Consider the following 54,906-nt stretch of genomic DNA (forward strand, 5'->3'; position numbering starts at 1 on the left):
CGATATTACCGCGGATGGCAATGACCGGCGCGATCGCCTCGAGCGCGTCCAGAACGTCGTCCCGCCCGACATCGCCGGCATGCAGGATGAGCTCCGAGCCCTGAAAGGCTTCCAGGGCTTCTGGACGCATTTTGCTATGGGTATCTGCAATCACGCCGATCTGCATGCCTGCCCCCACATGCTTAGTGGTGATGCCCGCCCGGGCCATGCGCGTGGCCGTGGGCTATCTCTTCCGAGGTCGCGGCGCGCACGTCAATCACCTCAATATCAAAGGTCAGGGTTCTGCCGGCCATCGGATGGTTGGTGTCGACATCGGCAAATTTGTGGCCCACCTTGGCAACAACCACGTGGCGAGGCCCCTGCTCGGTCTGAACCTGAGCAACCATGCCCGCCTTCCAGCGTTTGGCCCCCATCAGATGCTTGATCGGCACCCGCTGGATGGCATCGGGCTTGCGGGGCCCATAGGCTTTATCGGGAGTGACAGTCACACTGAAGGTATCGCCGGCATCGCGACCTTCCAGGGCTTCTTCCAGGCCCTTGATGATGCCGCCGTGGCCATGCAGGTAGGCGTTCGGCTCACCGCCGTGGGAGTCTTCAACAACGTTGTCTTGCTCATCACGAACGCTGTAGTGGAACAGGACGACCTGGTTCTTTTCAATTGGCATAAGGCTCTCTTTCACGTTTAAAGATGCCCCATTGTAACCGGCAGCAGCTGTGACGTCAGAGCGGAAACTGGCTTCATCCCTGCCAATAGGCCTTACTGGCCTCATCCATCGGAAAAAAGTGCTCGATCCGCAAATTCTGAGCAGTCACATCCAGCGGCGTGCCTATCGTTGCAATGGTGGAAAAGATCCTGAGCTGCTGATCGCCCAGATTCAGTGTGAAAGGAATCGCCGGGTAGTCCAGGTGCTCCACCACGTGGTTTTTCCAGTTCTGAGGAACGCCGGGCACGGTCAAAGCCTGCTCCAGTAACCGGTTGGGCTGATCCCGGAAAGGGCCCGCAAGGTGCTCATGGTAAACGCGTTGCAGCATGTGGCAGGCAATATTCTCCCAATCAACCACGAAGGGTTTCATGCCGCGCTCATCCAGCAGCGACAGCAAGAAGTTCGGCCGGGCCGGAAACCGGGCCCCCAGCTCGTTCATCCTCGCCATCATCGCCTGCATGGTCTGGTTGGCCATCACCAGATAATACTCATGGTCGAAAACCACGGCCGGGTACGGCAGGTGCCCCTCCAGCAAGTGTTCAAGCGCCTCCCTGATCATGGACATGGCAGGCGCATTCAGATCCTGATCGGAGTAGACCTGGCTGTATCCTGCAGCAGACAGGAGCCGATTGGTTCCGGCCAGGTCCGCCTGCAGCATCTGAGCTAAATGTATAACCATGCCTTTGCTGGGCTTGCTGCGGCCGGTTTCCAGAAAGCTGATGTGCTTGGGCGACACCTCACACGCAAGGGCAAAATCCATCTGGCTCAGGCGCTTGCCCAGCCGCATTTCTCTGAACAGAGTACCAAAGGCGCTCATTGGGCTTCCTGTAAATTCCGAGTGTTCAGCCATTATCGTAGCCGAGGGTAGGCGGAACCATTACCTCACAGGTAATTGAGACTATCACCGCCCGGGTAGAAGCTTTGCAGTGTAGTCCCACATTTTGCGAAACCCGATTGAGGTGATCCCATGAAAAACTTAATACGTCGATTCAGCGTGAAGCAAATCCTTCTGAGCGATGTCTTCCTCTCCACGCCCCTTGCGTTGGCTCTTATTCTCGCCGCTGAGCCGATTGCCCAGTGGGCCGGTGGCCCTGGCGCAACCTTCTACATGGTGGTCGGCATTGTGATGCTGCTGTGGTGCGTGGATATGGCCGTTATCGCCAGCAAGGAACAGTGGCAGGAGAAGTTCCTCAAGCTGATAATTATGGTAGATGTCACCTGGAGCCTGATGGCCCTTGCCCTGATGATCTGGTTTGCCCCAAGCCTGCAACCTCTGGGCTGGGCACTGTTCGCCCTGAATGTGCTGGTTCCGCTGGACATGGCATGGATGAAGCGGGTTGCCAGCAGCAAACCAGAGCAGCCTGCGTTCGGCTAATGAGTTGCTCAAAGAGATGATCTTGTGTGGCTGGGCGCTTCCAGCCACACAATTGCCAGTTGTTTTGTGGTTTGACGGTTTAGATTTCCAGAGGCTCACACCTCATTCGCCTTCCGAAACTGCCCCTGATAATCAAAAACCCGTTCCTGCACCTGCCAATAGTGCTTCTGCTTACGCGCAATCACGAAATCCGGTGCCGGCAATAAGGCCTCCAGCTCAAGCACCTCATCCGCTGAGCTGAACGCTTTCGGGGCCTGGCTATTGGCAAAGCGACGCCCGAACAGTTTATTAAAAACAGCGCGTTGGCCCGGCTTGCTGAAATCAAACGACTCGCCGAGTTCTTCCCCATCTTCCCCGTGATAGGTGATCTTCAACTTGCTGCCATCGGCAACCAGCGATATCCCGGCGCAGCGGATGACCATGGCATCCTTGAGTTTCAGCGCATCTCTCAGCTGATCATCCGGGTCGATGATGGCTTTGTGGCACTGGTGACAGTTGCGGGCCGCAATATCATTCTCAGCCCCGCAATGCGGGCACTCCTTGAAGCGGAAACGGTAATCGCACTGCTGCGGGCGTTCATCCTGAACCCCGTCAACAGGCTCGAGCAGTCCCTGACAACGACGCCCGTAATGCTCGATCACACGGCCATCATCGTCTGTTTTGCCCCAGAAGATATTGGCAAACCCGCAGCCCGGGCAGAACACCTGCACCGGCTCACTGTCGGGGTTCGGCTTTGGCTCCCCCACTTCCGGATGATGCAGATTCACATGGTTGCCGGCGTAATCGATCACCAGGCAATCCTGTTTACCCTCATCCAGACGAAGCCCGCGGCCTACTATTTGCTGATAGAGACTCACCGACTGGGTGGGCCGAAGAATGGCGATGAAGTCCACATGGGGCGCATCAAAGCCCGTGGTGAGCACAGACACGTTCACCAGATATTTCAACTGCCGCTGCTTGAAGCGCTGAATCAGCAAGTCCCGATCCTTCAGATCGGTGGCGCCCGTTATCAGGGCAGTTTCGTGTTCTGGCAGGTATCCGGCGACCTCCCGCGCATGCTCCACGGTGGCCGCAAAGATCATCACGCCCTGACGCTCGGCAGCCAACTCCACAACCTGCTCAATGATCGCCCGGGTCACGCGCTTGTGTTTGCTCAGCAGCTGGTTAACGTCCCTCTCGGCGTATTCGCCAAAGCGGTCCTTGGGCAGCGCAGAGAAATCGTATTGAGCCACTGCCGCGTTCACCAGCTCCGGCCGGGTGAGATACCCCCGGTTGATCATGTAACTCAGCGGTAGCTCGTAAATGCAGTGCTGAAAAGGCTTGTCATCCTCGCCCCGAACAAAGCCCCGATAGTGATAGCGATAGATCCAGCCCATGGCCAGACGGTAAGGCGTAGCAGTCAGCCCGAGCACTTTCAGAGAATCGTTCTGTTGCCGCAAGAGCTCTATGATGCGCTGATATTGGCTAGTTTCTTCTCCGCTGACCCGATGGCATTCATCAATAATGACCAGCGAGTATTCGTCCCGAAACTGATCCAGGTTCGCCGATACCGACTGCACACTGGCAAAGGTCACCTGGTGGTGACTTTCCTTCCGCTTCAGCCCGGCGGAGAAAATTCCGCCGGTTAATCCATAACTCTGATACTTGGCGTGATTCTGCTCCACCAGCTCCTTTACGTGGGTTACCACCAGGATCTTTCGCTTTGCGAGACGCGCCAACTCGGCAATAACCAGGCTTTTCCCCGCACCGGTTGGCAGCACGATAACGGCGGACTCATCGGTTTTCCGAAAATGAGCCAGCGTGGCGTCAACCGCTTCCCGCTGGTAAGGCCGGAGTTTGAAAGGAGCGTTCATTTTGGAGGGCTTACTCGTTCTCAGACAGTGTGTTTCGGCTCTTAATGTTCATTGATAAATGCTCATGTGCACAACACCACTGACTGCTATCTTTGAATTGAGGAAGTAGAGGCGTTTGAGCTGACAGATACCCTGAGTTCTCCTCCAGGTCCATTACCACAGATCAGCAACCTGACTGGATTAAAGGAATCAGTCAGGCCTCCGTTTTCCAGTATAAGGAGATATTGCATGAGCAATTATATGTCGATATTGGGCGCCGTCGGGATTGCCGGCATAGCCGTCGCTATCACCGGTTGCGCGGGCTCCGTGGAGCCCCCCACCTCCCAAATGCGAGCCGCCGAATCTTCCGTTCAACAAGCGGTGTCATCCGACGCAAGAAACTTTGAGCCAGTGCTGCTGAATCAGGCCCAGAACAAGCTTGCCGATGCCGAAGAGCTCATCGACGATGAAATGAGCGAGGAGAATTATCAGAAAGCACTGCACCTTTTGGAACAGGCATCCGTCGATGCTCAGCTGGCCGGCGCGCGTGCCGAAACTGCAAAGGCCAAACAGGCTGTGGAAGAGATCAACAGGAACATTGAGTCTCTTCGCCAACGCATGAATGGAAGCCAGTAAGGGCGCCAGCTTAAACAGGAGATTGATATGAACAATCGATACATGATTTTGAGCATGGTTGTCAGCTTTTCCATCTTCCTGGCCGGATGTGCCAGTGCGCCCAAGGACAATCAGATGGTTGACGAAGCAAAGGCGGCCTATGAGGATATCCGAACCGATCCAGACGTTGCCCGCAGTGGCGACCGCCAGCTGAGAAGCGCCAGGGATCAGCTTGCCCGCGCTGAGCGATTACTGGAAGAGGGTGCCAGCACCGCGGAAATCGAGCATGCGGCCTACCTGGCCAATCGCCATGCCGAGATTGCCCGGGAGCAGGCCGAACGCGCCAAGCTGCAGCAACAGATAAACTCCGCCGAAGAAAGACGCAAGGAACTGGAGTTGCAGGCTCGCTCTGCAGAGGCCCAGGCTGCCCAGCAGGAAGCCGCTGAATTGCGCCGTCAAATGGAAGCTATGCAGGCCGAACAGACAGACCGTGGCATGGTACTTACCCTGGGTGACGTTCTGTTCGACCTGAATCGTGCTGAACTGAAACCTGCCGGGGAAACGACAGTAGGCCGCCTGGCTGAATTCATGGCTGAATATGAAAACCGTCGCGTGCGCGTGGAAGGCTACACGGACAGCACCGGAGCAGAATCTTACAACCAACAACTGTCAGAGCGTCGGGCTGAGGCTGTAAGAGAGGCCCTGATGGATAGAGGTATTAATCGGGCCCGGATTGAAGTGCAGGGATTCGGGGAACAATACCCGGTTGCGACGAACGAAACACCCGCAGGGCGCCAACAGAACAGGCGGGTCGAGATAGTGATTTCCGATGCGGACGGAAATATAAAAGAACGTTAGAACGCGAATGAACACCGGAACAGAGTGTTTGCCCAGCAAACAAGTCTGTTCCGGTTTTTCGCAACAGTTGAAAACTTTGCTATGCAGGGCCTCCTAATTAGCGTACTGTCTTGCTCGTTGGAAAGATCTAGCAAAGCATTTCACGAATAAGACCTCTTGTGTTGCCACACCTTTTGTCCTGTTTTTGATCCTGCACGTTTTTTTATTTCCCGCATATCGCTGATCAATGATCAAAACGATCCTTTGACGGCACCTTATTGATTAATTTCAGGATAACTATTTATGTCTACAATTACCGGCAACGTTAAGTTCTTCAACGAAGCAAAAGGTTTTGGTTTTATTACTCGTGAAGGCGGCGCAGACGTCTTTGTTCATTACAGCAATATTCAGGGTGGCGGTTTCAAAACTCTGGCCGAAGGCCAGGAAGTTGAGTTCACCGTGACTCAGGGCCAAAAAGGCCCGCAAGCAGAAAACGTTATTGGCCTGTAAATAACAGCCAATACGTGATCAAAAAAGGCAGCCTTAGGGCTGCCTTTTTTTTTGAACACACTAAGCGATTTACCCATCCGTTTTTCATAGGTTAATAGCGTCGCAACAAATCCCGATAAAGCCGGTTATTCCAGTCCTGGACAATAATCTGGGACCTGAAAAGTTGCCACAATTCCCAGGAATAAACGATCGCAAGCAGGATAACTCCGGGCAAAACCAAACCAGCGACGAAACACCCGATAGCAACAAGCAAGGCGCCAATATCCATCAGCCCCCATTGCCATCGCCCCAGGTAAAAATGGTGCAATCCGGTGACAAAAAACCAGTTCAGTGCCGCGTAGGTATCCGGATCCTTCACCGCTTTCCCGGCCTTCCGGTAGAATTCCACTCGCTGTTCTTCTGAAAGCTCTCGAATCTTCTTTCTGAGGGCTTCTTCCTCGGCATCAACCTCTTCTTGTCTCAGCATGCCCGATATCCCCCGTGACCGGCTCAATGCATTTACAGATCGCGTCCGGCCTGTTGCACCTGCGAAGGCGGTGAAACGTTAACCTCACTCCCTCATAGAATCCGAACCGGCGGATAGCTTCCTCAGAGTAAGCCGAGCAACTCGGCTCAAAGTTGCAGTCGATGCCAAACCATCGAGTACCACCGCCTGTCCGACGATAAAACCCGATGGCCTTCAGTGCTAACGCCTGCAGCACCGGTTAGCGCCCCAGGGTCACAATCACGGATTCACGCTGCCAGAACAGCCAGAAACGCTTCATCTCCAGAACCTGGAATACCACCTGCCAACCCTCGGCAGCATACCGATTCAATTCTGCTTCGATTTTTTTCAAAGGCAGGCCAGAGGAGCCGAGCAGGAGCGTGCCACAGCCACCTTCCGAAATATGGACCATCTTGTATTCGGTGAAACGTTGAGCCGTCATTCCATTTCCTTATGTTTGAAAATTTATCCCTGATTTTAGGGACTTGAAAGCCTATCCCAAATTTGAGGCACGATAAACCTCGCAGTTCACATCGCACTATCAGGCAACCCCGGGGCCGTATTGATCAATCGGATTTTCAATTTCAGCACCGGAAATACAAATAAGTAACCAACGGTCATTTACAGACAGAAATCACTAGAGTACATTAAGTAACCACCGTTCATTTAAATGGAGAGAATCATGTCGTACGTGGTTATCACTGGCGCCAGCGCCGGCATTGGCGAGTGCTTCGCCCGGGCACTCGCCGCGGAAAAACAGAACGTGATTCTGGTGGCTCGCCGGGAAGAGCGCCTGAATGCTCTGGCCGCAGAATTAAAGAAACAGCATGGAATTGAGGCCATCGTCCTGAAAGCCGACCTGGCGGATCAGACCGGCGCCGACGCACTGGCCCGGCGGATCAACGAGGGCGGCTGGCCGCTTGCCGGCTTGATCAACAACGCCGGGTTTGGCGACCGCGGCGCCTTTTCCGATCTGGCGCTGGAACGACAGCTGGCAATGATCCAGGTGAACATCACCTCGCTGGTCTCCCTCACCTGGCAGCTGCTGCCAGCCCTGCGCAAACAGAGCGGCAGTTTTGTGATCAACGTGGCTTCCACAGCGGCGTTCCAGGCCGGGCCGAATATGGCCATTTACTACGCCACCAAAGCATTTGTGTTGTCTTTCTCCGAAGCGCTTCATGAGGAACTCAAAGGGGCAGGCGTTGCGGTGAGTGCCTTGTGCCCTGGTGCCACTGCTTCAGAGTTTGCCCAGGAAGCACACATGACTGACACCAAACTCTTCAAAGCCGGCACCATGACAGCCGAGGCAGTGGTCAAGAAATCCCTGGCCCAACGCAGAAACGCCATTGTTATTCCGGGGCTGCGCAACCTGCTGATGGTCTGGTCTGGTAAACTCTCGCCCCGTGCCGTAACACGACGGCTGGCCGGGTGGCTGCAAGCCTGATGTGGGCCAACAAACAAGCATTTTGAGGTGGTTTTGAAGCACAGACTATGCGGTGGTAAACAACGCGCCCGGACCGAGTCGGACAAGGCGCTGCGGGAACAGCAGATACTCGATGCGGCGGAAAGGCTGTTTCTGGAGCACCGGTTCCACGGCCTGACCCTGGCGGATGTGGCCCGCGAAACCGGGCTCACCAAAGCGGCACTGTATCGCTACTTCCGCAGCAAGGAACTGCTGTTCATTGCCGTTTATCGCCGCGCAATGTCAGGCTGGGTTTCAGACGTTGAAGCCGTTGGCCCGGACGGTTTCCCCAACCAGTTTGTAGACCGCATCCTGGCCCACCCCGTGTTCTGCGGTCTCACCGCCATCCTGCACATTGCTCTTGAAACCGGCCTGAGCGAAGAGGAGGCCCGGGAGTTCAAACTGTTCCTGCTGTCACAGTCCCGGCGTATCACCGCTGTCATCGGCAAAGCAACAAACCGGGAAGAAGCCGCTTGCCTGCGATACCTCCTGCAGTGCCAGCAAGCACTGATCGGCTGCTGGCATATGTCTCACCCGCCGGAGCCGGCCCGAAAAGCCATGCAGCTGGAACCGCTGACCGTTTTCCAGCTGGAGTTTTCAGACACACTCGAACACCATCTGAGCATTCTGACCAAGGCGTTTATGCAAGACGAATGATCGCCCTGCAGGCAGAAACAGACGCAAACTTTATACCGACGTGGTCGATACTATCTCTCGGCGGAACTCTTTCGCCGCTGCAAGCGTGTGCTGACCCAGGCCTGAGCCAGGGTCAGGTTCACGCTGGAAAGGAACTAAGTACTCGGTGAACAACTGGCTCTTGGGAGATAGTCAATCCAGCTTCGGATCAGTTGAGCACCTTCCTGATGCACCGTGCTGCGGCCCAGCTCAGGCATCTTGTGCCTGCTATCTGTCGTTTCGACCCGGAACAGCAGGTAAGACTCATCCGCGTTGCCTGGAATCACATCGTACGGGTATCCCTCTTTGCCGCCCGCCACCGGGTCCTTGCAGACACCGAATTTACCAGGCGAGTCGGCATAGTTGCGGTTGTACTCCAACTGCACGCCGCTGCTTCCAGCGGGCCCTGCATAGTCGGCAGGCAACGTCAGGTCGGCACGGTGGCAGTGGGCGCAGTTGATGTCTAGATAGGCTCTGGCCGCATCGTTCAATTCCGCATCACTCAATGACGGAATATGGGTGTTGTCATCGAATACCGGCGCCTTTTCCACGGTGTTGAAATCCCCTGGCAATCCGGTCAGCAACTCGCCTTCGGCCCAGTATTGAAGCTGGTTGTATACCGTACCATCGGGATAACTGAAGTTGGTATTCAGATAACGGGCTTTGGGACCTATCGGCAGGAAGATCTGCTCGCGCTGGTCATCAGGCCCGGCAAGGTCCGGCACGATAGAATGGCAGGAGGTGCAGTCTGCGGCCTTGGGCACCGCGTAATCAAAGGTGAGTGCTTGCCCTTGATTGTTTACGGTGGACAGATCAGTCAGGCGTTTGCCCGCGATAGCCAAAGTCGCATCCGACTCCGAGGACCAGTAATACGGCAATGCGATCCAGCCATCGGTTCGATGAATCAGCAGCCGGGTCTCGATGACCAGCTCTGCACCGTCACGCATGGCGGTGTTCTCCGGCAACGCAAAAGTTTTTGCTATCACCGTCCCGACCGGAAACTCGAGAACCTCTGACGCGTTGTAACCGACCTGTTGGCCTTCCGGCACAAACACGAAACGGTACTTGGTGGTGTAGTCAGAAAACAAAGCGGTCGAGAGATCATAGGGCACCCCACCTCGCGTCGGTCCCGACGTGGGATCACTGGCGTCGGCAAACAGGTTGTAGTCGGAAAGCTTGGGACACACCTCGGTCATCAGCGCGTCCCAGTTCACGCCATCTGTCGTTGCACTGCAGCTGCCTTCCGATCCTGTCGGCGCCCCTGCACTGGCATTCAGTGCGCTCCCGGTCAGACCCGAACCCTCGTCAACCGAGGAATCCCCACTTCCACCGCCTCCACAGGCGGCCAGAAGTACCGAAGCCCCCAATACCGCTGCGATTGCTCTATGGTTGTTGCTCATTCGAAACCCTCCCTTACAGCGCGCAGGCGGCTTCCGCCAGGTCATCCCCGGTACAGCCGTATATGTTGTTGCGGAAATTCACCACTGCCGGTGCCAGCCGGGGCTGAACGCAATTCAGAAAGGTATTGTTGACCATCTGATCAATCAGCAGATGCGGTAGCGGGTTGCCACTGCCGTCGACCATTGTTATCTGGGCGGGATCATCCGGATAGACCAGACCAGTATTCACTTCGTCGTAGTCTGGCGCCGGGTTGCCGTTGATGTTGCTGTTGGCACAAATCTGATCACCTGGGCCATAAGGGTCGTAGTTCACGCCATCCGCCTGAGCCTCGGCGCCGACCAGCGCATTAAAGGCAGCCAGCTCACCGGCATTGGAGAGCAATTCACCAATCCCGTCGTACAGAATCGCCGGGAACGTTTGTGGTGTTCCCTTGCTGTTCATGTTCGAAGCGTAGCCATCAATAATTGGCTGGAGCAGCGCGCCCCGGGGGTTACCGCCGTTCCGGGCAATGGTGTTGTTGTGCAGGTAGACGTTCTTGAGCGTCGGGCTCCAGCCGTTACCGATGGTGGCGCCATAATTGGCTGGGTAACTGGGCAGGTCGTCATCGACCAAAAGGTAACTGGTGATCGCAACAGCCGTGGTGTCGTTATCGGTGATCTGGTTGTTGTAAATCTCAACGTCGCTGGTCGCCAGCACCAGCGCACCGGTTCCCGGCGGTACCAACCCAACCACACCAGCACCGACATTATCGGCGTTATTGCTGTATGCCTGGTTATTGAACACACGAACATTGCCACCATAGGCCTTATCCAGCCCGGGCAAGTCGAAGACCAGAATGCCACCGGAGTTTCCGAGCGCGATGTTGTTGTAGACATCCGCCATGGTGGAGTTCTCTATCTCGATGCCGGCCACGTTCTGCTTGGCGGTGTTGTTCCGTACCACAATATTTTCGGACTGGCCCACGTAGATGCCCGCATCCGCAGAGCCGAAGGCGTAATTGTTCTCCAGCAGCACGTTCTGGCTCTTCAGGGGATACAGCCCATAGGCCCCGTTATTGGCCTCCAGCTCACCTTCCCAGACAGTGGCGGTGTGGGTCATATGGATGCCGTTGACGTTGGTGGCTTTGATACCGTTTTTTGGGGCCTCATAAACGCCGAAGTCACGCACAGTGATTCCATTTCCGCCCTGAAAGCGGAATGCATCGTCGCCATTGGAATTACTGAAGTCCAATGCGGTTTCGTTGATGCCGTGACCGGTGAGGGTTAACCCACTGGCACTGTTTACAACAATGCTCTCTGTGACCACAAAACGCCCTTTCGGCAAGACCACCAGGGCATCTTCCGGCAGATCAAAAAGTGCAACAGACAACGCCTCGGTAATGTCATCACCGTCTGCCGCATCGGGCGCTACCAGAATGGCACCCTCAGGGATTGAAAAACCGGAGGTGGTCACAGCAAGTTCGGCCACAACATCGGCGGGCTGCCCGTCGACCCCATCCTTGCCATCCACTCCGTCTTGACCATCATCCCCTCCGCAACCGGAGAGCAGAACACTGCCTGCAATGGCTGTAACCAACAGTCGCTTCTTGAACGTTCTAGCCTGGCGCATCTTAACCTCTGTTTTCTTGTGTTTTTATTCTCACGTCCTCAAACGAACGCGGTGTACCGAACGACACTAAGCAGGCGGCAATGACTTGGCGAGAACAACAGATGTGCAGAAAGCCACACGCCCTGTGCAAATCCTGCAACGGCTTGTGCGCCAAGGGTTTGAAGAGGCAAGAAAGGGTATTGTGCAAAAACTAAAATTGCAGAAATTAAAGGTTTTAATCAGCCAATATCGGCCCCGGAACGGGCCTGCCGGAACTCAGTTGGCGTTGTATTCTGAATATCCCGAAACGCCCGGTTGAACGAACTAAGAGTGCGATAGCCAACATCCAGAGAAATATTAAGAACTGGCGTCTCCGGCTCGTCCAGCAGACGCTCAGAAGCTTCGGCTACCCTGAGTTGATTGATGTAATCATTAAAATTGCGATACCCCAAAGCCTGATTGATCACTTTCCGCAGACGATATTCAGGAATATCGGTGGCTTCAGACAGTTTTTTCAGGGTCAGTTTCTCCGTCCGATAAAAGCCCTCAGCCATTGTTCGGCCAAGTGCCTCGGCATCCTGTTCCTGTTGCGCCGAAAGAGGCTCTTGCGGATCTGAATTCAGGTTTGCATTCAGTCTGGATGGTCTCTGGCCAGACGACAGGTCGCTGCCCACCAGGTCCATGATCCCCTCACGCGCCGTCACCAGACAGATCAGCGTTGCAAAAGCAGCGAGGCCCGAGATGATCCCGCGACTGTATTCATGATAGAGCCCGAAATTAAGGCTAATCGTCGCGATACCCACAGCGCCACCAATAATTAACAGGAAGGCCAGGCGAGCTTTCCTGCGGGTTTCTACCAGATCATTTCGCCAATATCGAATAACAAAGCTGAGACCATGCAACACGACGACATATTCGAAAAACTGACCCAGTCTCCAGCCAAAAAAGACCGCCACTATCGACGAGTCTTCGACTCCCACGAAGGGCCGTGACAGGGATGGCGCCAAAAAGCTATAGAGAGCCATCGCGCTCCAAACGGATCTCAAATGAGGACGTGGAGCAAAAATCAGTTGGCAAAGCAACCAGAATAGTCCGGGTAACGCAGTTTGCAGATCGGAGGTGATCCAGCGCCACTCCCTTGGCATCAGTGGATCGACCAGGAACCCAACTGAAGCGATGATCACCAGCAAGAAGAGCTTGCCAACCAACAAATGGCGAAAATCACGCAAAGTGATTACGAAAAGGGGTAGCAGGCAACCAAGCCCAAAGCCAGTTAGCAACATCACTGTTCTTTACCTTCTTGTTATTCTCTTGTTTTTCGCACGTGATATTAGCCGAAGTACTGAGAGGTTTAATAGGAACTCCAGCCAGAACGAGAAAACCGACATGAACTCACGAAAGCTACTCCTCACCTTCGCCTCGGTCTTTAGCGCCACCATCTGGGCCTCTGAGCCTGCCGTCTACACCGGCCTGCTGAGCAATACCGGGGCGGGCGGCTACGACACAGTCAGCTACTTCGAAACGGGAAAACCAGCCAAAGGCTCGCGCGAATACACCACAGAGCACCTGGGCGTAACCTGGCGATTCGCGAGTGCGGAGAACCTGACGCGCTTCGAAGCCAATCCTGAACGCTACTTGCCTGCCTACGGCGGCTACTGCGCCTGGGCGGTTGCCCAAGGCTACCTCGCCAAAGGCGACCCTCAACACTGGGCCATCCGCGATGGCCGGCTGTATCTCAACTACAATGAGTCAGTTCAGGATCGATGGCTGGAAGACACAGAGGGCTTCATTCGACAGGCAGACGCCAACTGGCCAAAGGTTCTGGAATGACGAAAAGAGTTTATCGCGGTTTAATCTCAAACACGCCAGTGGTAGCAGCCCGCCAGCGGTCTGCCCCGCTGCAAATACCGTACTACTGATGATGCATTTTAAATCAGGACCGGGGTGTCTTATGGAATACGAACACGCTATTGTGAAATTTGAAGGCGACGTTGCCGTTCTGCTCTGCAATGGCTGTGGCATCAAGATCACAGAGGGCACCAAGCACGAGGACCGTGAGCATTACTGCACCATGTGCATGAGCGGGAATTGCAAAGCGAAATTCAAAAAAGGGAACTGAAACCACCGCGTTAAAGCGGTGTCATCGGCAATGAACGAAACAACCGACGATAAACCAACATCCGCTCCACCACCCGCAAAGAAGGGCTTCAGTGGCCTGCATGTCTTTGGCATTGTCCTGCTTACCATCATTGTCACTGTCGGCATTGGTTACTGGTGGTTAAGCCACTATGTGTTCCCAGACAACTTCGAACCCGTAACCCTGAATGCCAGTGAACAGAATTCACTCAACAGCAAATTGAACACCCTGGGGATTGACACCCAAGGTGGTGGATCTGCCGGCCCGTTAAAGCCAGAGCCCTACAGTGAGGAAGGTGCCAGCCGGGAGGTACGCTTCAGCGAGCGGGAACTCAACGGCATGCTCGCCAACAACACCGATCTGGCTCAACGACTCGCCGTCGATCTCTCGGACGATCTTCTGAGTGCGGTGCTTCTCGTACCTTTTGAAGAGGGTTTCCCTGTACTCGGCGGCAGAACGGTGCGAGTAAATGCAGGAGTGGAACTCTCCTTTGCCAACGGTCGCCCGCTGGTTAAGTTAAAGGGAGTGAGCCTGATGGGCGTTCCCATCCCCAACGCCTGGCTGGGCAACCTCAAGAACGTGGATCTGGTCAACGAGTTCGGTGCCAACCCGGGGTTCTGGCAATCCTTTGCAGCCGGCGTGGACTATATCCAGGTCCAGGATGGGCGGTTGCTCGTTCGGCTCAAGGAATAGCCTTTAGCACAAAAAGCCCGCAGCACTGGAACAGACTCCAGAGCGGCCTCTCAGTGACATTTCACGAGATTTTACTCCGGTTACCCCCTCAGTTCATAGCAAGCTCACCAACGCTCGGCTACCATGGCGCGCTGCCATAAGCTCCGGCGTGTCGGCAGGGAATAACTCAAAATAATCAATTAAGTAAGAAGGAATCTACTGTGCGAAACGCAAGGATCCTGGCAGTGCTGGCTGCTCTGCTATACCTCACAGGCTGCGCCTCCGGCGCCAAAATGGGCAACATGGTGTATGAGGGGCCAGTGAAGGCCTACGACACAGCCCTGGAAGACAATGTGGATGTCACCAACGTATCTGGCGGTGAAAAAACAAACCCCGCCTGGACTTCTGAAATCGACAACGATGCGTTCGCTGGTGCCCTGAAGCAAACCCTGCAAAAACAGGGACTGCTCGCAGGCTCCGGCCGCTACCAGCTCGAAGCGCTCCTGCTGGAAGTTGACCAACCCATGTTCGGTCTGGACTTCGAGGTAACCACCCACGTGAGATACATCCTCACTGACCGCGATAACAACGGTGCCGTGGTTCTGAATGAAACGGTTGTCGCCCCCTACACCGCCACCATTGGCGATGCATTCGCCGCTATCAAGCGCCTGAGACTGGCCAACGAAGGCTCCGGCAAAGCCAACATTCAGGGTCTGCTCGACAAACTCGCCGAACTGCAAATCCAGCCCGGTGACGTCTCCCTCACGCAATAACGTTTCTGGAACCACGTTCTACAACAAGGAAGAACCATGAAGTACTCCCTACTCCTCACACTCGCTGCAATCGCGTTTCTGTCGACCGGTTGCGCGTCGGTCGTCTCAGGAACCGACCAGAAGCTCACCTTCAACAGCGAGCCCGAAGAAGCCACCGTTACGGTTTCCGGCCGAGTGCTCGGTAAAACGCCACTGACAGTGCCAGTGGACCGGGGCTCCAACCAGTCCATTACCTTTGAGAAGGAAGGCTACAAGACCTACACCGCTCAGCTCTCTACCACAACCAACCCCTGGTTCTTCGGGAACATCGTGATCGGCGGGCTTCTGGGTTCCACTACCGATGGGGTTTCCGGTGCCATTCACGAGTTCTCGCCGGACCAGTACTTCGTCACCCTGAAACCTGACACCCCGACCGGGATCTCCACCTCCAAGCCGCGACAAATCAAGGAAATCATCATCGCGTTCAGCGGAGAGTTTCGCCACCAACTGGCAAGCGGTGGCGGTGAAAAGGTGGACACCATCGTGCAACTGCTGGGTGTCGATGCCTCCCAGAAAGACACCACCATCCGAGCACTGAACCAGCTCGCACTGGCGAACCAGAACGACCTGGAGCTGGCCAAGACGATTATTGAGGTTTACGGCGTTCAATAGAGCGCCAATCTGGAAAATTTCCGGCCATTACATGGATGTTTTATCCCCTTCGGACATTCCATCCTTTTTCATGGCGTCTTTTTCCATTCCCTCTTTCTTCATGTCCTCATCCATCATGCTTTCGGTCTTCATCCCGTCATGCATGGTGTCCATGGTGTCGGACTTCATGGAGTCTTTGGCCATACCGTCATCTTTCATGTCGTCCTGCATCATGGTGTCGTCCATTCCCTTGTTGCCCTTGTCCATGTCGTCTGCATGGGCCGGGGCCATCAGGGCCAGGGTGGTACCGAGGGCCAGAAGCGTCGCTGTCAGGCTTTTCATTGTGCATTCTCCTTATTGGAAATAGTGTCTATTCGACACTGCCGACCCCATACCTGAAGACCAGCAGCATCAGAATGCAGACTAAGCAGGAACGCTTACGCGGCCGTCACGGCTGGGTAAAAAGTCGATCAAGGAAAGGTCACAAAACCGTCACGGGGGACCAGGCGGATTTCGTATCTCCCTATATCGCCGTCTCCATAAGCATGCTAAAAGACTCCTCCCGGCAATAGCCCGGGCATTCTCCCCATCAGGATCTCAGCATGTCAGACAAATTTTTCTTCAAAGGCCGGCAGGACGCACGCCAGCACCACACCACTTACGGCGGCTTTCAGACCAACGCCAGCCAGAAGAGTGGCAGCAAGAAATACCCGCTTACGCTGGTGGTAACCAGTGACGCGCGCAAGCAGGAAGTCGAAGCGCAGGTGGCCAGGGCAAAGCTGTACGCAAACATTTCGGTGGATACCCGCGAGGGCGCCGTTGAGTCCATTACCGAGCTCACTGCTATCCTGACCAAAGGCGGGACGGTTACCACGGTAAAATCGCCTTCACGTAACGATATCTGCAACTGCGGTAGCGGGCTCAAATTCAAGAAGTGCTGCGGCTGATAACCGGCGGGCACGGGGGAAATGGCTATGATTGTTTGCGGCGTTGAGCTTACCGGCAGTGATGCAGTGGTGTGTTTTCTGAATATGGACCGGGGGCAGTTCAATTTGCCGGAATGCAAGGTGCGCAAACTGTCACTGCCAAAAAACCATAGCCGTGAAGACCTGAAGCAGTTCCATGCGGCCTTTGCGGCATTAATGGCCGAGTACGGCGTGACTCACGTCGCGATCAAAGAGCGAATGCCCAAAGGCAAATTTGCCGGTGGTGCTGTCAGCTTTAAATTGGAAGCGGCCATTCAACTCATCGCCGACATCGAATTGACGGTGACCCTGCTGCCCTCCGCTCTCATCAAGTCCACCCTAGCCGCCAACCCGCTCCCCATTGCGTTTGCAGAGACGGGGTTAAAGGCCTTCCAGGAAGCGGCCTTCGTTTCCGCCTATGTAGGGCAGCTACAGAGCCAATGACTTCCCGGCTATCGAGAAGCTCGAACGCGGGTCACTCAGCGTCCCTGGAGCGGTGAGCCGGTGCGATAACTATCTACCGCTCAATCATTTCAACAATCTCATGGGACGACTGCGCCATCGGCTCAAAATGCGCCTGCTCGCCCGCGGTGAGCACGGAAACATGGCGTACCTGATAGATCGCATAGGTGGCGAGCAAGCCCAGAACAACCGCCATGTAAACAGGCATGCCCTGAGGGCCCACCAGATTCATAATCAAACCCACGAGCAGAGGCGCCAGGGCAGCGCCCGCTCCGTGCAGTACCAGCATGTCCGTGGAACCGGAAACCACCTCGTCGGGGTGCAGCTGATCGAGTAATTGCGCCACACCCAGCGGGTACAGCGAGAACGACAGACCGCCCCACACAAAGAACACCGCCATCAGTGACGTGTTGCTCCAGGCCAACGGCATCATCAGGCACATTCCGGCCGCCAGCGCCGCCACAACGACCAGCACCTTCCGACGGTCCTGAGTATCGGAAAACCGGCCGATCGGGATCTGCAGCAGCGCACCGCCCACAATGGTGAGGCTCATCAACAGCCCCACCTCCGACAACCCGAATCCGAGCTTGCTCGCGTACAACGGCGCCATCGCCCAGAAAGCGCCCATGGCCAGGCCGGAGAGCGCCGAGGTAGCAACGGCCAGCGGCGCAAAGCCGATGATTTTCTTCAGACTGCTCTTCGCCCGCTCGGGAATGTGGGGTTGGCTGCGACTGCTGATGGTGATGGGCAGCAGCGCCCAGCAACTGAGGATGGCCGACACCGAAAACAGTACCAACAGCTCGCCCGGGCTCAGCCTGAGCAGTTGCTGAGCAAGGGCAATTCCCCCAAGGTTGACCACCATATACATGGCGAAGACCCGCCCGCGCTCGTGCTTCTCAGCGCGGGCGTTTAGCCAGCTCTCCGTCACCGTCATCAGGGTGACCAGGGACAATCCGTAAAGAAAGCGAAGCGCCATCCATGCCCAGGGATCAACCCATAGGGAGTGCAGCAGCGCGATGGACGCGCACACCGCCGCGCAGAAGGCAAAGGTACGGATATGGCCCATGCGGCGGATCAAACGGCCACTGATAAAGATGCCGCAGGCGAACCCCACGAAAAAACCGGACATGATGACGCCGATCCGCGCCGTGGAAAAACCCTGCTCATTGGCCGTAACCGCCAGCAGCGTATTCAACAAGCCACTGCCGAGCTGTAATAGCGCGACACTCGCGAGAATTGCACCAATAGGGCGCATTAAAGTCCAGATACACACCTCCCTGCCCTGAAATGAAAGGGCTTGTTTGCCTCAGACAGCAAGCACTTGGGGTGTGTTGTTCAGTTTTTGTATCGCCCTGATCGCCGTGCCACTGCTTACTGGCCTGCAATCGCTGCGCCATAGGTGACGCTGTTAAATCCGATTCCGGTATGAAAGCTGCAACGCATTCCTTATCTGAGCAAAAGTTTCGATAGGAGCAGACTATGTTACTGGCCACCGATCTCGATGGTACTTTTCTCGCGGGTGACCCCGACAACCGCCTCAAGCTCTACCGACTGGTTGCCGCCCACCCCGAAATAGACCTGGTATTTGTGACCGGTCGCGGCCTGGAATCCGTGCTGCCGCTGCTGTCCGACCCCACCATTCCGCAGCCGGACTACATCATCTGTGACGTCGGCTGCACCGTGGTTCACGGCGAGACCCAGCAGGCCATCCAACCGCTGCAAGGCGAGATCGACGAGCTCTGGCCGGGCGAACAGATGATCGAAGACGCGCTGCTCCCCTTTGACGGCCTGCAGCGACAGGAAGTCCCCCAGGAACGCCGCGTGTCCTATTTCTGCGACGGCGATGTGGTCACTGACGAGATGGTCGCCCGCATCGAGGCGCTGTCCTGCACTGCGCTCTTCTCCAACCACAAGTACCTGGACATCCTGCCCCAGGGCGTGAACAAGGGGCGCACCCTGTCACAACTGGTGAAACACCTGAACGTCGACCCGGAATCCGTGCTGGTGGCCGGCGACACCCTGAATGACCTGTCGATGTACGAGCACGGCTTCAAAGGCGTGTGCGTGGGCGAATCTGAGCCCGGCCTGCTGGACGCTACCATGCACAAGGCAAGGGTTCTTCACGCCGGGGCAACCGGCTGTGGCGGTATCCTTGAGGCGTTCGAACACTTCGGGTATCTCGGCCATCTGGGCATTGAAGCGGAAGCGCCGGACTACATGAACCGGGGCAAATCCGACCTGGTGATCGTGTACCACCGCCTGCCCTACGAAGAAGTGGTGGAAAACGGCGAACTGATCCGCCGTCGCCCCAAATCCCCCAATGGCATCATCCCCACGCTGCTGAGCTTCTTTGCCGACGGCAAAGCCGGCTCCTGGGTGGCCTGGTCCATTGACGACCCGGACCTGGGCCCGTTCCAGACCCACACCGAAGTGGATACCGACCGCTACGAAAAACTGGTGGCCGCGCGGGTGCCCCTAAGCAAAGACGACGTCGAGATTTTCTACAAGCGGTTCTCCAAGGAAGCCTTCTGGCCAACCCTGCACACCTTCTGGGAGCGGGCCACCTTCCACGATGATCACTGGCAGGTGTTCCTCAAGGTCAACAAGCAGTTTGCGGAGCGCGCGGCCGAGGAAGCCGCAGAGAACGCGGTGGTGTGGATTCACGATTACAATCTATGGATGGTGCCGGCCTACCTGCGCGAGATTCGCCCGGACCTCACCATTGCCTTTTTCCATCACACCTATTTCCCCTCAGCAGACGTGTTCAACGTGCTGCCCTGGCGCCGTGAAATCGTTGGCAGCCTGTTGCAGTGCGATCACATCGGCTTCCACATTCCCAGGCAGGCGGAAAACTTTGTCGATGTGGCTCGCGGTGTCACGCCCCTGGAAGTGACTCAGAAAGCCGGCTGTGCGCCCCGGTTCCTGACCTACGGCTGTGCCGTGGGCCTTGATGAGATGAGCACCGAAATCAAGGTGAATGATCGCAAGATCGGCCTGGGCGCCCACCCGGTGGGGCTGGACCTGAACCGGGTGCGACATGCGCTGGCAGACCAGAGCGTGATTGACCGCATGGAAACCCTGCGTAACGAACTGATGGACGTTCGGCTGATTCTGTCGGTCGAGCGCCTCGACTTCACCAAAGGCATCATCGAAAAACTCGATGCCTACGAACGCATGCTCAACGAGCACCCGGAGCTGAAAACCAAAGTTACCCTGATGATGGTCTGCGTGCCGGCGGCCGCAGGGATGACCATCTACGAGGAACTGCTTTCGCAGATCGAGCAGACGGTCGGTCGCATCAACGGCCAGTTCGCACAGGTGGGCTGGACGCCCGTGCAATTCTTCTTCCGCGCCCTGCCGTTCGAGGAACTGGTGTCTTACTACACCATGGCGGACGTGATGTGGATTACACCGCTGCGGGACGGCCTGAACCTGGTGGCCAAGGAATACATTGCCACCCAGGGCCTGACCCAGGGCAGTGGCAGACTGGTGCTCTCGGAATTCGCCGGCGCCGCCGCCGAACTGCGCGGTGCCATCCTGGCCAATCCCCACCACCCCCAGGACCTTGCCGACACCTGCTACTACGCCCTGGCCATGAGCCGCAGCGAAGCACAGAATCGGCTCAGCGAGGCCTTTGAAGTGGTCAGCCGTTACGACATCGATTACTGGGGGCGGGAATTCATCGACACCGCCGAACAGCGCCGCGCCACCAAACTGGAAAAGATTCTGCCCATTGGTCATTGCGCCGCCTGAACGGAGGAAACCACACCATGTTGCTCAAAAATGCGGTGCAGCTGATCTGTTATCCGGACCGGATCGGCAACAATCTGAAAGACCTTTACACCGTGGTGGACACGCATCTGTCCGAAGCCATCGGCGGGCTGCACATCCTGCCGTTTTTTCCCTCCAACGCCGATGGCGGCTTCTCGCCGCTGACCCACAAGGAAGTGGACCCGAAGGTGGGCACCTGGGACGACATCGAAGCCTTTACGGCAAAGTACGATCTGTGCGTGGATCTGACGGTTAATCATATCTCGGACGAATCGCCGGAGTTCACCGACTTCATTGCCAACGGCTTCGACTCGGAATACGCCGATCTGTTTGTGCACGTGGACAAATTCGGCGAGATCTCACCGGACGACATGGCGAAGATTCACATCCGCAAGGAGAAGGAACCCTTCCGGGAAGTGACCCTGTCCGACGGCACCAAAACCCGAGTGTGGTGTACCTTCACCGAGCAGCAGATCGACCTGAATTACGAATCCGACCTGGCCTATCAGCTGATGGAAAGCTACATCGGATTTCTGACGTCAAAAGGGGTTAATCTGCTGCGGCTGGACGCCTTCGGATACACCACCAAACGGATCGGCACCAGCTGCTTTCTGGTGGAACCGGAGGTGTATCAGATCCTCGATTGGGTCAACCAGGTTGCCTTGAAACACGGGGCGGAATGCCTGCCGGAAGTACACGACCACACCAGCTACCAGTACGCCATCAGCCGGCGCAACATGCACCCCTACGGCTTTGCCCTGCCGCCGCTGCTGCTCTATTCACTGCTGGACGCCAACAGCACCTACCTGAAGAACTGGCTGCGCATGTGCCCGCGCAACATGGTCACCGTGCTGGATACCCATGACGGCATCTGCATTCCCGATGTGGAAGGCGTTTTGCCGGATGAGAAAATCAAAGTACTGATCGACAACATCGACGCCCGCAGCGCGGACCCCATCATGCGGCGCTCAGCGGCCAACATTCACAGCGTGGGTGCCATCTATCAGCTCACCTGCACCTTTTATGACGCGCTGATGCAAAACGACGACGCCTACATCGCCGCCCGGGCCATCCAGTTTTTCACCCCGGGCATCCCACAGGTTTACTACGTGGGGCTACTGGCCGGCTGTAACGATCACGAGCTGATGGAACAAAGTGGCGAGTTGCGAGACATCAACCGCCATTACTACACCCTCGAAGAAGTGGAGCAGGACATCCAGAAACCGGTGGTACAACGCCTGCTAAGCCTGATGAAGTTCCGCAGCAACTACCCGGCCTTTGATGGGCACTTCGAACTGAACTATTCCAACAACTCAAGCGTGGCCATGGCCTGGCGCCATGGAGACTATTACTGCCACCTGTTTGTAGACCTGAACTTCAAAACCGTGAAGGTCACTTACACCGATGTGGAAACGGGGGAAACCCGACACCTGGAGTGCTGACCGAGGGGCTGGATGCGCTGTGTGAGGGTATTGATCGGGTCTGATGCTTCAATCAGCGCGCATCTCCCGAATGCGCATCGGCATGCCGTCGATACGGCGGAAAATAGCGTCGAGGTCGAGACTCGATTCGCGGCTTTTGATACCGCCGTCTTTGCCGATCAACAGGACCCGGCCATACGAACGGGACTCGTCAAGAACAGCCTTGATGTCGGTCTCGAGGCTGCCCGAAACCGCCTTCTGATTTGAAACCACATCCGACCCGGTGTTCACAAACCAGACAATATCCCGGTCATCGATCTCTGCCCGGGCACTCCTGAGCGATTCGATCTCACCGCCATTCTCGCTGGTGGCTTGAACCAGGATAAGCCGGTTTTTCCACTGGTAGTCGTCCAGCCTGTTCATGTCGGCCCCGTGAGTCGTCAGTGTGATAAGCGAAAGCACCACCGTCAGAGTGGCTTGCCTTGTGGTGGCGACCAGATTGAAACTCATGCCTTTATTCCCGTGAACATTATCTCAAGACGATACGAGAACCTGGGCTCACCTGATCATACTGGCTGCCATTTGAAGCTTACATTGGTTGTAGAGCTGACCAAGCTGCAGCGAAAAGCGGAACCGAAACGAAAGCCTCAGGTACTGATATAGTTACCAGCAACACGTAGTCGTAGGTTCAGGTTTCGACACCCTTCGTCACCCCACCCACAATCAAAAAAGGAGCACCGTCGTGATCCATTTCAAACAGGGCAGGCCTCCTCACAAACCGGTTGAAAACGCGGCTGCTGATCGCAGGAGCTGGCGTAAGATACTCCTAATGATAGCCAATACTGTCAACTTGCGGGGAACCCGAGCTCTGGGCGGCAATTGCAAAGTGAAATTCAAAAAGAGAACCTAGACAAAACACTTCGCGATGCCCGAGGGCGAGACCAAACCTTATGGGAAAACAGGAGCATTCAGTGATGTTTGATTTCCACGGCCGGCGCGTCATCGTCGCTGGCGGCAGCAAGGGGATTGGCCGGGCAATCGCGTTGGGCTTTGCCCGGGCCGGGGCCAGCGTCTCTGTGTGCGCCCGCGGGCAGGCGTCCCTGGACGCTCTGGCAGAAGAAGTGGCAAGCGAGGGGCTGGCACTGCATGTGACCCCCTGCGACATCGGCGACAAGGCCGAGCTGGAAGCTTATCTGCAGAACGCCATGGGCGAGCTGGGCGGCCTGGACGTGCTGGTCAATTGCGCCTCGGCGTTCGGGCGGGAGGACAACGAAGAAGGCTGGTTGAGCAGTGTTGAAGTGGATCTGATGGGCACGGTTCGCGCCGGCCACATCTGCCTTCCGGCGCTCAAGGAAACCGGGGGCACGATCATCAACATTGCCTCCATCGCCGCCCTGCACGCCTCAACACGCACCGCCCCCTACGCAGCCATCAAGGCCGCGGTCGCTCACTACACCGGCAGCCTGGCGGTGACCATGGCCCCGCATAAAGTGCGTGTTAATGGCATTGCCCCTGGCTCGATCGAGTTTCCGGGCGGCGTGTGGGATCAGGCCCGGCAGAACAATCCAGAGCTCTACCAGCGTATTCGCGAGGGGATCCCCTTCGGGCGCCTGGGCACGCCGGAGGAAGTCGCCGACGTGGCGTTATTTCTGGCCTCCGATCTGGCCCGCTGGATTACCGGCCAGACACTGGTGGTGGACGGCGGCCAGGTTTTGTCCTGAACCGCCAACCAATCGCACAAGGAGTTTTATAACGCCCATGCCCGAATCGACCCCACTTCAAACCCTGCTCGACACACTCCCCCAATGCGGCCGCGTTGAGTGGATTGGCATCCGCCCTGCACGCGGCGAGCCCATGCAGGTGCTCAAGAGGGCAACGGTCACCCCGGGCAAAGGGCTGGATGGGGATCGATTCAAGGGCCGCGACACCAGCAAACGGCAAGTGACCCTGATCCAGAAAGAACACCTGCATGCCATTGCCTCGTGCCTGCAGCGGGAAGCCATTGACCCCGAGGTTTTCCGGCGCAACATCGTTGTCTCTGGCCTGAACCTACTGGCCCTGAAAGGCAAACGGTTCCGGATTGGTGGTGTGGTGCTGGAATACACGGGCCTGTGCCACCCCTGCAGCAAGATGGAGACTGCCCTCGGGCCGGGTGGGTATAACGCCATGCGTGGGCATGGCGGCATTACCACACGAGTGGTTGAAGGGGGTGAGCTGGCTCTTGGTGACGAAGTGCAGGCGTTGCTATTACCCCAAAAGGATCAGCCCTGAGCCATCAGCGCACCGGGCCATCGTGACCGGGGATGTTTTTCAGAAGCTCGGCGTTTGTGGGGTACTTCTCAAGCAGCTCCACCAACTTTTTTGTGCCCTCTAGCGGTTTAAGACCGCCAAGCGCCCGGCGCAATGCTCTTATTTTGTCTAAATCTTTTGGATCCAACAGCAGCTCTTCACGGCGTGTACTGCTTTTCGAAATATCCAGCGCGGGAAAAATTCGCTGATTCGCAACGTCTCTCGATAACACCAGCTCCATGTTTCCCGTGCCCTTGAATTCCTCAAAGATAACCTGGTCCATGCGGCTGCCCGTATCCACCAGAACGGTTGCCAGAATGGTCAGCGAGCCGCCATTCTCAATGTTTCGTGCAGCGCCAAACAACCTCCGCGGGATCTCCATCGCTCGAGCATCCATCCCGCCAGACATAGTACGACCGCTGCTCTTTCGCTCCGCATTATGCACACGCGAAAGCCTCGTGAGAGAATCAATCACAATCATAACGTTGTGACCCTCGCCCGCTTGTTGGCGAGCGATATCAAGAAGTTCATCGGCAACGCGAACGTGATGAGCATAGCTTTCATCCGAAGAAGAAGCGTGTACCTCAGCCGGGACGCTACGCCTGAAATCAGTGACCTCCTCGGGTCGCTCATCTATCAATAACGCGTAGAGTTTAATCTCGGGATACGCCTTTCCCACCGCCTGGCAAATATGTTTTAAAACCGTCGATTTTCCAGACCCCGGCGGCGCAACGATCAAACCTCGCTGCCCCATGCCAATCGGCGTGATCAAATCCATCGCGCGCACCGTGAGCTGTTCGGAACCCAACTCCAGGCGAATCCCCGGCGCGGGATTGATAGCCACAGCATTTAAAAAACGTTTTTGTGGATCAGCCTCACTTTCAACCTCAACCATAGCTTCGGTTTCCGTAGCCACTGGTTTAGGGTCTTTTTTTCGTGTTCCGGTTAAACCTAATGTCTTTCTCGTCATGATTGTTTGATAGCTCTTGTTTGATACATATTTTTCGAAAAACACAGCCCAAGGCAAAACACCAGCGTGCACAAAATACGTCTGTCCCGCTTTTCACTCATCCGAACGGTCACAAAGGAACGTGAAAGCAGGCTGGCGAGTATGACCACGCTGCACCATTTCTGCTACCTCCGAAATACTGAATGCTATCCTGCAGTTTCATCAGCTCTATGAGGCACCCATGACGAAGCCAAAACGAATCTACCTCGCCGGCCCGGAAGTTTTCTTCCCCGCAGCTGAACATCAGGCCATCGTGGCCGAGAAAAAACGCCTGCTACAGGAAAACGGACTGGAGGGCGTAGACCCGCTGGATACTGAACTGGCACTGTCCGCCAACGAGGCGAAATTCAGGCGCGGGCATCGGATCTACCGGGCCAACCGGGAACTGATGGACAGCTGCGATGCCATCATCGCCAACCTGACCCCCTTCCGCGGCATCAGCGCGGACCCGGGCACCGTCTTTGAGGTGGGGTATATGATCGGACAGGGTAAACCCGCCTTCGGGTTTACCCTCGAAAGCCGATATTACCGGGAACGAGCAGGCGCCACCGACCTGGACGAACTGGGCCATACCATTGAAGACTTTGAAATGAGCGACAACCTGATGATCGAGGGCGGAATCTACAGTTCAGGTGGCCAGCTCTTCGTGGCAGAGCAGCCCGGCGAACACCGGTACTTTTCGGCAGAGCTGTTCCGCCGTTGCGTGAGGGCGATAAAAAAATAAATCTGTCCCGGTTTCCCCCAAGCTAGCTCGTGGTGACGAAGTGCAGGCGTTGCTACAGTGAAACAAGACCACCGGTTTCCCGTATCCACTACCTGGCAGCAAAAGTCAGCAGCACAGGAAGGGAAGAACCCATGAGCAAAAAGATCGATCTCTACAGTAGCTCGTACAGCAATTACTCGCTGGAAACCTACAGCGAGGTGCGGCTGGAGACTTATGGCGAGGATTATGGGCAAACCAGCTGGGTTTCGACTGAAGAATCCCACGAGATACCTGAGTTACTTCAGCTGATATCGGATTCATCGGTCCTGGACATCGGCTGTGGATCTGGCGGGTACGCTGTCGGCCTGGCAAAGCGTATAGGCTGTCGGGTTGTAGGGTTCGAGATAAATGAATCGGGCGTGAAAACGGCGAATGCGTTGGCCGAAGATGAGAAGGTCAGCGCCCTCGTGAAATTCGAACAACACGATGCGTCTGAAGAATTGCCCTATGAAGACAATTCGTTTGACGCCATCTATTCCACGGATGTCCTGTGTCATGTCCCTCGTCGGCGAGAAGTTCTCTCCAACACACAACGGTTGCTAAAACCTGGTGGGAAATTCGTCTTTAGCGACGCTTTGGTGATTGGCGGACTGATTTCCTATGAAGAGCTTGAGAATCGATGCCCAGACGGTCTGTATTTTTTCAGCCCCCCCCGGCGTCAACGAGCAATTAATACAGGAATCCGGCCTCAAGCTGCTTGAAGCTCGCGATACCACCGAGAATTGTGCTCTGTTGTCCAAACGTTGGCACGATGCGCGCGAAAAACGAAAAGAGGCACTTATCGCCTGTGAGGGTGAAGAGAACTTTCTGGGCGTGCAGCGATTTTTGGCCGGCGTTCACCGGTTAACGAGCGAGAGGCGTTTGTTGCGCTTTTTGTACACCTGTTCGAAATAGAGAGCGGCAACCGGGCACGAGTCGCATTGCCGGCACGTCGGCATTGCGCAATTCAGATCCTCCGCAAAGCATCATCAAGATCCAACGAGCGAAACGTTTGACGCAACGTGTCGCCGGCCAGTCGGGCCTCCCATTGGCTGCGATGCTCCAGCACCGATTCGTCGGCAGGCACGGAATCGAAAACGGACAATGCATAATCCCGGAGCAGTTCACTCCGGCACTCAATGACAAGATCGGACAGCGCCGCAGTACCGGACCCCGAGTAGGCAAAGCATTGCTGGACATTGCGCCTGGCGCTTTCCCGTTCAACCGGTGAGATCGCAACCTCCCGCGCATCGTTGTCGGGAACCAGCAAAACGTTCACGCCCCGCCCGTTAATGGCCTCTGCGGCCTGCTGTGCGTCTTGTGGAACGTGGACGTTCTTGTGGTTTGGCCAGATGTCGAACATGCCATAGTCGGCACAGGGGGCCTCTCGCTGAAACGTAAAGAAATCCGGGTAGGCATAAAACTCTGGCCCGCGCTCCCGATAGCGGTCATAAAACGCGGTGACGTAGGCCATGATGAGGGTCATTGCCCCAATGCCCTCAAACCGACGAGGGACAACGATGCCAAGGCGATCCGTATCCTGAAACAATGAGAACAAGTCCGCGTGCGGAATCGCCTCGCCATTCTGGGTGATGTTGAAATCGGTGCCTCGAAGGCTGCTGCTGTGCATGGTTATGTCGAACGCTTTCCGAAAATGGGCCTGTCTCGATTCTGAGCGGTCACCCGGTGTCCCGAGCTTCAGCTTTCACGAACAGTGGAAATACCGTCGATCTCAGTAACCGTTTTTGCATCTGCCCGCTCAATGATTTTGAGGAGTGTGGACTGAATGGTTTCATCTTCCCTGGCATCACTGCCACTTACGAACGTTTGCTTCTGAGGTTCCGCGCCCTCTTCCTCGGTATAAGAAATCACAACCTCGCTGGCTGAATCGGGCGTTTTGCCAGAGTTCGCTTTACCAAAGTACTCCAGCGAAACCAACGGATAGCCGTGAAAGCCCTTCTTAACCTGCTTTGCGATACGTTTTTTTGCTTTATCCACATTCATAGTGAGGGCCTGTCTTTGCGGTTGTTATCTGAGTGCACATCCGCACCCAGTCGATACCATTCGCCAATTCTATGCCCTTAACCCCATCCAAAATAGCTTTGCCCCGGTTTTCGCTGTCACCGTAAAAACCGGGCCAGGAAATCCAGCTGATCTTCGATGGACCGATCCAGAGCTTCGCCCCGATAGACATCAAAATGGCCGACAGGATAGTGCTTCACGTCCGCGTTCGGCATTCTCTCGGCCGCTTTGACCGCAGCACTAGCCGGGGCGACCGTATCCTCGTCGCAGATTAATACCAGTGCCGGGCAGGCGACTTTGCTGGCCAACCGGATGGGCCGGAAAAGAGGAATCGCATAACTCACTCCCGCCGCGACGTAATTCGACGCGTTATCCGCCAGCAAGGGAACATACCCCTCCTGGCAGTCCTCAGCCGTCATCATGCCCAACTCGCCGGGGCGGCCGGCCGATGCAATATACCGGGGAGACAGCCCCAGCCCACGACGAAGCCAGTCGACCGTTCCGTGCCAGGTCAGGCGCATCGCCTGCATGAAGCCGGCATAACTGACTACCCCCAGCAAAGACGCCAGACCATCCATCATCGGGCATTGGGAGATGGTGCATTGCACGTTTCCATCCTTTGCCGCGGCCGCAATCACAAGCCCGCCGGAAAACGACGTTCCCCACAGGCAAATCCGGCCGCCATCCACACGATCGAGCTGCCGCACAAAATTTAGTGCTGCCAACCAATCTGCCACTTCCTTCCCGGGGCTCAGCGTTTGCCGTGGCTGGCCGTCACTGTCGCCGAAATGGCGGTAGTCAAAGGCAAAAACCGCGTAACCCGCATTGCAGAAGGCTTCCTTAAACGGTGCCAGACCGCTGGCATGAGTCAGCCCAAAACCATGGGCCATGACGACACACGGTAAACCTTTACTGCCGGCATCCGGCGTATAGAGAACACCGCGACAGGTTGTACCGTCGCTCTGAAATTCCAGGGGCGTTTCGATCATTGTTTGGCTCTCATGCTTGAAGGTCGAGAGTCTCAGGATAGCTCATTGCTTCAATATCAAATCGGCAGCGTAAATCGCCGGGGCCAGGCAGATAAGCGTTGCTATAGTGAAACAAGCCCGCCTCACTCCCATAGTGGCTAGATCCAGTGCAAACGTACAACCCATGGCAGGAGTTTCCCATGCCCACTTACACCGTCACGGTCGCGAATCTGTCTCTGTCGCCGCAGCAGAAATCACAGATCGCCGAGGCCATCACAGCGGCCCACAATGCCCAAACCGGCGCTCCCCGGTTCTTTGCCCAGGTTCTTTTTTCCGCGGCCAGTGCGGGCGACCACTTTGTGGGTGGCAGAGTGAACACCGCGCCTCAGGTATATGTGCACGGCCTGGTGCGGGAGGGCAGAAGCATCGAGATCAAACAGGCCCTGATGAGCCAGATGCTTGAAGAAATCACCCAAATCGTGGAGATCACAGCTGAGGACGTCTGGATCTATCTGCAGGACATTCCGGCCACCCAGATGATCGAGTTTGGGCGGTTTTTGCCGGCGCCGGGAGAGGAAGCTGTGTGGGAAAAGGGAATGTCTTCGGAAAAGCGGGCCAGCTTAAACAAATAACCGCATTAATAGATCTGTCCCGGTTTCCCTCAGAGGGCTCAAATCTTTTGCGGCAACCGTAACAACTGCGCGCTTTCACTTCGGGCTCCGATTTGTCTGGAAAACCGGCCACAATCACTCTGGCCCGTCGCGGCATCAGTACCTCCTTGCTTTTGAAAAACAGAATCCCTTCTGTTCTGAACGCCAACATAAACCGGAGCATGTTGGAGGTTAGAAGTGACTGACTAAAGCGCTGGATCCGTCAGAGAAGACGAAAAAAATTCAATCCCAGTTTTCTCTCGGATTCCCTCTCGCGTTAGCGTGATAATGATTAAGCTGGTACCCTTTTGGAAAAATTCAGACTTAGAACAAACGGCTGAACACAATGACGTTCAAGTACCAGAGTGAATTGGCAGCAATCTCTCAAAACGGCTCAACGTGCCCTCCTCAGACTGCTCACGAGGCCAACCTTACCGCATGGCGTTGGGTCTTCTCACCAATTTCAGAAGCTCACTTTTTGCCTCAGGCACGTAAAAATCCAGCTCGATTAAATAAAGCGAAAGACGTAGAAGAAAAGTGTTCATGCTGGGGGATATCAATGCATGATACGAAAGAGAAGAGCATTACTGCCTTTAAACGAGTAGAGTGCTCTTTCAGAAAAGCTCGCAAGGTGCTAGGAACTCACGTTGCTAAAGCTGAAATCACTCCCGATCATGGTGTCTGCACCCCTTCCAATGAGGTAGGACACTTTGACTTTCACCCTTATAAAAATATCAAAATGTCCGACAGCTTTTTTATTGATGGGCCAATTCCATGAAAAAAATGCCAAATATTGAGGGGAAAAAGATATCAGCTAAAGATATACCTCAGTACACATGGAATGCTGACCTGGTTGACTTTGACGGCCCTCTCCTTAGTTTATTTAAGAGCGAGGACGGAGAAGATGCTCTATTTTCTTGGCTTGACTGTAGCAATTCGAGAAATCGCTGGTGCATCCTCCCGCTCAGTCGAGAGTTGCTAGGGAGTTACCTGAAACAAGAGACAAGCCTTTTGGAAGTTTTCCAGAGTCTCGATAGCTTTGTTGTATTTGACGTTACTCCAAGCCATAGACGAACAAACTTCACGCTTACCAATTTATCGGATTTACCCCAAGACTATATACCAGACCCGGAATCTTATCTTTTTGATGAGATATCTACCGATGCAGCGACAGCCCTACGGGACGAGGAGACAGAAGAATATTATTTAGGGCTGGATGGAGGTATGTATATTGATGATTTGTCGTTGATACCAAAAACCTATCAACAACTATACTCTTTTCATTATGGACTGGAGCATCTCCAACGAGATGCGGTATCCCATTCGTTTTCGCGAATTTTAAAGGGTTGGACTGGTGGATTCAGCTCTGTCAACGTTTTCACAGGATTACGCTCAGTCATTCCATCCATACATAGGGTTAGAATTTCGGAGCTTCGATATAACTCACCTGGACACATAAAGGTAAACCTTCTTCCAAAGCTCGCTGAGAAGATTGAATCAGCCGCCAATTATATAGAAAACGAGGAAAACTTCAGAGAATCTGAACAGTTTTATAAAGATGTTTACAACTTCTTTAAAGACCATAAAATAGCGGGCTTTGAGGAAGAGCGAAATCAACACGAAAGAAGCCTAACTCCGGACACTAATAAAGAAATAATGGCGTATGTTGACACCTTTTTCGAAATGATGGACTGGACAGAGTACCAAGAAAACTTCAAAAAAGTTCATGCTAGCCCGCTCTTACAGCTAAGAATCCTTCTGGCGTATTATCGACGACTAAAAAAGCTCAGGCCGTACATAGTTCGAGGACATCTTTCAATTGGATCATCACTGCTTACATGAGGCGAAGACCGGGGCAAAATGGACTAACCCGAGTTTTCTATATCAACCTTACCAATAGTTTTTCTTACGGCAACCAGAATGGGATCGAAACTTGTATACCGTTATTATCCGCGGCCAACCAAAAAAATAGATCTGCCCCAGATCCCCAAAATTTATCGGATTGTCAGATCACTTAGCGGAAATCGGCAAATAATGCCTAATGTATGTATCAAGCAACTTGTTGAGTTCCTTAACCGCTGCATCATGTTTCTGAGGGTTGCGCAGCTTCGATAAATGTTTTACCAAATACTTGTATGATATTTTGATGACCACTTTTTTATGCTCAAAATAAAGCTCTTTCGCCCAACTAAGGCGTTTAAATTATTATCCGGATCCCTACACACGATAAACGCCAAGTTTCCGTAATCATTATGAAGATAAGAGTTAACTTGACGATAATCTGCCGCTGTCAAACCCTCATAATTTTTTATCTCGAAAACAACCTGCCTAACTTTGTAGTCATCAAAAACTCGTTGCCAAAAGCTATTATTAGACATATTAGTTGCAACAATATCTCTCTGTTGCAACTTATTCTTATTGGGATGCATTTCAATATTAACCAAACTTCCGGCAAAAACTAACTTTATCGCTTGATAACACCACTCCTCGAAATCATGGGCACCACCCCTGCCTTCCGGTATTTCCTTTATCTCTTCAATTATACGACCAATTGTCGCGGCGCGCTGCTCTTGGGAGATTGAGCTTACCTCAATATCGTATTCATCATGTATATCTTCAGCATCTTGTATTGAGAGCTCTTTTTGCTTAAGATTTAATGCCAACCAATAACAAGGATGCACCAATAATCGCGAACTTTCACCGATTTCCTTCGAAAGCTCCCTCCCATCATGACAAAATACAAACGAACTTGATCTTTCATCGTAAATACCTACAAAACCAATCCCGTACAATCGCTGAAGTACCTTGTGCGGTTTCTCCAGAACAATGACATCCCTTTGCGTATTCGGGTCACTGAATTCCCCCTCTAGAATCTGCCTGATTTTAGAGTTAGCTTCCTCTATAGAGAGTTCTGCAGAGCCTGACGAGAACCCAGAAACAAACTCCTGCAACGCGGGAAATATATTTTCATATTCCTTAAACAGATCGTAAAGCCGGTTCTCGGATACAGATTTGGCAGACTGCTCGATATCAGACACGATGATCGTGTTCCTATCTTGGGAGCTCGCCTTGAGAAATGCATTGTTTAATAAAACTAAAATGTCTCTGGGACGATAGAGCGTCAATCTTAATGCAACCCGGAAACCTTCTCTGCCTTTTAGGATGTCTGCGACAGCGCCATTCCAAACTTTTACGTTATTCTCTTGCCTGGAATTAATTGCAATTCTCAACCTATTACAAACAAGATTAAAAAGGTCGTAATCATCCCAGTGTAGCCGAAGAACTTGGCCCTCAATATTTCTTGTAAAATCAGGATCATTTATAACAATAGACCGAAACATGTTGTCTCTAAGAAATGCTATAGCCCTTACATTTCTAGAGTATTTCGAATTCAAATCAATTAAAGCTTGAACGAAACCATCAATTACTCCAATACCAACAACATCCGGAGAATACCCTTCATCCAGCCTGTCAGCTAATATTACAATTTTCTGATCTGCCTTTGAAAATACGGAGTAAAGAGCATGCTCCAATGTATCAAGATCCAGTTTATCAGATAGGTCACCAATAATTTCTTCAGGAGCATCTAACTCGGACATTACCGATTTTATCTTTTTTCTAAGTCTGACGGTTACCGTCCTGCCACTTGTTTTCCACTCGTTAATATAAGGCTGAATAACAACATGATCCAACAGCTTTCCGAGCTTGTAGTGACCGTTTACAGCCGAAATAATTTCCATGTATACAGCATATCTCCAACATAGCTTTGAGGCCGCCTTGACATAAGCGAACTTTTCGGAGAACTTTGCGAAGGCCGACCTTAAACCGATCATTTGCTCTTCTTCTGGAGCAACATTTATGACGAAGGTCTTCGCCTGCGCTCGGATATGCTTATTCAGTCGATAAACCAGTGCGCTCTTGCCGGTACCCCTTCGACCCACCACCAAACAACGGTCACCGGATTCCAGTATGGCCTTATAGTCTGATGTTTCGAGAAATGCCGACTCCAGCATTTGTAGGTCGTTTTCGGCTCTTATATCTCCCAGAAGATTCCCTTTCATAACCACCCTAAACCAGCAAAAACCCGTAGAATTATGATGGCTATGGTGCCCGACTAGCTACGAAAATAAAACTAAGAAAAACTCACAAAAAGTTCGGTGTAGAGGTTTTCTTCCGCGGCCAGCAACAGAAAAATCTGCCGGCTTTGAAGCGAGTTGCCGAGAACGATGCGAGAGCGGTCTTTCACTTTCTCTATCGGGAGTTCCACTCGGCCCAAAAGTTTTATTCCGCCGCTTTTCCTCGTGCCCTCGCCCCTAGCTCGTTTCATAAGGTTGGTTTTTCCGATTTCGTTGCGCACCATTGTGAAAACCGGGACAGATTTATCTTTCAGATGGATAGCGGAAAAGCCGCCCGGTTCCCCGAGCGGCTGTCTTGTTTTTTGCTGCAGTCGAAGTGAGTATCAGGCAGCCGCCAGGTACGCCCCCGCAACCGCCAGCACACCGCCAACACCGCGACTAAACCGGCTATCCGCCTTCAACATCAAGCTACCCAGCCCACGGCCAACCAGGGTAATTGCGAGTGTAGCGATAGAGAACCCAGCCAGGTAAGCGGCAAGAGTCGCCCCCGCAGGCATCTCCGCCCCATGAGCAAAACCGTGGAACAGCATAAACGCCCCAACCAGAGTACCGCCCACAGCCGTCGGCAGTTTCGCCAGTGTGGCAATTAAGATACCAGCGACCAGTACGGAGAACGTAATCCCTGTTTCAACGCCGGGCAGGCTCAGGCCGCTCCAGGCGAGGGTGGCACCGAGAATCATGCCACCGATCACGAAGGCGGGGGTGGCGTTCTTCATGTGTTTGCTCTGGCGCACACTCCAGAAGCCGATGGCGGCCATGGCCAGCAGGTGGTCCAGGCCCAGCATGGGGTGCAGCAAACCGCTGGTGAATCCGCCTTCGGCATGGCCGGAGTGAGCCATGGCAGTGGCAGAAACAGTCAGCAACGCTGCAGCGGTGAGGAGTTTGGCTGTGAGTTTCATGGTTTTCTCCTGATGGTTCTCAAGTCGTTCGAAGTCGGTTGGCTCAGGCGGTTTCCGCCAGTTTTTCAGGGCGGCGTTCCGGCAACATGCCCCGCTCCAGAATGAAGCTGATGATCGTCTCCAGCCCTACCCCGTCATACAGGTTGGTAAACACAAAGGGCCGTTCGCCGCGCATTTTCTTGCTGTCCCGTTCCATTACATCCAGGGAGGCGTGCACCTGTTCGGCGATGTCGATCTTGTTGATGATCAGCAGGTCGGATTTGGTGATGCCGGGGCCGCCTTTGCGGGGAATCTTGTCGCCGGCGGAAACGTCGATCACGTACAGGGTGAGGTCGCTCAGTTCCGGGCTGAAGGTGGCGGAGAGGTTGTCGCCGCCGGATTCCACCAGCACCAGTTCCAGATTTGGGTGGCGGTTTTGCAGGTCGTCGATGGCCGCCAGGTTCATGGAGGCGTCCTCACGAATGGCGGTGTGCGGGCAGCCGCCGGTTTCCACGCCGAGGATGCGGTCTGCGGCCAGGGCTTCGTGGCGGAGGAGGAAGTCGGCGTCTTCCCGGGTGTAGATGTCGTTGGTCACCACGGCGATGTCGTAGTGGTCCCGCAGGGCTTTGCACAACTGGCGCAGCAGGGCGGTTTTACCGGAACCAACCGGGCCACCCACTCCAACTCTCAGACAATGTGTCATGGCAGATCTCCTCAATTGTTATTCAGCTTCTGAAAAGCCGTGAATACTGTGTTTCATGCAGGGCACTTCCGAGCGCCAGTCCCGGCAGGATGGGCCCGAGTTCGTGATCGTTTCGTTCCAGGGCCGTGTCTACCGCCACCGCCAGCTGCGGCCGTAGCCGTTCGATAATGCGCTGCGCGGCGGTGTGGCCCAAAGGCAATGCCTTGCAGGCCACGGCGAGCTGGTTTTCCAGCCAGGCCCAGGCGAAGCCGAGCAGCGTCTGACGAACCGGCACAAAGCGTTTGTGGGCGGCCCAGGCGAACATGGTGATGTAGCCAGGCTCTTCCGGAATCAAGTGTGGCTCGGGCAGCAGCTCCAGGTTGCGCAATAGCGTGACGAGGGCGCCGCCAAGGCGGGTGTCTTCGTCGCTCAGTTCGGCGGTTTCCCGGGTGGCATGCAGCCAGTCGTTCCACTTGGCCAGCGCAATGGCGTCACCTTCGGCCCACGCGGTCTGCAAACGCACCAGCAGGGGCAATTCGCAGCGGCTCAGGCCGTCTTCCAACACGCCTTCAATCCACTGGGCCAGTTCGGCTTCGTTATTCACCCAGCCCAGCTCGAAGGCGCTTTCCAGGCCCTGGGACCAGGCGAAGGCGCCGATGGGCAGTGCGGGGCTGACCAGTTGCATCAGGCCCAGCAATGCCAGGTCGTCCACCTGCGGGGTGGCGGCCTCAGTGGGTGTGTTTATGACTGTGGCCATGGCTGTGCCCGTGGTCGTGATCGTGTGAATGGCTGTGGCCGTGCCCATGGGAATGGCCAGCTTGGGAGTAGGCGCCGGGCTCGGGGTCAAATGGAGCGGTGTGGTGCACCACGGTGGCGCCCAGGCGCTCGGCCAGCTCTTCCAGTACGTGATCCGGCGGGAAGCGCACGAAGCTGCCCTGCTCGTCTTCACCGATGGCCAGAGTCACGTGGCGGTTGCCCAGGTGGTAGCACAGGCGGGCCAGCGGCTGGCCGGACTTAATGCGGGCCGTCACTACCTGCTCTTCGGCGGCGCGAATGCGTACGATCTCGCCGGTTCTGGCCTGCAGCAGGTCGCCGTCCCGCAGCACCGGGCCGCGATCCAGGAACAGGCCTACGTCCACGTTGGTTTCGGTGGTGGCGCGCAGCCGGCCACGGATACGCAGCTCGTAAGGCAGGATCAGGTTGTCCAGAATCTCGCTGGTATCGATGCCGGTGGATTTCACGTCACCGATGCGTTCAATCAGTTCCAACATAACAATGTCCTCTTATTCCCGGCTCAGAACAGCCTTGAGCTGTATTGACTAAAAGAGATGGTAACGCTGGGCCAGGGGCAGTTCGGTGGCGGGCTCACAGGTGAGCAGTTCGCCATCGGCATGCACTTCGTAGGTTTGCGGGTCCACGGTGATGTGCGGGCACGCGTCGTTCAGTTTCATGTCGCCCTTGCGCACGTCACGCACGCCTTTACAGGCGGATAGCGGGCTGTCCAGGCCGAGCTCTTTGCCAATACCGGCATCAATTGCCGCCTGGCTCACAAAGCTCAGGCGGGTGGCACTGGCGGCCTTGCCGAAGGCGCCGAACATCGGGCGGTAATGCACCGGCTGGGGCGTGGGGATCGAGGCGTTCGGGTCGCCCATGGGCGCGGCGGCAATCATGCCGCCCTTGAGAATGGTGGCCGGCTTCACGCCGAAGAACGCCGGGCTCCAGAGCACCAGGTCCGCCAGCTTGCCCACTTCCACGGAACCCACTTCATGGGCGATGCCATGGGTGATGGCCGGGTTAATGGTGTACTTGGCGATGTAGCGTTTGGCGCGCAAGTTGTCGGCGCCCAGGTCTTCGTCTTCCGGCAGCAGGCCGCGCTGCTGTTTCATCTTGTGGGCGGTTTGCCAGGTGCGGCACACCACTTCGCCCACGCGGCCCATGGCCTGGGAGTCTGAGGCGATCATGGAGATCACGCCCATGTCCTGCAGGATGTCCTCGGCGGCGATGGTCTCGCGGCGGATACGGGAGTCGGCGAAGGCGACGTCTTCCGGGATGTTCGGGTCCAGGTGGTGGCACACCATCAGCATATCGAGGTGTTCGTCGATGGTGTTCACGGTGTAGGGCCGTGTAGGGTTGGTGGACGACGGCAGCACGTAATCCTTGGAGCAGGCGGTGATGATGTCCGGTGCATGGCCACCGCCGGCGCCTTCGGTGTGGTAGGTGTGGATGCAGCGCCCCTTGAACGCGGCCAGGGTGTCTTCCACAAAGCCGGATTCGTTCAGGGTGTCGGTGTGGATCGCCACCTGCACGTCGTATTTGTCCGCCACCGTGAGGCAGTTGTCGATGCTGGCCGGAGTGGTGCCCCAGTCTTCATGCAGTTTCAGGCCAATGGCACCAGCCTGGATCTGCAGTTCCAGGGATTCCGGCAGGGAGGCGTTGCCCTTGCCCAGGAAGCCGATGTTCATGGGCAGGGAATCCACCGCCTGGAGCATCTTGCCAATGTGCCAGGGGCCCGGCGTGCAGGTGGTGGCGTTGGTGCCCGTAGCCGGGCCGGTGCCGCCACCGAGCATGGTGGTGATGCCGCTCATCAGGGCTTCTTCCACCTGCTGGGGGCAGATGAAGTGGATGTGGGCATCAATGCCGCCGGCGGTGAGGATCTTACCCTCACCAGCGATAATCTCGGTGCCGGGGCCAATCACGATGGTCACGTCCGGCTGGGTGTCCGGGTTGCCGGCCTTGCCGATGGCGGCGATGCGGCCTTTCTGGATGCCCACGTCGGCTTTGACGATGCCCCACCAGTCGAGGATCAGGGCGTTGGTGATCACGGTGTCCATTACGGCGGCATCGGCACGCTGGCTCTGGCCCATGCCGTCACGGATAACCTTGCCGCCGCCGAATTTCACTTCGTCGCCGTAGTGGGCCGCGTCGCTTTCCACTTCAATCCACAGGTCGGTGTCGCCGAGCCGAACCCGGTCGCCGGTGGTTGGGCCGTACATGTCGGCGTAGGCTTGTCGGGTAATTTTCATTTCTGGCCCTCCAGTTTGCCCATGACTTCCTGCCGGAAACCGTAGATTTCACGGCCACCCGCGAACGGGATCAGTGTGACTTCGCGGCTCTGGCCGGGTTCGAAGCGGATGGCGGTGCCGGCCGCCACGTCCAGGCGGTAGCCACGGGCCTTGGCGCGATCGAAATCCAGCGCCGGGTTGGCTTCGGCAAAGTGGTAGTGAGAGCCGATCTGGATCGGGCGGTCGCCGGTATTGGCAACGTCTATCTGGATGCGTTCGCGGCCTTCGCAGAGTTCGATGTCGCCGTCTTTGAGCTGGTATTCACCGGGGATCATGGCGCGCTCCTTACACGATTGGGTTGTGGACGGTGACGAGCTTGGTGCCATCGGGGAAGGTGGCTTCCACCTGCACTTCGTCGACCATTTCGGCGATGCCGTCCATCACGTCATCACGGGTGAGGACTTCGGTGCCGGCGGTCATCAACTCGGCCACGGTACGGCCTTCGCGAGCGCCTTCCATGATTTCGGCGCTGATCAGGGCCACGGCTTCCGGGTAGTTGAGCTTCAGGCCTTTGGCTTTGCGGCGCTCGGCCAGCAGGGCTGCGGTGAACAGCAGCAGTTTGTCTTTGTCTCTTGGCGTTAATTCCATCGTTGTTTGCTCCGTTGATCGCGTCGCATTCTGCTTGTTATTCAGGTCAGCCAGATTCGGGGAACGCTGGCAGGCTGGCCGGTGAGTCTTGGTCTGATCAGTTCCCAGGCTTGCTGGCACAGCGCCCAGGCTTCGTTTCGTTCCTGCCCCAGGTAGCGCAGCAGCACCACACCCCGGCGGCGGGTCACCGCCCAACGGTGGCTTTCCGGCAGGGTTTCCCTGAGTTCTTCAATGGCGGCGGCTTCGTCGTCCAGGCCGACAACCCAGAGGGTGGCCTGTACGGTGGCGCCGCCCTGGCCCCAGTGGCCTTTGAACCGGGCGTGATTCGGTTCCATAAGCTGGCGTTCCAGCCACAGGGGGCGGCCGTCCATCAGCAGGCGGAATTTCTGCTCCAGGTGGCCCGAGACAAACGGCAGATTGCTGGCCGGGCGGCCGAGGGCGAGGATTTCCCAGCCGATGCATCGGGCGCCGGCTTCCAGTTCGATGGTGGTGCTCTGTTCGCCCCGGGAGCCATCAAACGCCAGGGTTTCCTGGGGCAGGTATTCGAGAATGCCGCCCTGCTCCACCTTCAACCGGGTGTGCTGGGCCCAGGCCACACCGTGGCTGTCGGCCTTATAGAGCTTGGCCGCCGCTGGCGTGGTCAGCAGAGTGTGTGAGTCTTTACCTACCCGAGCCTCGATGCTGAGGGCATCGCCACTCACCAATCCGCCCGGCGGATGCAGCAGGTACACGTGGCAGCAGCCATGACGGCCTTCCGGATAGAAGGGACGTTGCACCCGCAACGGGCCTTTATGGCGCACGTGGGTCATCCGAGTGGCGGTGTTGCTGCCATCCGGCCGGGCGTCGAAGCCCAGGGCAATGGACGCGGCCCAGTGCCGGCCGGCGTCGAAGCGGTGGCCGGAGTCGTGGGCGGGTTCGATGCGTTCAAAAACCGTCATACCGTCAGGTGCTTCTTGATGAGTTCATCGGTCAGGCCGGCGATTTCGCCTTCCGCCACCCGGCGACCCCGGTCGAGAATGGCAAACCGGTCGGCGTATTTGCGGGCGAACGGTAGCTTCTGTTCCACGAGCAGAACGGTCAGGCCGTCCTCCTCGATGAGCTTGCGAATCACCTCGCCAATCTGGGCCACGATGTTGGGCTGGATGCCCTCACCCGGTTCGTCGAGGATCAGCAGGCGCGGCTCGATCACCAGGGCGCGACCGATGGCCAGTTGCTGCTGCTGGCCGCCGGAAAGATCACCGCCGCGGCGGTGGCGCATTTCTTTCAGTACCGGAAAGAGTTCGTACACCCGCTCGGGGATTTTCTTGCTGCCGTCCTTGCGCACGGCCAGGCCGGTGCGCAGGTTTTCTTCCACGGTCAGCAGCGGGAAGATCTGCCGGCCCTGGGGCACGTAACCAATGCCCAGCCGGGAGCGGTCTTCCACTTTCTTTTTGGTGAGTTCCACGTCGCCGGCGAATTCGATGCTGCCGTTCTTGGTGGTTTCCTCGCCCATGATGCATTTCATCAGGGTGGTCTTGCCCACGCCGTTACGGCCCATCACGCAGGTGCACTGGCCCTGGGGCACATCCAGGTCCAGATCCCAGAGGGTGTGGCTTTCGCCGTAGAACTGGTTGAGCTTTTCAATCTTCAGCATTACGCCTCCTCCCCGAGATACACCTTGATCACTTCCGGATCGTTGGAGACCTGGTCCATGGAGCCTTCGGCCAGCACGCTGCCCTGGTGCAGCACGGTCACCTTGCGGGCGATGGAGCGCACGAAGCCCATGTCGTGCTCCACCACAACTACGGACTGCTTCCCTGCAAGGCTGGTGAGCAGTTCGGCGGTGCGTTCCATTTCCTGTTCGGTCATGCCCGCTACCGGTTCGTCCACCAGAAGCAGCCGGGGTTTCTGCATCAGCAACATGCCGATTTCCAGCCACTGTTTCTGGCCGTGGGAGAGGATGCAGGCGAGGCGGTCGCGCAGGGATTCCAGGCCGATCATTTCCAGCACTTCGTCGATGCGGTCGCGGTATTCGGCTTTCATGATGGCGGTGAGCGTGGGGAACACCCGCTTGTCCGTCGCCATGGCCAGCTCCAGGTTTTCGAACACGGTGAGTGCTTCGAACACCGTGGGTTTCTGGAACTTGCGGCCGATGCCCAGGCTGGCGATGTCCGGCTCGTTCATGGTGAGCAGGTTGTGGCGGCTGCCAAACCACACCGAGCCGGTATCCGGCCGGGTTTTACCGGTGATGATGTCCATCATGGTGGTTTTACCCGCGCCGTTGGGGCCGATGATGCAGCGCAGCTCGCCATCGTCGATGGTGAGGTTGAGGTTGTTGATGGCCTTGAAGCCGTCAAAGCTTACGTTCACGTCTTCCAGGTACAGGATTGGCCCGTGGCGCACGTCCACCGGGGACTGCACCTGGGTCAGAAACTCGAACACATGCTCGCGGTCGGTCAGCTCCTGAAAAAAGCTCATACAGTCGCCTCCTGCGCGGTGGGGGTATCGTCATCTTCCCTGGCTTTGCGGCGCTTCTGCAGTAGCCCGGCAATGCCCTTGGGCAGGAACACGGTCACCAGCACGAACAGGCCACCGAGGGCGAACAGCCAGGCGTCCGGCATGATGCCGGTGAACACGGTTTTGGCGTAGTTCACCAGAATGGCCCCGATCACCGCACCGTAGAGGGTCGCCCGGCCACCCAGGGCCACCCACACCACGATCTCGATAGAGAACAGCGGCGAGAATTCGCTGGGGTTGATAATGCCCACCTGGGGCACATACAGCGCCCCCGCCACACCCGCCAGCATGGCGGAGACCACGAACACGAACAGCTGCACCCGCTCCACCCGGTAACCCAGGAAGCGGGTACGGGCCTCGGCATCCCGGCAGGCGACACTCACCCGGCCCAGCTTGCTGATCACAATGCCCCGGCAAATCACGTAGCCAATGGCCAGGGCGATACCGGTGGCGATGAACAGCCCGAGGCGGGTGGCGTCGGTGCGCAGGTTAAAGCCAAGGATGTCTTTGAAGTCGGTGAGGCCGTTGTTGCCACCAAAGCCCATCTCGTTTCGGAAGAAGGCCAGCATCAGCGCGAAGGTGAGCGCCTGGGTGATGATGGAGAGGTACACCCCGGTCACCCGTGAGCGGAAGGCCAGGAAGCCGAACACCAGCGCCAGAAGGCCCGGGGCCAGAAGCACCATGATGAAGGCAAACCAGGCCATGTCGAACCCGTGCCAGAACCAGGGCAGCTCCTGCCAGTTCAGGAACACCATGAAGTCCGGCAGGATCGGGTCGCCATACACGCCGCGATCACCAATCTGGCGCATCAGATACATGCCCATGGCATAGCCGCCGAGGGCAAAGAAGGCGCCGTGGCCCAGGCTGAGGATACCGAGGTAACCCCACACCAGGTCCACCGCCACCGCCAGCAGGGCGTAGCAGAGGTATTTGCCCAGCAGCGTGACGGTAAAGGCGCTCACATGCAGGGCGCTGTCCTGGGGCATGAACAAGTGAAGGAAGGTCACCAGCACCACGGCCGAAAACAGCACGCCGAGAAAGATCTGGGTTGAACGTTCCTGTAAGGGTCTTGTTAACCACATAACTTAACCCTCCGCTGCCCGGCCTTTCTGGGGGAAGAGCCCCTTCGGCCGTTTCTGGATGAACAGGATGATGAACACCAGCACGATGATCTTGGCGAGTACGGCACCGGCCCAGGGTTCGAGCAGCTGGTTGATGGTGCCCAGGGAGAGCCCGGCAATGAGCGTGCCCCAGAGGTTACCGACGCCGCCGAACACCACCACCATGAAGGAATCGATGATGTAGTTCTGGCCCAGGTTCGGGCCCACGTTGGTGAGCTGGGACAGCGCCACACCGGCCAGCCCGGCCACGCCGGAGCCCAGGGCAAAGGTCATGATGTCTACCCGGGTGGCGCGGATGCCCATGGAGCGTGCCATGGCGCGGTTCTGGGTAACGGCGCGCACTTCCAGGCCCAGGCGGGTCTTGCGCATGATCAGCATCAGCCCGGCGAAGACAATCAATGCAAAGGCCAGCACGTAGAGGCGGTTCAGGGTCAGCGATAGCGCGTCGTTGATCACGAGGGAGCCGCTCATCCAGTCCGGCGTTACCACGGTACGGTTCTGAGGAGAGATCACGGTGCGCACCAGCTGCTGCAGGATCAGGCTGATACCAAAGGTGGCCAACAGGGTTTCCAGCGGCCGGCCTTTGAGGTACTGGATCACGCTGCGTTCAATGATGATGCCGGCGGTGGCCGCCACCAGGAAGCCGGCGGGAATCGACAGGATCAGCGCCAGGCCAGGTTGGCCAGGGAAGAGTTGCTGCATGCCCCAGGTGGTATAGGCACCGAGCATGATCAGTTCGCCGTGGGCCATGTTGATCACGCCCATCACGCCGAAGGTGATGGCCAGGCCGATGGCGGCAAGCACCAGAACCGAACCGAGGGAGAGGCCGAAATACAGGGTCTCGGCGGCGCGGTTCAGTTGGAGTTTCTGTTCAATGCTTTCGAGGGCCTTGGCGGCACGTTGAGCCAGCGCCTCGTTGTCACCGCGAACGGCTTCGTTCAAAGCGGCGCGGGCCCGGGGATGCAGGCTGCCGGCGAGCACGTCCACGGCCTCCAGGTTGCCCTCGCCCACCCGGTAGATGGCCAGGGCTTCTTCAATGCGGTTGCGTACGGCCGCATCTTCTTCTTTCGCCAGCTGAGCCTCGAGCGGCTCGACCAGGGAAGCATCCACTTTGCCCATCATGTCCTGCGCGGAGGCTTCTCGCACATCCGGGTCTTTGGCATTCAGGTCCAGCATGGCCAGTATGCCTTCAAGCTGGCCCCGTATGCGGTTATTGATGGCAACTCTGTCCAGCTCACGGCGGGACATTTCACCCATATTCTCTCCGGTCAGCGGATCGGCAATTTCCCAGTCCCTGCCCCGGTTGTTCAGTACCAGTACAACCTGCCCGGTGTCTTTCACCCGGCTCAGGCGGTTATTTCCGTAGGCTTCGAGCCAGCCCCTGGCTCTTTCATCACCACTGCTGACGATGGCGTTCACCGCCTCTTCCACTTTACTGGCCGGCGCCTCTGCGAGATTGATCAGCAGAGCCTTGCCAGGATCCTCTTCCTGCGCCGTTGCAGGTAGCGATAGCAGGGATAACAGGGCGATAAGCAGCAATGTGAGCGATCGGCAGATGCTCATGAGAGTGTCCTGTCTGTTTCAAGCGTGTTGCGGGGCAACAACCGGAGGCAGCGCCTGCCACCCCCGGTTGTCCATGGTGCTATGCCAACGGAGCCTTACTCGGCTTCGGCGGCCATTTCACCCGCAGAGGCGCCACAGGTGCCGGTTGCGGTGTTGAACGTTCCGCAGAACAACGGCTTGCGCCAATCTGCAATCATGTCCCGCGAACCAGGCAGGTAGTCAGACCAGGCATCGCCCGCGACCAGACCAGAGGTTTCCCAAACCACAGAGAACTGACCGTTGTCCTGGATCTCGCCGATCAGCACCGGCTTGGTGATGTGGTGGTTGGGCATCATGGCGGCGTAGCCACCGGTGAGGTTGGGTACAGTCACACCGATGATGGCGTCTTTTACCGCGTCAACATCTGTGGTGCCGGCCTTCTTGACCGCTTCCACGTACATGTTGAAGCCGATGTAATGCGCTTCCATCGGGTCGTTGGTGACCGCTTCATCATTGCCGGTGTGCTCGATCCACTGGTCGATGAAGTCGTAGTTGGCGTCGTTGTCCACGCTCATGAAGTAGTTCCAGGCGGCCAGGTGGCCAACCAGCGGGCCGGTGTCAATGCCGGAAAGTTCCTGCTCGCCCACGGAGAAGGCAACGACCGGGATGTCGGAGGCCGCAATACCCTGGTTGCCCAGCTCACGGTAGAAGGGCACGTTGGCGTCACCGTTGATGGTGGAGACTACTGCGGTCTTCTTGCCGGCAGAGCCGAAGCGCTTGATGTCGGAGACGATGTTCTGCCAGTCGGAATGACCGAAAGGCGTGTAGTTGATCATGATGTCTTCCTTGGCCACACCCATGTCCATCAGGTAGGTCTCAAGGATCTTGTTGGTGGTGCGCGGGTAGACGTAGTCAGTACCTGCCAGAACCCAGCGCTCTACACCGATTTCGTTCATCAGGTAGTTAACCGCAGGAATCGCCTGCTGGTTGGGCGCAGCGCCGGTGTAGAAGACGTTTTCGGAGGATTCCTCACCCTCGTACTGAACCGGGTAAAACAGAAGGCCGTTCAGCTCTTCCACCACCGGCAGTACGGACTTACGGGAAACCGAGGTCCAGTTACCGAAGATCACGTCGACCTTTTCCTGGGCCAAAAGCTCGCGGGCTTTTTCAGCAAACAGCGGCCAGTTGGAGGCCGGGTCTACAACAACCGCTTCCATTTGACGACCAAGCACACCGCCCTTGGCGTTCTGTTGTTCGATCAGCATTTCAACGGTGTCTTTCAGAACGGTTTCACTGATGGCCATGGTGCCGGACAGCGAATGCAGGATGCCCACCTTGATGGGATCTTCCGCTGCAACGGAGTTAAAAGAGATGGAGAGAGCGAGCGCAGAGAGTCCGAGTTTCACGTGTTTTTGAGGTTCATTTCAGGCGTCCTTTTCTTAGTTGGGTATGCAGTTCGTCTTCAAACGCAGCAGGGCCTCTGCATCTGCTGTTCCATAACCCTTATATCTCCATTAAAAACAGGACCTTATCTAGTATACAAGGCGAACCAGAGGCATCCGTGCTCCTGAATATGCCTCTGGAGTGCAGCATTCCTGAGCGTTTTTGGTGCGGCCGCACCTGATACGGGCAGACCTGAACCGCCTTGTGCCTCAAAAATACTCATAACCTTATGTTTTCTGGTCACTATCAAGAAAAATTGGCAAATGGCACAAGCATTGCCATTCCACATGTATACAAGTTGATTACGCACATGAGGATGACCAATGCCTTCAATGCTCGGATGGACCATCAGGGACTGGCAGCAAGCCTATAAAGAGGGCGCTACGCCCGAGTCATTGCTGGGTGAGTTACTGACCGGCCTGGACACAACAGACGTTGCCTGGATTTCGCTTCTGGACCAGAAAGGCCTGGATGAGGCCCTTGCCGGGCTGAAACAGAAACTCCAGGACGCCGGCGGAGAGATCGACAAGCTGCCGCTCTACGGCATTCCCTTTGCCGCGAAAGACAATATTGATGCGGTAGGGTTTGAAACAACGGCGGCCTGCCCGGCCTTTGCCTATACCCCGGAAGAAGACGCCACCACCGTGGCCAGGCTCAAGGCCGCCGGCGCCATCGTCATCGGCAAAACCAACCTGGACCAGTTCGCAACCGGCCTGGTGGGCACCCGCTCCCCCTATGGCGCCGTGCCCAACAGCTTCAAACCGGACGTGGTGAGCGGCGGCTCCAGCTCCGGCTCGGCTTCCGTGGTTGCAAGAGGCCTGGCGCCTTTTGCCCTGGGTACCGACACCGCCGGTTCCGGCCGGGTGCCTGCCGGGCTGAATAATCTGGTGGGGCTGAAACCGACCAAAGGGCTCTTCAGCATTCGCGGCGTGGTGCCGGCCTGTCGTTCACTGGATTGCGTGTCCATTTTTGCGCTGACCGTGAATGACGCCGGCCTGGTCTCGGATACCATGGCGGGCTTCGATGCCGATGATGCGTTTTCCCGCAAGCCTCCCTATGCGCTGCCTCTGGATGGGCCCGCCCTTCGCCGGCCCGGCCCCATCCAACGACTGGCGATTCCCGACCACCCGCAATGGTTTGGTGATCAGCAGGCGGAAGCGGCCTGGAATACCGCCATCAGCCAGTGGCGACAACAGAATGTAGAACTGGTGCCGCTGGATTTCAGCCCCATGCTGGAACTGGCTGCACTGCTCTACGAAGGGCCCTGGGTGGCTGAACGCCACGCGGCGGTGGAATCGTTCATGACCAGCCACGGCGATGATATGAATCCGGTGGTCAAAGGCATTATCAGCAAGGCCGGGAATTTCAGCGCCACGGATACCTTCAAGGCCCAGTACCGCAAGGAAGAGCTGCAGCGCCAGATCGATGAACTGTTAGCCGATGTGGATGCCCTGCTGGTGCCCACGGCTCCGACGGCTCCCACCATCGAAGCGGTAAACGCGGACCCGGTTGCACTGAACAGCCAACTCGGCACCTACACCAATTTCGTGAACCTGGCCGACATGAGTGCGCTCGCGATTCCTGCCGGTTTCCGGGACGACGGCCTGCCCTTTGGCGTTACCCTGATCAGTGGCGCCTGGAAAGACACCGAGCTGCAACGTCTCGCGTGCCAGTGGCTGAATGCCCACCCGACCCCTCTGGGCGCTACAGGCAACGACCGCCCCGAAGAAGCCCCCGGGGCCGCCATTTCGACACCCACCATCAAGGTGGCCGTTGTTGGTGCCCACCTCAGTGGCATGCCCCTGAACACCCAGCTCAGTGAGCGCTGCGCGGTTCTGCTTGAGCAAACCACAACGTCTGCCAACTACCGGCTGTTCGCCCTGCCAAACACCACACCGCCGAAGCCCGGGCTGAAACGGGCGGCCCCTGGCGAAGGCAGGGAAATCATTGTGGAAGTCTGGGAAATGCCCGCCTCGGCCTTTGGCTCCTTCGTGGACCTGATTCCTGCGCCGCTGGGCATTGGCAACGTCGAGCTGGCGGATGGCCGGTGGGTAAACGGTTTTGTTTGCGAGGGCTACGGCTTCGAGGGTGCAGAAGACGTAACAGAGTTCGGTGGCTGGCGCGCCTATATCGCCTCCAGAGCCTGACCATACCGGGGCAATCTGGCGCTCCACGAGGGGAAACGGTGCCAATGGCAAACCCTAGACGAAAAGAGTCCGTAGCCGACAGGGTCTATGAGGCCCTGAAAGAGGACATCTTCGAGTTCCGCCTGATCCCTGGCGACCGATTCAGCGAGGGGGATGTCGGAACCCGCCTGAACGCAAGCCGGACACCGGTGCGGGAAGCACTGTACCGCTTGCAGCGGGAGGGCCATGTGGAGGTGCTGTTCCGCAGTGGCTGGCAGGTAAAGCCATTCGATTTCCAGCAGGTGGAGGAACTCTATGACCTGCGCATCACCCTCGAACGGGCGGCCGTGCACAAGATCTGCAACCTGCCTGAAGAGCCCGCAGCACTGCGAACCCTGGTAGCCCTCTGGAACCCGGACCATCCATCCGAGCGTGCGGTGGGCAGCACCGTCAGAATGCTGGACGAGAGCTTTCACTGCGATCTGATGGCCGCTGCCGGAAACCGGGAGATGACACGAATTCATCGTGAGATCACCGACAGGCTGAGAATTGTGCGGCGCCTGGACTTCAGCCGGGACGAGCGTATTGATGCCACTTACCTGGAGCATGCCGCGATTCTGGAGGCACTGCGCAACGGGCAGGCAAGCGAGGCGGCGGATCGTCTCACCCGTCATATCCGTGCCAGCCAGAAGGCCGTGCGGGAAATCACCATGGAGCGAATCCGCGAGGCGGCTGCCGCCCACCGCAGTGAGAAATAAATTGCCTCTCAGGCCCCGAAAATACTGAACTCAGGTTCATTTTGACACCCGCCGAAAAGCTTACAGATTCGTAAGATATATCGCACAAACCATGGAGCGATTCTCCGATAGGTAGGAATTCGATACACAGTAGAATGATCAGTGTCAGGGATGACAAGCCAGCAAGGAACGTTGGCTCAAGGACGAGAACTCCAGGGAAGAGCCCTCCGCGGCTCGGGAGTTGCCCGAAGGATCAGGGCTTACAGGGATGGTCACAGGGAAGACGCGCTCAGGATGAGTCGCACGCCTGAGGGAACAGGCAGGGGTCAGCCACGGAATCGGGGATCACAAGGAATGTGGTCCCGTCCGTGCACTTCCCATACCCACCGACATTTCTGCTCTCTTCTTACATTTCGCTTCTGCTGCTTTGCGCCCTGGCACACAACCATAAATGCAAATCTCAGGAGCTTGAATTCATGAAGCGCACACCGCTTTTCGCAACTCTTATTCTGCTGTTCAGCCTGGTTACCGGTTTTGCCTACGCCCAGGACGCCGCTATCAATATCAACACAGCCGATGTGGCTACCCTCGCCAGCCTGAACGGCATTGGCCAGAGCAAGGCCGAAGCCATCGTTGCCTATCGCGAAGCGAATGGCCCTTTTGCAGTTACCGCAGACCTGGCAAATGTGAAGGGCATTGGCGAACGTACCATCGAGAAAAATGCCGCGCGCCTGACCGTGAAGTAATACCCCGGGCAGTGGCGCGCTGCCGCTGCCCTTCCTCTTTCTAAATCCCCTCCCTTCCTCTTTACTGCTGCCCATAAAGTCGTCTGGCAACACCGCGCTCGCCACCCTATTATAGCTGGATAACAATTCAAAAACCGTTGAGCATCCGCACATGGTTGATCCGATCAAGGTTTATCCTGCAAAACCCGCGAAAGTCTATTTCTACGGCACCTGTCTGGTGGACATGTTCTACCCCGATGCGGGCATTGCCGGCGTGGAACTCCTGGAGCGTGAAGGCATTGAGGTGCTGTTTCCCCAGAACCAGACCTGCTGTGGCCAGCCAGCCTACACCTCCGGTTATCACGACGAGGCCCGATCAGTAGCCAGGGCCCAGCTCGACCTGTTCCCCGGCGACTGGCCCATTGTGGTGCCATCCGGCTCCTGTGGCGGGATGATGCGCAAGCACTACCCCGACCTGTTCGAGGACACCACGGATGAGGTGAAAGCCGCTGAGGTTGCGGGCCGGGTCTGGGAGCTGACGGATTTTCTGCTCAATGTGTGCCACATCAAACTGGAAGATCTGGGCGAACCCACCACCGTGGCCATGCACACCTCCTGTTCCGCCCGCCGCGAAATGGGCGTGGCCGAAGTTGGACCTAAACTGCTGGGACAACTCAAAAACGTGAACCTGGTGGAGCAGATCCGGCCGGAGGAATGCTGCGGGTTTGGCGGCACCTTTGCGGTTCGCCATCCGGAGATTTCCAGCGCCATGGTGAGCGAGAAGGTGGACGCTCTGGTGGATACCGGCACCAGGCAGTTTGTCACCACCGATTGCGGCTGCCTGATGAACATCGCCGGCTACGCCGAGAAGAACCAGAAGCCTGTTGAAGGCCAGCACATTCTCAGTTTCCTGTGGTCGCGCACCCAGGGCAAAGGGGGGCAGCAGTCATGAGTGAGACAGCCGAGCACACTGGCCATCACATCGACGTAAAAGAGTTCCATCCGCGGGCTCAGGCGGCCATTCACGACCCCAAGATCCGCAAGAATTTCCGCAGCGCCATGGACGGGCTGATGTCCAAGCGCAAGACGGCGTTCGAGGGCTGGGATCTGGAAACCCTCCGGGATCTCGGTGCCAACGTCCGCCTCCGCGCCCTGGCCAATCTGCCAGACTTGCTGGAGCAGCTAGAAAAAAAGCTGATCGAAAACGGCATCAAGGTGCACTGGGCGGTGGACGGCGACGAGGCCTGCCGGATTGTGCGGGATATCTGCAAGGCGCGGGATGCCAAGACAGTGATCAAGGGCAAGTCCATGGTCTCCGAGGAAATGGAGCTGAACCATTACCTGGAGGAACAGGGGATCGAAGCCCTGGAATCGGACCTGGGCGAGTATATTGTGCAGTTGGCGGATGAAACGCCATCGCACATCATCATGCCGGCAATTCACAAGAACACCGGCGAGATCTCCCAGTTGCTGCACGAGAAAACCGGCACGGATCTCTCCAACGATGTGGAATACCTCACCGCCAGTGCCCGCCTGCAATTGCGGGAAAAGTTCATGAATGCCGATGTGGGCGTTTCCGGGGTTAACTTTGCGGTGGCGGAGACCGGCACCCTGTGCCTGGTGGAAAACGAAGGCAACGGCCGGATGACCACCACGGTGCCCAAGTGCCATATTGCCGTTACCGGTATCGAGAAAGTGGTGCCGAGCATGGAGGACGTCTCTGCCCTGCTCGCCCTGCTGACCCGATCTGCCACAGGCCAGCATATCACCACCTACTTCAACATGATTTCCGGCCCGCGCAAGGCAGAGGAGCTGGACGGGCCTGAAGAAGTGCATCTGGTGCTGGTGGATAACGGCCGCTCGTCGATCTACCAGGACGACGAGCTGCTGGACACGCTGCGCTGCATCCGTTGCGGCGCCTGCATGAACCACTGCCCGGTGTACACACGGGTAGGCGGCCATGCCTATGGCACCACCTATCCGGGCCCGATCGGCAAGATCCTGATGCCGCACCTGATTGGCCTGGACGAAGGCCGGCACCTACCCAGCGCCTCCAGCCTGTGTGGCGCCTGCGGCGAGGTCTGCCCGGTGAAAATCCCCATTCCCGATCTGTTGGTGCGACTGCGCCAGGAATCGGTGGATGGCGATAAGCTCCACCCGGCCAAGGTCCGTGGCCACGGGGCCAAGCGAAGCTCCATGGAAGCGATGATCTGGAAAGGCTGGGCCTGGATGCATGCCAGCCCCGGCATTTATCGCTTCGGCACCGGTGCCGCCAGCAAATTCAGGGCATTGCAGCCCTCGAAAGCGGGCGCCTGGACCGATTACCGCACGGCGCCCAAACTGGCGGCCAAAACCCTGCACCAGCGGATGAAGGAGCGTGGCCAATGAGTTCCCGGGAAACGATTCTTCAGCGTCTGCGCAACCGAACCGGCGGTGAACTGACGGTGCCGGAGTGCGACTTCTCTGTTCTGGTACGGGATGACTGGTCGACAAAGGAGCGTATCGAGCGGTTCGAGAAGATGATCGAGTCGGTCCACGGGGAGGTGCACCACTGCACCGAAGACATGTGGATGGACCGCCTGGCCGAGGTGCTGAACACCCGCGGCGCCAGGAATCTGCTGATTCCGAAGCAACACGAAATCGGACAGTCCCTTCGCTCTGCCGGTCGTAACGATCTGCCGGAACTGCTGATCTACGACGAGCCTATCGAAAGCTGGCAAGCGCACCTGTTCAACGAGGTGGACGCCAGCATCACGTCCACCCGCGGCGGTATTGCCGAAACCGGCTCGCTGATCCTGTGGCCAAACGAGGACGAGCCACGGCTCATGAGCCTGGTGCCGCCGGTGCACATTGCCGTGCTCCGGGCCTCTGAGCTCTATACCACCTTCCACGAAGCCATGAAGGCCCAGAACTGGGCCGCTGGCATGCCGACCAATGCCCTGCTAATCTCTGGCCCTTCCAAAACCGCTGACATCGAGCAAACCCTTGCCTACGGTGTTCACGGTCCCAAAGAGCTGATTGTGTTGATTATTGAATGATCCAAGGCGCCCTGTTGATCGCCCTGGCTGCCCTGCTATGGGCGACCACGGGCATTGTTGCGAAATTTCTGTTTACCGGTACCGAGCTGCAGGCCATTACGCTGGGCTTCCTGCGACTGGCGGTGGCCTTGCCGTTTTTCTGGCTGCTGATGCGACGGGAGCAGGCACGCCTTGAGCGGGCCAATCCGGGCGCTAAAGTGCCCGGCAGTTCCCTACGGAGCCTCACACGCCAGACCCTGATTCCGCTGGCCGCCCTTGGCCTGTTCCAGGCGTTCTACCAGGGCAGCTACCTTCTGGCCGTGGACCTCACCGGTGCCGGCATCGCCACCCTGATCGCGCTCTGCCTTCCGCCAGTACTGGTGGCAATTCTTGCTGCGCCTCTTCTGGGAGAAAAGCCCAGCCTTTTGACGGTTCTGTCGTTGTTTGCGGCCATCGCGGGCACGGGCATGCTGGTTCTCAGCGATATGGACACCACCGGTACACTCCGGCTTGCGGGCATTCTAGTGGCGTTACTGGCCGCCTGCGTGTACACCGGTTTCACGCTGACCAGCCGTTACAGCTCTACCGGGACACCGGTGTTCACCACGGCATTTATCTGCTTCTTCACGGCGGCGCTGATTCTGTTGCCGGTGGTCGCCCTGTCTGGCGGGTTCGAGGGGCTGGAAACCCTTGGTATCGGGCACTGGCTGATGGTGGTGTATGTGGGGGTGGTGCCAACCTGTATTGGCTATGTGTGCTTTTTCTCTGGCATGAAAACGACACCGGCCACGCTCTCCAGCATCATTGTGACTCTGGAACCGCTGTTTGTGGCGCTGCTGGCCTGGGTGTTTCTGGAGGAGATTCTGGGGCCGATTGGTATTGCGGGGGCACTGATACTGACCGCAGCGGTGGTGGTGGCCTCCCGCTACGGCCGTAAACCCGCAGCCGGCCAGGAGGCCGGTGCGGAGTAAGGAAGATCAGTCTTCCTTGCGCTGTTTCTCAAGCATGTCCGGCTGCAGGATTTCAATCCAGTAGCCGTCCGGGTCTTTGATAAAGGCCAGGCCTTTCATCTTGCCGTCGTCCGGCTTTTTCACAAACTCCACACCGAGCTTTTGAAAGCGGTCGCAGGCGGCGTAAACGTCTGGCACCGCTACGCCGATGTGGCCGAAGCCCTGGGGTTCGTCGTTGCCATTGTGGTAGCCGAAGTCGTTGTCGTCTTCGGTGCCCCAGTTGTGGGTGAGCTCAAGCATGGCTTCGCGGCCGAAGGTGTAGGTGGTGCGGTGGGCATCGTCCTGCGGCACGAGGCCGGCCTGGCGATCATCCAGGTAGCCAAGGAAATACAGGGTGAACTTCATTTCGGGGAAGTCCAGTTTGCGAACGAGGCGCATGCCCATCACTCGGGTGTAGAAGTCCATGGAGCGCTCGGGTTCCTTGATGCGCATCATGGTCTGGTTGAAGACGTAACCTTCGGTTTCGGGAACGGTTTCTTCGTATAGGCCAGGGGCCTGTTCGAAATGCTTGGGCATGTTGGTTTTCCCTTCTTTTTCGCAGGATTCAAAGGTTATACCTGTGTGCGTTTCAGGGAGATTTCAAGGGCGTGAAAAAAGACCCCGGGGCCAGAGACGAACCGCCGGGGTCTTGAGGGCCGGTTTTTTAGGCCGGCGTTTCTTCAGAGACGCTCTGAAGATCGGTGGCTGGCAGGGCCATGAGGGGGGTTCTTTCTTCCGGGAATCCGAACTCGCTTCGCTCAGGCAGTCGTTTCCCTGCAGAAAGAACCCCCCTCACACCCCTGCCGACCGAACCTTTGGAGTGGCCCGCTTTCAGGCCAACTGGTGTTCTTCGCCTTCGTAATAAGCCTCTACCCTTGGGTTCATTACCCGCCGCCAGAGTGGGGGGAACATTGCCAGGACGATCATTGCGGAGTAGCCGGCCGGGAGCTGGGGGGCTACGTCGTGGTGGCGGAGGATCTGGTATCTGCGTTTGGCCCAGGCGTGGTGGTCGCTGTGGCGTTGGAGGTGGAACAGGAAGACGTTGGTGAGGAAGTAGTTGCTGTTCCAGCTGTGTTCGGGGCCGGTGCGTTCGTAGCGGCCGTTTTCGAGTTTTCTCCGGTGCAGGCCGTAGTGTTCGAGGTAGTTGACGATTTCTAGGAGGGTGAATGCGATGAAGCTCTGGCCCAGGAAGAAGAGGGCGCCGAGCCAGCCGAAGGCGATGGTGAAACCAGCCAGTGCCAGGGCGCTGATGCTGTACCACCAGATCAGTTCGTTGCGCCAGCTGAGGGCTTTTTGGCCTTTGCGTTGCAGGCGTTCGGCTTCCAGTTTCCAAGCATTCAGGAAGTTGCGCATGTAGGCCTGGGGCAGGAA

Annotated in this window: 63 protein-coding genes (2 of these 63 cut by a window edge); 29 read left to right on the forward strand and 34 right to left on the reverse strand. The window is 56.8% G+C overall.

All coding sequences use genetic code 11. The features are described from left to right. The 3 genes from HP15_RS14040 to HP15_RS14050 form a co-directional block, all read right to left on the reverse strand. Positions 1–166, reverse strand: partial view of a metallophosphoesterase family protein gene (locus HP15_RS14040; RefSeq protein WP_014578085.1) — the 5' portion only. Its footprint begins 290 nt before the window's first position; the window shows 166 of its 456 coding nt (coding positions 1–166); the start codon lies at positions 164–166; the stop codon falls past the left edge of the window. Positions 167–182: 16 nt separating this feature from the next. Continuing rightward, positions 183–665 carry an FKBP-type peptidyl-prolyl cis-trans isomerase gene (locus tag HP15_RS14045; RefSeq protein WP_041645505.1) on the reverse strand — a complete coding sequence of 161 codons (483 nt, stop codon included), beginning with the start codon at positions 663–665 and terminating at the stop codon, positions 183–185. Positions 666–738: 73 nt separating this feature from the next. After that, on the reverse strand, positions 739–1,521 hold the full coding sequence (locus HP15_RS14050) for a helix-turn-helix domain-containing protein (protein ID WP_014578087.1): 783 nt from the start codon (positions 1,519–1,521) through the stop codon (positions 739–741). Positions 1,522–1,671: 150 nt separating this feature from the next. Here HP15_RS14050 and HP15_RS14055 point away from each other — a divergent pair, with 150 nt between their 5' ends. Continuing rightward, positions 1,672–2,079, forward strand: a complete 408-nt coding sequence (locus HP15_RS14055) for a hypothetical protein (RefSeq protein ID WP_041645507.1) — start codon at positions 1,672–1,674, stop codon at positions 2,077–2,079. A 95-nt stretch (positions 2,080–2,174) separates the two neighbouring features. On the opposite strand, the gene HP15_RS14060 is transcribed toward HP15_RS14055, so the two are convergent. Beyond that, positions 2,175–3,932 (reverse strand): DEAD/DEAH box helicase, encoded by a 1,758-nt coding sequence (locus tag HP15_RS14060; RefSeq protein WP_014578089.1) that lies wholly within the window; start codon positions 3,930–3,932, stop codon positions 2,175–2,177. Between the two features lie 228 nt (positions 3,933–4,160). Between HP15_RS14060 and HP15_RS14065 the strand changes: the two genes are divergently transcribed. The 3 genes from HP15_RS14065 to HP15_RS14075 all read left to right on the forward strand — a co-directional run bounded on the left by HP15_RS14065 (position 4,161) and on the right by HP15_RS14075 (position 5,873). Further along, positions 4,161–4,547, forward strand: coding sequence for a DUF4398 domain-containing protein (locus HP15_RS14065; protein ID WP_041645509.1), 387 nt, complete (start codon positions 4,161–4,163; stop codon positions 4,545–4,547). Between the two features lie 27 nt (positions 4,548–4,574). Then, positions 4,575–5,384, forward strand: coding sequence for an OmpA family protein (locus HP15_RS14070; protein WP_014578091.1), 810 nt, complete (start codon positions 4,575–4,577; stop codon positions 5,382–5,384). Positions 5,385–5,666: 282 nt separating this feature from the next. Continuing rightward, positions 5,667–5,873, forward strand: coding sequence for a cold-shock protein (locus HP15_RS14075; RefSeq protein WP_008172483.1), 207 nt, complete (start codon positions 5,667–5,669; stop codon positions 5,871–5,873). A gap of 91 nt (positions 5,874–5,964) precedes the next feature. Here HP15_RS14075 and HP15_RS14080 read toward each other — a convergent pair whose 3' ends face one another. Genes HP15_RS14080 through HP15_RS14085 form a run of 3 tightly spaced genes read right to left on the reverse strand, consistent with a single transcriptional unit; the run spans position 5,965 to position 6,799 of the window. Next, entirely contained in the window at positions 5,965–6,339 is a 375-nt protein-coding gene (locus HP15_RS14080) for a TM2 domain-containing protein (protein WP_014578092.1), read from the reverse strand. Next, on the reverse strand, positions 6,317–6,574 hold the full coding sequence (gene yidD, locus HP15_RS23085; protein WP_085987845.1) for a membrane protein insertion efficiency factor YidD: 258 nt from the start codon (positions 6,572–6,574) through the stop codon (positions 6,317–6,319). The genes HP15_RS14080 and yidD overlap by 23 nt, the downstream gene beginning before the upstream one ends. 3 nt (positions 6,575–6,577) lie before the next feature. Beyond that, positions 6,578–6,799 carry a DUF4177 domain-containing protein gene (locus HP15_RS14085; protein WP_014578093.1) on the reverse strand — a complete coding sequence of 74 codons (222 nt, stop codon included), beginning with the start codon at positions 6,797–6,799 and terminating at the stop codon, positions 6,578–6,580. A 240-nt stretch (positions 6,800–7,039) separates the two neighbouring features. Between HP15_RS14085 and HP15_RS14090 the strand changes: the two genes are divergently transcribed. Both HP15_RS14090 and HP15_RS14095 read left to right on the forward strand, forming a co-directional pair. Next, positions 7,040–7,801, forward strand: coding sequence for an SDR family NAD(P)-dependent oxidoreductase (locus tag HP15_RS14090; protein ID WP_041645512.1), 762 nt, complete (start codon positions 7,040–7,042; stop codon positions 7,799–7,801). Between the two features lie 27 nt (positions 7,802–7,828). Further along, a complete protein-coding gene (locus HP15_RS14095) occupies positions 7,829–8,476 on the forward strand; it encodes a TetR family transcriptional regulator (RefSeq protein WP_014578095.1) in 648 nt (215 codons plus the stop codon). A gap of 134 nt (positions 8,477–8,610) precedes the next feature. On the opposite strand, the gene HP15_RS14100 is transcribed toward HP15_RS14095, so the two are convergent. From HP15_RS14100 to HP15_RS14110, 3 genes are all read right to left on the reverse strand, one after another. Further along, positions 8,611–9,894: an SO2930 family diheme c-type cytochrome gene (locus HP15_RS14100; RefSeq protein WP_014578096.1), complete on the reverse strand. Its 1,284-nt coding sequence runs from the start codon at positions 9,892–9,894 to the stop codon at positions 8,611–8,613. Between the two features lie 13 nt (positions 9,895–9,907). Next, complete coding sequence (locus tag HP15_RS14105; protein WP_014578097.1) at positions 9,908–11,503, reverse strand: parallel beta-helix domain-containing protein; 1,596 nt, start codon at positions 11,501–11,503, stop codon at positions 9,908–9,910. Positions 11,504–11,721: 218 nt separating this feature from the next. Continuing rightward, positions 11,722–12,765, reverse strand: coding sequence for a helix-turn-helix domain-containing protein (locus HP15_RS14110; RefSeq protein ID WP_041645514.1), 1,044 nt, complete (start codon positions 12,763–12,765; stop codon positions 11,722–11,724). A 103-nt stretch (positions 12,766–12,868) separates the two neighbouring features. On the opposite strand from HP15_RS14110, the gene HP15_RS14115 reads away from it, so the two are divergent. The 5 genes from HP15_RS14115 to HP15_RS14130 all read left to right on the forward strand — a co-directional run bounded on the left by HP15_RS14115 (position 12,869) and on the right by HP15_RS14130 (position 15,715). Beyond that, on the forward strand, positions 12,869–13,312 hold the full coding sequence (locus HP15_RS14115; RefSeq protein WP_014578099.1) for a YHS domain-containing (seleno)protein: 444 nt from the start codon (positions 12,869–12,871) through the stop codon (positions 13,310–13,312). Positions 13,313–13,433: 121 nt separating this feature from the next. Then, positions 13,434–13,601 carry a hypothetical protein gene (locus HP15_RS22380; RefSeq protein ID WP_008172490.1) on the forward strand — a complete coding sequence of 56 codons (168 nt, stop codon included), beginning with the start codon at positions 13,434–13,436 and terminating at the stop codon, positions 13,599–13,601. A 30-nt stretch (positions 13,602–13,631) separates the two neighbouring features. Continuing rightward, positions 13,632–14,312 (forward strand): hypothetical protein, encoded by a 681-nt coding sequence (locus tag HP15_RS14120; RefSeq protein ID WP_014578100.1) that lies wholly within the window; start codon positions 13,632–13,634, stop codon positions 14,310–14,312. A 200-nt stretch (positions 14,313–14,512) separates the two neighbouring features. Next, positions 14,513–15,064, forward strand: a complete 552-nt coding sequence (locus HP15_RS14125; protein WP_139216062.1) for a hypothetical protein — start codon at positions 14,513–14,515, stop codon at positions 15,062–15,064. Positions 15,065–15,100: 36 nt separating this feature from the next. Then, positions 15,101–15,715 carry a PEGA domain-containing protein gene (locus tag HP15_RS14130; RefSeq protein ID WP_014578102.1) on the forward strand — a complete coding sequence of 205 codons (615 nt, stop codon included), beginning with the start codon at positions 15,101–15,103 and terminating at the stop codon, positions 15,713–15,715. A gap of 27 nt (positions 15,716–15,742) precedes the next feature. Here the strand turns inward: HP15_RS14130 and HP15_RS14135 are convergent, their stop codons facing one another. Continuing rightward, positions 15,743–16,036, reverse strand: a complete 294-nt coding sequence (locus HP15_RS14135; RefSeq protein ID WP_014578103.1) for a hypothetical protein — start codon at positions 16,034–16,036, stop codon at positions 15,743–15,745. A 260-nt stretch (positions 16,037–16,296) separates the two neighbouring features. Here HP15_RS14135 and HP15_RS14140 point away from each other — a divergent pair, with 260 nt between their 5' ends. Together HP15_RS14140 and HP15_RS14145 are read left to right on the forward strand one after the other, a co-directional pair. Continuing rightward, positions 16,297–16,641 (forward strand): PBPRA1643 family SWIM/SEC-C metal-binding motif protein, encoded by a 345-nt coding sequence (locus HP15_RS14140; protein WP_014578104.1) that lies wholly within the window; start codon positions 16,297–16,299, stop codon positions 16,639–16,641. Between the two features lie 27 nt (positions 16,642–16,668). Beyond that, entirely contained in the window at positions 16,669–17,103 is a 435-nt protein-coding gene (locus HP15_RS14145; RefSeq protein WP_014578105.1) for a DUF3010 family protein, read from the forward strand. A gap of 73 nt (positions 17,104–17,176) precedes the next feature. On the opposite strand, the gene HP15_RS14150 is transcribed toward HP15_RS14145, so the two are convergent. Next, positions 17,177–18,376: an MFS transporter gene (locus HP15_RS14150; protein ID WP_041645517.1), complete on the reverse strand. Its 1,200-nt coding sequence runs from the start codon at positions 18,374–18,376 to the stop codon at positions 17,177–17,179. 224 nt (positions 18,377–18,600) lie between these two features. Between HP15_RS14150 and ggpS the strand changes: the two genes are divergently transcribed. Next, positions 18,601–20,874, forward strand: coding sequence for a glucosylglycerol-phosphate synthase (gene ggpS, locus HP15_RS14155; protein WP_014578107.1), 2,274 nt, complete (start codon positions 18,601–18,603; stop codon positions 20,872–20,874). A 17-nt stretch (positions 20,875–20,891) separates the two neighbouring features. Further along, positions 20,892–22,334 carry a sucrose phosphorylase gene (gene gtfA / locus HP15_RS14160; RefSeq protein WP_014578108.1) on the forward strand — a complete coding sequence of 481 codons (1,443 nt, stop codon included), beginning with the start codon at positions 20,892–20,894 and terminating at the stop codon, positions 22,332–22,334. A gap of 48 nt (positions 22,335–22,382) precedes the next feature. Here the strand turns inward: gtfA and HP15_RS14165 are convergent, their stop codons facing one another. After that, entirely contained in the window at positions 22,383–22,823 is a 441-nt protein-coding gene (locus HP15_RS14165) for a DUF4174 domain-containing protein (protein ID WP_014578109.1), read from the reverse strand. 464 nt (positions 22,824–23,287) lie between these two features. Between HP15_RS14165 and HP15_RS14170 the strand changes: the two genes are divergently transcribed. Together HP15_RS14170 and HP15_RS14175 are read left to right on the forward strand one after the other, a co-directional pair. After that, entirely contained in the window at positions 23,288–24,034 is a 747-nt protein-coding gene (locus tag HP15_RS14170; protein ID WP_227499642.1) for an SDR family NAD(P)-dependent oxidoreductase, read from the forward strand. Positions 24,035–24,071: 37 nt separating this feature from the next. Then, entirely contained in the window at positions 24,072–24,584 is a 513-nt protein-coding gene (locus tag HP15_RS14175) for an MOSC domain-containing protein (RefSeq protein WP_041645521.1), read from the forward strand. 4 nt (positions 24,585–24,588) lie between these two features. On the opposite strand, the gene rho is transcribed toward HP15_RS14175, so the two are convergent. Continuing rightward, positions 24,589–25,644, reverse strand: coding sequence for a transcription termination factor Rho (gene rho, locus HP15_RS14180; RefSeq protein WP_227499643.1), 1,056 nt, complete (start codon positions 25,642–25,644; stop codon positions 24,589–24,591). A gap of 148 nt (positions 25,645–25,792) precedes the next feature. Between rho and HP15_RS14185 the strand changes: the two genes are divergently transcribed. Further along, the gene (locus HP15_RS14185; protein ID WP_014578114.1) at positions 25,793–26,335 is read left to right on the forward strand and encodes a nucleoside 2-deoxyribosyltransferase; all 543 of its coding nucleotides are present in this window, start codon (positions 25,793–25,795) and stop codon (positions 26,333–26,335) included. A 131-nt stretch (positions 26,336–26,466) separates the two neighbouring features. Further along, positions 26,467–27,075: a class I SAM-dependent methyltransferase gene (locus HP15_RS14190; RefSeq protein WP_169702167.1), complete on the forward strand. Its 609-nt coding sequence runs from the start codon at positions 26,467–26,469 to the stop codon at positions 27,073–27,075. Positions 27,076–27,320: 245 nt separating this feature from the next. Here HP15_RS14190 and HP15_RS21720 read toward each other — a convergent pair whose 3' ends face one another. The 3 genes from HP15_RS21720 to HP15_RS14205 all read right to left on the reverse strand — a co-directional run bounded on the left by HP15_RS21720 (position 27,321) and on the right by HP15_RS14205 (position 29,364). Further along, on the reverse strand, positions 27,321–27,983 hold the full coding sequence (locus HP15_RS21720) for a hypothetical protein (RefSeq protein WP_014578116.1): 663 nt from the start codon (positions 27,981–27,983) through the stop codon (positions 27,321–27,323). A gap of 68 nt (positions 27,984–28,051) precedes the next feature. Further along, on the reverse strand, positions 28,052–28,357 hold the full coding sequence (locus HP15_RS14200) for a hypothetical protein (RefSeq protein WP_014578117.1): 306 nt from the start codon (positions 28,355–28,357) through the stop codon (positions 28,052–28,054). A 116-nt stretch (positions 28,358–28,473) separates the two neighbouring features. Next, positions 28,474–29,364, reverse strand: a complete 891-nt coding sequence (locus tag HP15_RS14205) for an alpha/beta hydrolase (protein WP_014578118.1) — start codon at positions 29,362–29,364, stop codon at positions 28,474–28,476. A 179-nt stretch (positions 29,365–29,543) separates the two neighbouring features. Between HP15_RS14205 and HP15_RS14210 the strand changes: the two genes are divergently transcribed. The 3 genes from HP15_RS14210 (at position 29,544) to HP15_RS14215 (ending at position 31,835) form a co-directional block, all read left to right on the forward strand. Further along, on the forward strand, positions 29,544–29,975 hold the full coding sequence (locus HP15_RS14210; RefSeq protein WP_014578119.1) for a tautomerase family protein: 432 nt from the start codon (positions 29,544–29,546) through the stop codon (positions 29,973–29,975). Positions 29,976–30,339: 364 nt separating this feature from the next. Then, positions 30,340–30,771 (forward strand): hypothetical protein, encoded by a 432-nt coding sequence (locus HP15_RS22385; RefSeq protein WP_169702168.1) that lies wholly within the window; start codon positions 30,340–30,342, stop codon positions 30,769–30,771. A gap of 5 nt (positions 30,772–30,776) precedes the next feature. Beyond that, positions 30,777–31,835 (forward strand): DUF6575 domain-containing protein, encoded by a 1,059-nt coding sequence (locus tag HP15_RS14215; RefSeq protein ID WP_049784492.1) that lies wholly within the window; start codon positions 30,777–30,779, stop codon positions 31,833–31,835. 278 nt (positions 31,836–32,113) lie between these two features. On the opposite strand, the gene HP15_RS14220 is transcribed toward HP15_RS14215, so the two are convergent. From HP15_RS14220 to urtA, 15 genes are all read right to left on the reverse strand, one after another. Beyond that, positions 32,114–34,054: a P-loop ATPase, Sll1717 family gene (locus tag HP15_RS14220; protein WP_014578122.1), complete on the reverse strand. Its 1,941-nt coding sequence runs from the start codon at positions 34,052–34,054 to the stop codon at positions 32,114–32,116. A gap of 71 nt (positions 34,055–34,125) precedes the next feature. Next, positions 34,126–34,353, reverse strand: a complete 228-nt coding sequence (locus HP15_RS14225; protein WP_041645523.1) for a hypothetical protein — start codon at positions 34,351–34,353, stop codon at positions 34,126–34,128. Positions 34,354–34,452: 99 nt separating this feature from the next. Next, entirely contained in the window at positions 34,453–35,028 is a 576-nt protein-coding gene (locus HP15_RS14230) for a HupE/UreJ family protein (RefSeq protein ID WP_014578124.1), read from the reverse strand. Positions 35,029–35,071: 43 nt separating this feature from the next. After that, positions 35,072–35,710, reverse strand: a complete 639-nt coding sequence (gene ureG, locus HP15_RS14235) for an urease accessory protein UreG (RefSeq protein ID WP_041645525.1) — start codon at positions 35,708–35,710, stop codon at positions 35,072–35,074. A 22-nt stretch (positions 35,711–35,732) separates the two neighbouring features. Beyond that, positions 35,733–36,446: an urease accessory protein UreF gene (locus HP15_RS14240; RefSeq protein ID WP_014578126.1), complete on the reverse strand. Its 714-nt coding sequence runs from the start codon at positions 36,444–36,446 to the stop codon at positions 35,733–35,735. Beyond that, positions 36,418–36,960: an urease accessory protein UreE gene (ureE, locus tag HP15_RS14245; protein WP_014578127.1), complete on the reverse strand. Its 543-nt coding sequence runs from the start codon at positions 36,958–36,960 to the stop codon at positions 36,418–36,420. Before ureE ends, HP15_RS14240 begins: the two co-directional genes overlap by 29 nt. 48 nt (positions 36,961–37,008) lie before the next feature. After that, a complete protein-coding gene (gene ureC, locus HP15_RS14250; RefSeq protein WP_014578128.1) occupies positions 37,009–38,712 on the reverse strand; it encodes an urease subunit alpha in 1,704 nt (567 codons plus the stop codon). Next, complete coding sequence (locus HP15_RS14255; RefSeq protein ID WP_008175206.1) at positions 38,709–39,026, reverse strand: urease subunit beta; 318 nt, start codon at positions 39,024–39,026, stop codon at positions 38,709–38,711. Before HP15_RS14255 ends, ureC begins: the two co-directional genes overlap by 4 nt. A 10-nt stretch (positions 39,027–39,036) precedes the next feature. Beyond that, positions 39,037–39,339, reverse strand: a complete 303-nt coding sequence (gene ureA, locus HP15_RS14260) for an urease subunit gamma (protein ID WP_008175208.1) — start codon at positions 39,337–39,339, stop codon at positions 39,037–39,039. Between the two features lie 41 nt (positions 39,340–39,380). After that, positions 39,381–40,277 carry an urease accessory protein UreD gene (locus HP15_RS14265; RefSeq protein ID WP_014578129.1) on the reverse strand — a complete coding sequence of 299 codons (897 nt, stop codon included), beginning with the start codon at positions 40,275–40,277 and terminating at the stop codon, positions 39,381–39,383. Then, positions 40,274–40,972 (reverse strand): urea ABC transporter ATP-binding subunit UrtE, encoded by a 699-nt coding sequence (gene urtE, locus HP15_RS14270; RefSeq protein WP_014578130.1) that lies wholly within the window; start codon positions 40,970–40,972, stop codon positions 40,274–40,276. Before urtE ends, HP15_RS14265 begins: the two co-directional genes overlap by 4 nt. Beyond that, a complete protein-coding gene (gene urtD / locus HP15_RS14275) occupies positions 40,972–41,796 on the reverse strand; it encodes an urea ABC transporter ATP-binding protein UrtD (protein ID WP_014578131.1) in 825 nt (274 codons plus the stop codon). The genes urtE and urtD overlap by 1 nt, the downstream gene beginning before the upstream one ends. Then, entirely contained in the window at positions 41,793–42,917 is a 1,125-nt protein-coding gene (gene urtC, locus HP15_RS14280) for an urea ABC transporter permease subunit UrtC (RefSeq protein WP_014578132.1), read from the reverse strand. Before urtC ends, urtD begins: the two co-directional genes overlap by 4 nt. A 3-nt stretch (positions 42,918–42,920) precedes the next feature. Further along, complete coding sequence (gene urtB, locus HP15_RS14285; RefSeq protein WP_014578133.1) at positions 42,921–44,519, reverse strand: urea ABC transporter permease subunit UrtB; 1,599 nt, start codon at positions 44,517–44,519, stop codon at positions 42,921–42,923. Positions 44,520–44,614: 95 nt separating this feature from the next. After that, on the reverse strand, positions 44,615–45,904 hold the full coding sequence (gene urtA, locus HP15_RS14290; RefSeq protein ID WP_014578134.1) for an urea ABC transporter substrate-binding protein: 1,290 nt from the start codon (positions 45,902–45,904) through the stop codon (positions 44,615–44,617). Between the two features lie 369 nt (positions 45,905–46,273). Between urtA and atzF the strand changes: the two genes are divergently transcribed. The 7 genes from atzF (at position 46,274) to HP15_RS14325 (ending at position 53,517) form a co-directional block, all read left to right on the forward strand. Continuing rightward, positions 46,274–48,088 carry an allophanate hydrolase gene (atzF, locus tag HP15_RS14295; RefSeq protein WP_014578136.1) on the forward strand — a complete coding sequence of 605 codons (1,815 nt, stop codon included), beginning with the start codon at positions 46,274–46,276 and terminating at the stop codon, positions 48,086–48,088. Between the two features lie 44 nt (positions 48,089–48,132). After that, on the forward strand, positions 48,133–48,825 hold the full coding sequence (locus tag HP15_RS14300; protein WP_014578137.1) for a GntR family transcriptional regulator: 693 nt from the start codon (positions 48,133–48,135) through the stop codon (positions 48,823–48,825). Positions 48,826–49,280: 455 nt separating this feature from the next. Further along, entirely contained in the window at positions 49,281–49,550 is a 270-nt protein-coding gene (locus HP15_RS14305) for a ComEA family DNA-binding protein (RefSeq protein WP_014578138.1), read from the forward strand. Positions 49,551–49,701: 151 nt separating this feature from the next. After that, positions 49,702–50,481, forward strand: coding sequence for a (Fe-S)-binding protein (locus HP15_RS14310; protein WP_014578139.1), 780 nt, complete (start codon positions 49,702–49,704; stop codon positions 50,479–50,481). Then, the gene (locus HP15_RS14315) at positions 50,478–51,917 is read left to right on the forward strand and encodes a LutB/LldF family L-lactate oxidation iron-sulfur protein (protein ID WP_014578140.1); all 1,440 of its coding nucleotides are present in this window, start codon (positions 50,478–50,480) and stop codon (positions 51,915–51,917) included. The genes HP15_RS14310 and HP15_RS14315 overlap by 4 nt, the downstream gene beginning before the upstream one ends. Continuing rightward, positions 51,914–52,567 carry a LutC/YkgG family protein gene (locus HP15_RS14320; RefSeq protein ID WP_014578141.1) on the forward strand — a complete coding sequence of 218 codons (654 nt, stop codon included), beginning with the start codon at positions 51,914–51,916 and terminating at the stop codon, positions 52,565–52,567. The genes HP15_RS14315 and HP15_RS14320 overlap by 4 nt, the downstream gene beginning before the upstream one ends. Further along, on the forward strand, positions 52,564–53,517 hold the full coding sequence (locus tag HP15_RS14325) for a DMT family transporter (RefSeq protein ID WP_014578142.1): 954 nt from the start codon (positions 52,564–52,566) through the stop codon (positions 53,515–53,517). Before HP15_RS14320 ends, HP15_RS14325 begins: the two co-directional genes overlap by 4 nt. A gap of 6 nt (positions 53,518–53,523) precedes the next feature. Here the strand turns inward: HP15_RS14325 and gloA are convergent, their stop codons facing one another. Next, entirely contained in the window at positions 53,524–54,072 is a 549-nt protein-coding gene (gloA, locus tag HP15_RS14330) for a lactoylglutathione lyase (protein ID WP_014578143.1), read from the reverse strand. A 294-nt stretch (positions 54,073–54,366) separates the two neighbouring features. Then, on the reverse strand, positions 54,367–54,906 hold the end of the coding sequence (locus HP15_RS14335) for an alkane 1-monooxygenase (protein ID WP_049784493.1). It continues 597 nt past the right edge of the window; only the last 540 of its 1,137 coding nucleotides appear in the window; the start codon falls outside the window, past its right edge — the gene reads right to left on this strand; its stop codon occupies positions 54,367–54,369.

It is taken from the genome of Marinobacter adhaerens HP15 (genome assembly GCF_000166295.1).
GTDB lineage: Bacteria > Pseudomonadota > Gammaproteobacteria > Pseudomonadales > Oleiphilaceae > Marinobacter > Marinobacter adhaerens.

Excerpts from the sequence above, each read along its gene's own strand:
- HP15_RS14045 (WP_041645505.1), bottom strand. The coding sequence starts at position 665 with ATGCCAATTGAAAAGAACCAGGTCGTCCTGTTCCACTACAGCGTTCGT.
- HP15_RS14050 (WP_014578087.1), bottom strand. The coding sequence starts at position 1,521 with ATGAGCGCCTTTGGTACTCTGTTCAGAGAAATGCGGCTGGGCAAGCGC.
- HP15_RS14055 (WP_041645507.1), top strand. The coding sequence starts at position 1,672 with ATGAAAAACTTAATACGTCGATTCAGCGTGAAGCAAATCCTTCTGAGC.
- HP15_RS14060 (WP_014578089.1), bottom strand. The coding sequence starts at position 3,932 with ATGAACGCTCCTTTCAAACTCCGGCCTTACCAGCGGGAAGCGGTTGAC.
- HP15_RS14065 (WP_041645509.1), top strand. The coding sequence starts at position 4,161 with ATGAGCAATTATATGTCGATATTGGGCGCCGTCGGGATTGCCGGCATA.
- HP15_RS14070 (WP_014578091.1), top strand. The coding sequence starts at position 4,575 with ATGAACAATCGATACATGATTTTGAGCATGGTTGTCAGCTTTTCCATC.
- HP15_RS14075 (WP_008172483.1), top strand. The coding sequence starts at position 5,667 with ATGTCTACAATTACCGGCAACGTTAAGTTCTTCAACGAAGCAAAAGGT.
- HP15_RS14080 (WP_014578092.1), bottom strand. The coding sequence starts at position 6,339 with ATGCTGAGACAAGAAGAGGTTGATGCCGAGGAAGAAGCCCTCAGAAAG.
- HP15_RS14085 (WP_014578093.1), bottom strand. The coding sequence starts at position 6,799 with ATGACGGCTCAACGTTTCACCGAATACAAGATGGTCCATATTTCGGAA.
- HP15_RS14090 (WP_041645512.1), top strand. The coding sequence starts at position 7,040 with ATGTCGTACGTGGTTATCACTGGCGCCAGCGCCGGCATTGGCGAGTGC.
- HP15_RS14100 (WP_014578096.1), bottom strand. The coding sequence starts at position 9,894 with ATGAGCAACAACCATAGAGCAATCGCAGCGGTATTGGGGGCTTCGGTA.
- HP15_RS14105 (WP_014578097.1), bottom strand. The coding sequence starts at position 11,503 with ATGCGCCAGGCTAGAACGTTCAAGAAGCGACTGTTGGTTACAGCCATT.
- HP15_RS14110 (WP_041645514.1), bottom strand. The coding sequence starts at position 12,765 with ATGTTGCTAACTGGCTTTGGGCTTGGTTGCCTGCTACCCCTTTTCGTA.
- HP15_RS14115 (WP_014578099.1), top strand. The coding sequence starts at position 12,869 with ATGAACTCACGAAAGCTACTCCTCACCTTCGCCTCGGTCTTTAGCGCC.
- HP15_RS22380 (WP_008172490.1), top strand. The coding sequence starts at position 13,434 with ATGGAATACGAACACGCTATTGTGAAATTTGAAGGCGACGTTGCCGTT.
- HP15_RS14120 (WP_014578100.1), top strand. The coding sequence starts at position 13,632 with ATGAACGAAACAACCGACGATAAACCAACATCCGCTCCACCACCCGCA.
- HP15_RS14130 (WP_014578102.1), top strand. The coding sequence starts at position 15,101 with ATGAAGTACTCCCTACTCCTCACACTCGCTGCAATCGCGTTTCTGTCG.
- HP15_RS14135 (WP_014578103.1), bottom strand. The coding sequence starts at position 16,036 with ATGAAAAGCCTGACAGCGACGCTTCTGGCCCTCGGTACCACCCTGGCC.
- HP15_RS14140 (WP_014578104.1), top strand. The coding sequence starts at position 16,297 with ATGTCAGACAAATTTTTCTTCAAAGGCCGGCAGGACGCACGCCAGCAC.
- HP15_RS14145 (WP_014578105.1), top strand. The coding sequence starts at position 16,669 with ATGATTGTTTGCGGCGTTGAGCTTACCGGCAGTGATGCAGTGGTGTGT.
- HP15_RS14150 (WP_041645517.1), bottom strand. The coding sequence starts at position 18,376 with ATGCGCCCTATTGGTGCAATTCTCGCGAGTGTCGCGCTATTACAGCTC.
- ggpS (WP_014578107.1), top strand. The coding sequence starts at position 18,601 with ATGTTACTGGCCACCGATCTCGATGGTACTTTTCTCGCGGGTGACCCC.
- gtfA (WP_014578108.1), top strand. The coding sequence starts at position 20,892 with ATGTTGCTCAAAAATGCGGTGCAGCTGATCTGTTATCCGGACCGGATC.
- HP15_RS14165 (WP_014578109.1), bottom strand. The coding sequence starts at position 22,823 with ATGAGTTTCAATCTGGTCGCCACCACAAGGCAAGCCACTCTGACGGTG.
- HP15_RS14170 (WP_227499642.1), top strand. The coding sequence starts at position 23,288 with ATGTTTGATTTCCACGGCCGGCGCGTCATCGTCGCTGGCGGCAGCAAG.
- HP15_RS14175 (WP_041645521.1), top strand. The coding sequence starts at position 24,072 with ATGCCCGAATCGACCCCACTTCAAACCCTGCTCGACACACTCCCCCAA.
- HP15_RS14185 (WP_014578114.1), top strand. The coding sequence starts at position 25,793 with ATGACGAAGCCAAAACGAATCTACCTCGCCGGCCCGGAAGTTTTCTTC.
- HP15_RS14190 (WP_169702167.1), top strand. The coding sequence starts at position 26,467 with ATGAGCAAAAAGATCGATCTCTACAGTAGCTCGTACAGCAATTACTCG.
- HP15_RS21720 (WP_014578116.1), bottom strand. The coding sequence starts at position 27,983 with ATGCACAGCAGCAGCCTTCGAGGCACCGATTTCAACATCACCCAGAAT.
- HP15_RS14200 (WP_014578117.1), bottom strand. The coding sequence starts at position 28,357 with ATGAATGTGGATAAAGCAAAAAAACGTATCGCAAAGCAGGTTAAGAAG.
- HP15_RS14205 (WP_014578118.1), bottom strand. The coding sequence starts at position 29,364 with ATGATCGAAACGCCCCTGGAATTTCAGAGCGACGGTACAACCTGTCGC.
- HP15_RS14210 (WP_014578119.1), top strand. The coding sequence starts at position 29,544 with ATGCCCACTTACACCGTCACGGTCGCGAATCTGTCTCTGTCGCCGCAG.
- HP15_RS22385 (WP_169702168.1), top strand. The coding sequence starts at position 30,340 with ATGACGTTCAAGTACCAGAGTGAATTGGCAGCAATCTCTCAAAACGGC.
- HP15_RS14215 (WP_049784492.1), top strand. The coding sequence starts at position 30,777 with ATGCCAAATATTGAGGGGAAAAAGATATCAGCTAAAGATATACCTCAG.
- HP15_RS14220 (WP_014578122.1), bottom strand. The coding sequence starts at position 34,054 with ATGAAAGGGAATCTTCTGGGAGATATAAGAGCCGAAAACGACCTACAA.
- HP15_RS14225 (WP_041645523.1), bottom strand. The coding sequence starts at position 34,353 with ATGGTGCGCAACGAAATCGGAAAAACCAACCTTATGAAACGAGCTAGG.
- HP15_RS14230 (WP_014578124.1), bottom strand. The coding sequence starts at position 35,028 with ATGAAACTCACAGCCAAACTCCTCACCGCTGCAGCGTTGCTGACTGTT.
- ureG (WP_041645525.1), bottom strand. The coding sequence starts at position 35,710 with ATGACACATTGTCTGAGAGTTGGAGTGGGTGGCCCGGTTGGTTCCGGT.
- HP15_RS14240 (WP_014578126.1), bottom strand. The coding sequence starts at position 36,446 with ATGGCCACAGTCATAAACACACCCACTGAGGCCGCCACCCCGCAGGTG.
- ureE (WP_014578127.1), bottom strand. The coding sequence starts at position 36,960 with ATGTTGGAACTGATTGAACGCATCGGTGACGTGAAATCCACCGGCATC.
- ureC (WP_014578128.1), bottom strand. The coding sequence starts at position 38,712 with ATGAAAATTACCCGACAAGCCTACGCCGACATGTACGGCCCAACCACC.
- HP15_RS14255 (WP_008175206.1), bottom strand. The coding sequence starts at position 39,026 with ATGATCCCCGGTGAATACCAGCTCAAAGACGGCGACATCGAACTCTGC.
- ureA (WP_008175208.1), bottom strand. The coding sequence starts at position 39,339 with ATGGAATTAACGCCAAGAGACAAAGACAAACTGCTGCTGTTCACCGCA.
- HP15_RS14265 (WP_014578129.1), bottom strand. The coding sequence starts at position 40,277 with ATGACGGTTTTTGAACGCATCGAACCCGCCCACGACTCCGGCCACCGC.
- urtE (WP_014578130.1), bottom strand. The coding sequence starts at position 40,972 with ATGCTGAAGATTGAAAAGCTCAACCAGTTCTACGGCGAAAGCCACACC.
- urtD (WP_014578131.1), bottom strand. The coding sequence starts at position 41,796 with ATGAGCTTTTTTCAGGAGCTGACCGACCGCGAGCATGTGTTCGAGTTT.
- urtC (WP_014578132.1), bottom strand. The coding sequence starts at position 42,917 with ATGTGGTTAACAAGACCCTTACAGGAACGTTCAACCCAGATCTTTCTC.
- urtB (WP_014578133.1), bottom strand. The coding sequence starts at position 44,519 with ATGAGCATCTGCCGATCGCTCACATTGCTGCTTATCGCCCTGTTATCC.
- atzF (WP_014578136.1), top strand. The coding sequence starts at position 46,274 with ATGCTCGGATGGACCATCAGGGACTGGCAGCAAGCCTATAAAGAGGGC.
- HP15_RS14300 (WP_014578137.1), top strand. The coding sequence starts at position 48,133 with ATGGCAAACCCTAGACGAAAAGAGTCCGTAGCCGACAGGGTCTATGAG.
- HP15_RS14305 (WP_014578138.1), top strand. The coding sequence starts at position 49,281 with ATGAAGCGCACACCGCTTTTCGCAACTCTTATTCTGCTGTTCAGCCTG.
- HP15_RS14310 (WP_014578139.1), top strand. The coding sequence starts at position 49,702 with ATGGTTGATCCGATCAAGGTTTATCCTGCAAAACCCGCGAAAGTCTAT.
- HP15_RS14315 (WP_014578140.1), top strand. The coding sequence starts at position 50,478 with ATGAGTGAGACAGCCGAGCACACTGGCCATCACATCGACGTAAAAGAG.
- HP15_RS14320 (WP_014578141.1), top strand. The coding sequence starts at position 51,914 with ATGAGTTCCCGGGAAACGATTCTTCAGCGTCTGCGCAACCGAACCGGC.
- HP15_RS14325 (WP_014578142.1), top strand. The coding sequence starts at position 52,564 with ATGATCCAAGGCGCCCTGTTGATCGCCCTGGCTGCCCTGCTATGGGCG.
- gloA (WP_014578143.1), bottom strand. The coding sequence starts at position 54,072 with ATGCCCAAGCATTTCGAACAGGCCCCTGGCCTATACGAAGAAACCGTT.